The following is a 47,295-nucleotide window of genomic DNA, read 5'->3' on the forward strand; positions in this document are numbered from 1 at the left end:
GAGAATAGCTATGCCTGCCATAGTGAACGTAGCTCGTTGCCAGGTTCTCCGGTTCCCTTTCTCAGGGAGCCTTTTTTTGTTTCTCGCTGGATTGATCCGAAAAGGGGGAGGAAGCGGTTTGTTCCGTTGAGGAAATCCGGAAGCGCTGGAATGGATTTCCATGCATATTGAATCAAGGATTCATAAAATAAAAAAATTCTGTGTTCTTTTATTCTGCTTGAACAAGACAAAGCCAGCCTGTTCTGTTACAATAGGAACAGAGGTGATAACGTATGAAAATGGGAACGATTGGCACAGGAATGATAACGGAGTGGTTAAATACCGCATTTCAGGACAATGGTTTGGAATGCACGGCGGTTTACTCCCGCAAAGAAGAAACAGGAAGACGTTTAGCTGACAAATACAACATGCCGAAGGTCTATACGGATCTGGATGCGATGCTTCATGATGAAGAACTTGACTGTATCTATATTGCTTCACCCAACAGTCTGCATTATCCGCAGGCAATGCGTGCTCTGGAGGCAGGGAAAAACGTAATTTTGGAGAAACCGTTTGTTTCTACGATTGAAGAATGCCGGACCTTGATCGACACGGCGAAGAAACATCATCGCTTCTTATTTGAGGCCATTACGGTTCCCTATAATCCGAATTATCAGAAGATTAAGGAACGCATCGGCGATTTAGGATCGCTCAAGATGGTTCAATGCAATTTTTCGCAATATTCAAGCAAATATGACAAATTCAAGAATAATGAAAATCCGAATGTTTTCAATCCGCAGTTCTCCGGCGGGGCGCTGATGGATATCAATATTTACAACGCCCACTTCATTATCGGCTTGTTCGGCGCTCCGAAAGCGCTGCGCTATGTTCCGAATATTGCGGCCAACGGTATTGATACCTCAGGCATTCTCGTCTTTGACTATGACGGCTTCCTGGCCTGCGGCATTGGCTGCAAGGATTCTGCCAGCGAAAATATCTGCCAGCTGCAGGGCGACAATGGATATATCGTCGTTCACAGCGCCTCTTCCATTTGCGCCAAAGCGGAAGTCTGGCTGAAAGGGGCGAAGGAACCGGAAATTATTGACTTGAACGAAGGTCAAGGCGGCCATTACTTTGAAGTGAAGAATTTCAAACAGATGATGGAAAACGAGGATTATGACGGCTGTTATCGAATGCTGGAATATTCCTGTCAGGTTATGGAACTGGTTCACAAAGCTCGCTTAGAAGCCGGCGTCCGTTTCGCTGCCGATCAGAAATAAAGTTGCATTCATCCCTGGCAACAGGGATTTTTTGTTTGGCGGACGTACAAAAAAGCTTTGTTTTCAGATGTCCTTCTGCTTTCTGTGGAAAAACAGGTCGGAATACGATACAATAGAAGCCAGATGTGAGCCAGAAGGGATTCCTTCTCTTTTTAAGCCGGACTTGAAATGGATGGAGGCTTCGGTTCAGGAATAGAATAAACAAACGGGCTGTATTTTCAGTCTGCCGCATGCCCGTTTCATTCAGAAAGCATAAAGCAAATGAGGGAAATCCTATGGGAGGTATAAGATGACTGGAAGAACAAAAATAATCCGGAAACCATCGCCCTGGCCGATCTTGATCGGAGCTTTGGGGTGGGTGATCGTCTGTCTGATTCTGCCGATGATCCAGCTATGGCATTATCTGATCGCGCTGGTAGCTGGCGGCGGCGCCTATTTTATCGCCCGAAAACGAATTCCGGATCAGGAAATTGAGGTGGCAATTCCGTTGACGCCGTTAGAACAGCAGCAGCTTCAGCAGCTGGAAGCCGCGCGGGCAGCGCTAACCGGTCTGCAGCAGGCATCCGCGAAGATCGACGATCCGGCAATGACGCAGGATCTGCATAAAATTGATTCTGTCTGCCGTCAGATTGTAGACGAAATGGAACAGCAGCAGCGATTTAATGATCAGGCCCGGCGGCTTGTAGATTATTATCTGCCCATGCTGACGAAACTGCTTCTGAACTATGACGAACTGGAAGCAGATCCGCTGCAGACGCAGAACATCCAGCATTCCCGCGAGAATATTAAAAAAACGGTAAAGCTCTGTGCAGAAGCCTTTGTTAAACAATGGGATGATCTACATGAGCATCAGTCGATGGAAATTCAGGCTGACAGCGACGTTCTGGAAACGCTGTTGGTTAAACAGGGACTTGTATCTCCGGGCGCGAAGGAGGGCAGACGATGAAAATGAATCAGAAAACCGCGCTGCTTCTGGCAATTCTGCTGGTGATCGGCAGCGCCTGGGGGAAAGCACGGCTGACGTTTTGCTCCATGCAGAAGCAGCTGGACGTCATCTATACGGAAGGGATTGATCGTGACGGACAATCTATTGCCCAGGACGTTAAGGAAAAACAGAAGACCGCGCAAAATTGCGTCACGGTAGCCCGCCGATATGATTCCGCAATCAAGGCTTCCCTGATCAGCGCCGTGGAAAGCGCTGCCGACGGGTTGGATCAGACCGGGTCGATGAGCGAGTGTCAGCGGTGGGAGAAAAAACTCGACACGGCGTTTACGGCGCTGACCCGCGCGCTTTTACAAGCGCCGCTTACGGAGAAGGATGAGCAGTACGTCATTGGATTTATGGCGGATTATCTGGCCAGTCAGGATCGGATTGAACGAGATCCTTATCATGAAAAAGCGGCGGCCATGCAACAGAATACATCCGGCTGGTTTCCGTCGCTCTTACAGAAATTGACGGCCAGCTCTCTGGATATTTATCAAATTGGAGGATAGTGTATGAAAAAGCTCGCACAGGGACTGATCGCCTTTCTGGCAATGATCGCGGTGAGCGTCTGGACCGTCAGCGCCTTTACTGTACCGCAGCCGTTGGAAAACTTCTATGTTGCTGACTATGCCAATGTGATCAACAGTCAGGATGCGGAGGCAATCCGCACCATGAATAAAAACCTCGAAGCCCGAAATGGATCGCAGATCGTTGTCGCAACGTTTGATTTTCTGGATGGCGAGGCGATCGACGATGTAGCGTATGACCTGTTTAATGGCTGGAAAATCGGCAGTGCTGACGATAACAACGGTGTGCTGCTGGTTTTGGCGATTGGGGAAGAAGATTATTACTGCCTGCAAGGCAAGGGGCTTGAGAAAACATTGCCGACTTCAGACATTCAGACAATTCTGGATTCCACGCTGGAGCCGGAATTTGCGGCCGGCAATTACAGCAGCGGTGCTTTGAAAACCGTGCAGGCGCTGGCGCAGCGGTTGGAAAAAACAGCGGGAACACCGGTATTGGATCCTTCACAATCCCAGGGCGGAGGCGGGAGCGCGCCGCATTCTGCGCAATCCGCGTTCAGCTTGTTTGCCATGATTCCGTCGATCTTTTTTATGATTTTCGTTTTTGTTATCGTCATTGTGGTTTTGTCCGTATTTACGCCGCGCCGCCGTCATTACTATGGCGGTCCGGTGTTCCGTCCGCGTCCGCGGCGTTACTATGGTCCGCGCCCGCGCCCGATGGATCCTTGGGGACCGGAACGCCGTCCGCGCGAACCGCGTCCGACGTATCGTTCCCATTCCTCAACCCGCAGTTCCTTCGGCGGGGGATCTGCTTCCCGGTCTTCCGGCGCTGGCCGCTCTTTCGGCGGGGGCATGAATCGCGGAGGCGGCGGAGCCAGCCGCGGAGGCGGAGCGGGACGCCGAAAGTAAAAGCAATCGCAGGGGTTTCACAATCGGTTTAACAGGTTTAAGGCAAAGGCAAGAATCAAACTGCTTCTGCCTTTTTCATTTTACGCCAAACCAAGACCGCTTCTGATCATCGCCGCGGTCTTTCTTTTCTCGATCCTGCTTTGACGTCATGGCCTTGATCAGGGGTGTTCGCGAACTGAGATGTCCCATGCCAAAGATCTGGATTTTCCGACAGCCGGCGCTTCTGATTGCCGTGAGCTGTTGGAAATCGTGAAGAAAATCGGGTTTCTAACCATTCTTTTGTATTTTCAGCGCATAGTCCTCCCTATTTTCGGCAATCCTGTTACAATAAAGATAGAGAAGGGCAGAAGACCCTGGAAAAGGAGCGGAATTCTTATGAAGGACAGAAAAATCGTCTTGGTCGGCACAGGCTTCGTCGGAATGAGCATGGCTTATTCATTTCTAACAACAGGCGGAATTGATGAACTTGTCCTGGTGGATGTCGATGAGGAAAAAGCGATTGGAGAAACCATGGATTTGCAGCACGGCTTACCTTATGCCCGCAACAAGCTGGTCATCAAAGCCGGCGGCTATGAAGAGTGCGCGGATGCGGAAATGGTCGTCATCACGGCCGGAACAGCCCAGAGGCCTGGCCAGACCCGTCTGGATATGACGGCGGTCAACACGAAAATCATGAAAAGCATTACGGAAAACATCATGGCTTCCGGCTTCAACGGAATTCTGTTGATCGCGTCCAACCCGGTCGATCTGATGACCTATGTCGCTCAGCAGGTTTCCGGCCTGCCGAAAAACCGCGTCATCGGCTCCGGAACCATTCTGGACACGGCCCGGCTGCGCTATTTAATGAGCGAATATCTGGGCATATCGACAAGCAACATCCACGCCTATATCATGGGCGAGCATGGGGATTCCAGTTTTGTGCCATGGACGCACGCTTACATCGGATGCAAAAATCTGCTGGAAATGCTCGATGAAAATCATCGCGACCTGCAGGATCTCAACGAGATCTATCATCAGGTTCAGCAGGCTGCCTACGAGATCATCAATCGTAAGAAATCCACCTATTACGGCATCGGCCTGTCTTTGAACCGATTAGTCCGGGCAATTCTGGATGACGAGCACGTCATTCTGACCGTTTCCTGTTATCAGAATCAGGAATATGGCCAGGAAGGACTGTATATCGGCGTGCCGGCGATCATCACGCGTGCCGGTGTAGAAACGATCATCAAGCTGAAACTGAACGAAGTTGATCAGGGCAAATTCGATGCCAGCTGCGAAACGTTAAAAGAAATTATCAGTTCGACGATTACGCCGATCCTGGGCTGATCAACGAAGCCGCAGCGCGGCGGTGAATTCAGACAAGGAAAAGTCAGCTGCAAAAAGAAAATATGGGAGCTACTGGCCCATATTTCTTATTTTAACGGCAGCGGCTTTGATATTTTAACAGGAAGGGCAGGGCTGTCAAAAGCATGACTTATCAACTCAAAACGAAGGGCGGGAGGACATGAAATCAGCGGTATTGGCAGGATTGAGAACCCGGGAAACGGATCAAAGCTGGGCGCAGAAACTGGATGAAGCGGCGCTGCTTTGTGAGGCTTGCGGGATTGAGGTCAAAGCGCGGCTGACGCAGAAAGCGCTGAAAGGACATCCGCGGACCTTGATCGGTTCGGGAAAAGCGGCGGAACTGAAGCAAAGCTGCGAAGCGCAGGGCGCGGAGGGCGCAGTGTTTGTCAACGAACTGACAGGGATTCAGACGCGGAATCTGGAACAGGAAATCGGCTTGCCGGTCATAGATCGCAGCGCGCTGATCCTGGAAATCTTTGCACGGCGTGCCCGCACGCGCCAGGCTCATCTGCAGGTGGAGGCAGCGCGGCTGGCCTATCAGCTGCCGCGCCTGATCGAAGGTCAGATCCATGCCGATCAGCAGCAGGGCGGGGGCGTCCGCAACCGCGGGGCTGGCGAAACCCGGCTGGAACGCTCACGTCGGACGATTGAAAAACAAATCCGGGATATCCGCGTGGAACTGGAGCAGCTGAAGCTTCAGCAAGCTGTCCAGAGCCGTCGGCGCCGTTTGAGCGGCTTGCCGCGGGTGTGTTTGATCGGTTATTCCAACGCCGGGAAATCTTCGCTGATGAATGCGCTGTTGTCCGTGCGGTCTGTGGCGCTGGCAAAGCAGGTCACAGCCGTCGATCAGCTGTTTGCGACGCTGGATTCCGCGACCCGAAGGATTAAGCTGGCAGGCCGGGCAGAGATTTTGCTCAGTGATACCGTCGGTTTTGTCCGCGATCTGCCGGATTTTCTGCTTGATGCTTTTGAATCCACGCTGCAGGAAATTCAGGAAGCAGATCTCTTAATCGAAGTGATCGACGCTTCCGATCCGCAATGGGAGATTCAGCATGAAATTGTCATGCAGACGCTGCGCCGTCTGCATGCCCTGTCTATCGAACGGCTTACAGTTTACAACAAGGCGGATCAAATCCCGCAATGGGAACGGCAAGACGGCATTCTGTTGAGCTGTCTTACCGGTCAGGGTATGGATGCCTTGATCGGCGAACTGCTTGTCCGGCTGAATCTGAGCGCGTCGCTCAGCCCGGAAATAGGGGATGAATTTTCAGCGCAAGTAGGCTATAATGAGGACGAAAGAGGAGAGTAAACCATGGTGAATGAAAAAAAACTGGAAGCGTTAAAACAATATTTACAACAGTGCGTGGAAGAGGGCATCTTCCCGGGCTGCAACTGCGCCGTGATCACGAAGGATGACAAGTGGACATGCAGCGTCGGTTATAAACAATTAGTCCCGGAAAAAGAAGCGAATGGTCTGGACACGATCTACGATCTGGCGTCGATATCCAAGGTGCTCGTCACGACGACCTGCATTCTCAAGCTGATTGAGGAAGGCACGATCACTTTGAAAACCAAGATTGCAGACATCCTGCCGCAGTTCGGCCAGAAAGAGCTGACGATCAAGGACTGCATTACCCACAGTTCAGGCTTGCCGGCGGATATCAACGGCTATAAGCAGATGAAGGACGATGCAGAAATGATCGAAGCGGTGTGGAAGATGGAACTGGAATACCCAACCGGAACGCAGGTGAAATATTCCGACGTCAACTTCATTCTGCTGGGCTTAGTCATCGCCAAGCTGAAGGGCAGTCTGGACGGCTATGCGAAGCAGGTCATGTTTGATCCGCTGGAAATGAGCGAAACGGGTTACCGGCCGGACGCTTCCCTGCGTTTGCGCTGCTGTGCGGAAGAAGTGATGGAAAGCCGCGGCGGCGTAGTGCGGGGCGTCGTGCATGACGGCAAGGCGTTCAAGCTGGGCGGCGTCAGCGGCCATGCGGGCGTGTTCTCGACGCTGGAAGATATTTCGCATTATATCACCATGCTGCTCAACGACGGCGTTTACAAGGGAAAGCGGTTTTTCAGCAAACGCACGATAGAATTGCTTCAGAAATGCCAGACCGTGGGATTGAACGAAAAACGCTCAATCGGCTGGGTGCTCTCCGATCCGAATTATGCGTTGGGCGATTACGCCAGCGATGCCTGTCTGTATCACACCGGATTCTCCGGCCCCTCGATCATCGTCGATTTCAAATTGGGAATCGGCGTCGTGACGCTGACCAACCGAGTTCATCCGTCCCGTTCCAACACTAAAATCCTGACTGCCCGGAACAATATTCATAATCTGGCGCTGCAGGCGACCGACGACATTTTGTGATGTGATGTGAAAATCGCGCAGAGTTAAAAATTCACGGTATAATAAGGATGTTGGAAAAAGAAAGGAAGCTCTTCTGTGAAATCAAAAGTGCTGAAAATTCGCAATCTGCCACAAGAGATGCAGGTGCTCAACGAAGTCAAGGTCAAACCGATCGGATCCCTGTTGGCGTTGATGCTGGTTTCCGGAGTTTTCATCATTTCCGGATCTTCCATCGCGATTGTGGGCGTCGTCCTGCTTGCGATTTCTTCGTATGCCCTGATCGTGATGCCGGACCGGATTTTAATGCAGTTTACCGATGAGTTTCTGGTTCTTTACAATCGGAAAAATCGTGATGAATGTATGTTGATTTATTGGGAAGAAATTCTGCTTTGGCAATATCAGAAACATAACAACGAAGATCAGCTGTGGCTGCAGCTGACCGACGGCCAGACGGAAACGATTGAATGCTTTAACCGCAATAAGATCGTACCGTATTTTAAAATCTATGCGAAAGGAAAAGAACGGCAGCTGAAGCCGGCGCGGCGCCGGCGCTCTGCTGTCAGTTCCCGGCAGAAAATATGAAATTTACGTTTAATCATTTTAACTTCAACGTGCTGAACATGCAGCGCTCGCTGGAATTTTACGAAAAGGCGCTCGGCCTGCACATCGCGCGCCGGCATACGGCGGCGGACGGCAGCTTCCAGCTGATCTATCTGGAGGATGACCTGGGTCATTTTCAGTTGGAATTGACGGAATTGAAAGACAGAAAAGAAAAATATGATCTGGGAGAAGGGGAGTTCCACCTCGCCTTTACAACGGATCACTTTGAAGAAGCCCATCGTGAACATCAGGAAATGGGCGTGATCTGCTTTGAAAATCCAGGCATGGGAATTTATTTTATTGAAGATCCGGATGGCTACTGGATCGAAATTGTACCGGCTAAAAGATAAACGTCTCTCTTTTAGCAACGTGGGGAAAACTCTGTTTCACGGGACGATTGAACCTCTGGAATAAAGATTGGACTTCGCCGTAAACCACAGAGAGAAAGACCGTTTTTTCGAAAGTCATCAGCGCCGTTAAGCGGATGATCGAAGAAAGCGGTCTTTTTTGTCCAGACAATTTAGAACGTTTAAAACGGCTTGAAATGCTAAAAGATTTTTGAAATTGCAAAGGATTAAAGCGGGGGAAACAGAAGAGCGGGACGGCGCTGAACTTTTCTTTTCAGGCTGATCCGGAAGTGGAAACCGCCTGAGTTACCCGTAAGCAAGCGGAATGTGATATAATAATTCCAATGGTGGTGAAGCGCATGGAGAAGGAAGAACTGCAGGAAAAAATCGTCCATCCCGAAATTGTCGCGGAAGTGGAGAAAAAAATGCTCAGCGAAACTGAATTTGAGGATCTGGCTTTATTGTTCAAAATGTTTGCCGATCCGACCCGTTTAAAAGTGCTGAAAGCCTTATTTGAACGGGAAATGTGCGTGGGTGATCTGGCGGTGCTGCTCAAGATGACGCATTCCGCCGTATCGCATCAGCTGGCTTCGCTGAAGAAAACGCGGTTGGTCCGCAGCCGCAAGGATGGCAAAGTGGTGTACTACTCGCTGGATGACGATCACATAGAAGAAATATTCCAGAAAGCTCTGGATCACGTTCGCGAATAATGAAGTGGGCAGCGATTGACTTCGAAACCGCGAATCCCTCGTCGATGAGCGCCTGCGCTGTGGGACTGACGGTGTTCGATGAGGGGGAGATGGTGTTCAGCGGGAGCTGGCTGATCCGGCCGCATCCTTACTACGACGAGTTCTATCCTTCATTTATTGAGATTCATGGCATCACACCTGATCAGGTGGCGGACGCTCCCTTTTTTCCTAAGGTTTATGAGCAGCTGAAACCGTGGCTGGACGGCGGCGTGTTGTGCGCGCATAATGCCGGTTTTGATATGAAGGTGCTGGCCAGCTGCTGTTCGCTGTACCGGCTGGAGCTGCCGGATGCACCGTATTTCTGTACGGTGAAGTTAAGCCGTAAGGTTTATCCCTATCTGAAACATCACCGGCTCAACGACGTCTGCGATTATATGGGAATTCAGCTTGATCACCACGACGCCGGCAGCGACGCCCGCGGCTGTGCGCTGATCGTTGCGAATACGATGAATCTGATGCAGATCTATGAGCCGCTAAAGCTGGCCGAGGCATGTCAGATTCCAGTTGCTAAAATTCTCGATTAGTCTGTCTGAGCCTGGGGACAGACTTTTTTCATTGACCGCCGGATCTGTTGCCGCAGGAATTTTAGAGAAAGGTGAAAAATAAATGGATTATCCAAAACAAGCGCTGGGCTTTATGCTCAGACAAAACCGGCTTGACCAGAATCTGTCGCTGCGTTCCCTCGCTGAGCGGACAGGAATTTCGGCCATGTATTTAAGCGATGTGGAAAACGGCGTGCAGCGGCCGGCAGAGTACACGCTGCGCAAGTTGTTCAGTGAATTGGCACTGCCCTATGATCCGGCATTGGTCTGGCTTCCGGATTTCAGTCTGGCGCCGCTTTATCAGGCGATTCTGGATTACCGAATGGACCGGCGCGACGTGGTCTTTGAAGATTTATGCAGGAAGCGCGAAACTTTATCAGCCAGCTGTCATTATGCTCAGCTGCTGTTGGCGGAATGGATCGTCCGGATCAGCCGGGGTGAAAACCGGACTGGGGAAGTCTTTGCCTTGCGGGAGGTGCTGGAAAAGGCCGGTTCAGCTCTGACGCTTCAGGATCAACAATGGTATCGGCTTTACCGCGGCATTCATCATAAAGCCCTGGATGAGGTGGAAGCCGCGCAGTCGTGGTTGATCCGTGCTGAAGCTCTGGGGCAGGATGAAGGCGCGCAGGCGTTGATCCGCTACCATGAAGCCGACTGTCTGATGCGTCTGCAGCGGCCGCAAAGCGCGCTGTTGATGAATCAGCGGGCGCTGGATCAGTTTTCACGCAATGGCTATTTTGTCCGGGCAATCCATACCCGGATTCATCAGGCCGATCTGTTTTTAAATGATGAACCGGAGACTGCGCAGACGTTGGCGCTGCGGGTTCGTCAGGAAGCCGAGCGATTTCAATGCCCGGAAGTTCAGCTGATGGCTGAGGAACGCCTCGCCCTGGCAGCTTTGCTTCTGGATCAGCCGGAAGCAGCGCTGGCGCATGCCCAGGCTTGTGCGGCGGTGATTCATCGGCCGCCGTTATTGATTGCCGGCGCGGTGGCCGCCTGGCTTTGTCATCAACAGGAAGCGTGTCTGTTCTTTTTAAGACGGATGAAGGAAGAAGTTGAGCGCAAGCATCAATCAGACGCTACGCTGCGCTGGCTCATGGCGTTGATCAATGAGGACGCAAAGCAGCTTGTGGAGCTCAGCTTACAGCCTGATCCGCTGGCCGGAGTGCTGCGGAAAAAACTGGTGCAGCTGCGGTTTCAGGCATTGGTCAGATTGCAAGAGCACGATCTGGCCTGTCAGCTGATTCAGCAAGCACGTCTGTAAGCTGACGCTGCCGGCTGGCTTTCCTTCCGGAACTTTGAAATAATGAACGCAGACGAATGGTCAGGGAGGGATACAGAATGATTCGATGCGTCATGCTTGATCTGGACGGGACGCTGCTGCGGAAGCAGGGCCAGAAAACCGCAGGGATCAGTGAGGAAAATGAGCTTGCTTTACAGCGCTGGCAGGATGCCGGCGGCTTGGCGGGGATTGCGACCTCGCGTTCGGCCGGGTATATTCAAAATTACAGTTTACGAAGATGGGCCGCCGTCGTTGGCTGGAATGGAGCGGTAATCGAGGTGGGAAACAGCCGCCGGCTGCATCTTTTACCAAAGCAGGATGAAAGTCAGCTGTGGAAAATTTCAGGGGGTGACCAACGGGAAAATCGGGTGGCCATGGTCACGCCGGACAACGACTGGCTCATTTACGATGAACAGTTGCCGCTGGTTCGCGAATATTGCGCAAATCCACGGGGCTGGATTCAGGATCATCGTCGAGTTCGTTTATGGGATCCGCAGCGCCCTGATGCAAAGCTTGCCATGATTCTGGCGGTGTATCCTGATGCATTGGCGGCCCAGGCTGTGCGACTGCGGGTGTTGGCGGTGAACCGGGGGCTTAACGTCATTGAAACCAGTGCCCGCACCTTGATGATGGTCAGCGCGGGCGTGGGTAAAGCCCGGGGAATTCTGGAGGCTTGCGGGGAATTGGGCTTACGGCGGGAAGAAGTAGCGGTGATCGGTGATGACCGCAACGATCTGCCGTGTTTCCAGACCTTTCCTTACAGCTTCTGTATGGCTGGGGCGGAACGTGAAATCCGCAAACAGGCCCGCTGGACCGTGGAATCGGCAGCGGAAGCGCTGGCGGTGATCCGGATGGAGAACCAGCGCCGCCTCTGAGTCTGGCTTGCAGGCGGCGGAAGGAATCGTTCCGCGTTATTGCCATTATGCTTCCTTTGTTTTTGACTCTGTATTCTGTAAGCGGCACAGGACATTGCCGCTGCAGGCGCGAATTCTGTCAAATATCGCTTGTCTTCATCCCGCCGGACTCTTATAATGAAGAACAGGGAAAGGGGTTGGCAGAAATGACCTTAGAAGAAATCATTCAGGAAGCAAAGAAAAAATCGCCGAAGTGCCGGGTTTGTCCGGTATGCAATGGCCTGGCCTGCAAGGGGGAAATCCCGGGCCTGGGCGGGAAAGGCAGCGGAAGCACGTTTATCCGCAATGTGGAAAAGTTAAAATCCGTCCGGATTCAGATGGACGTGTTAGTGGAAAACAAAGAAATTGACACGACGTCAACGTTGTTCGGTCATACCGTGGCGCTGCCGGTGTATTGCGCACCGGTGGCCGGAATTAAGAATAACTATGGCGCTGAGATGACGGAGGAAGAATACAACAAAGCGACGGTCGAAGGGTGTCTGGAAGCGGGAACGCTGGCCTTTACTGGCGATGGCATCGACATCGACAATCTGTTCGCCAAGCCGCTGCAGGCGGTGCTGGATCACGACGGCATGGGCATCCCGACAATCAAGCCATGGTGCGAGGAAGGCGTGCAGGCGCGGATCGAGCGGTTCAAGGGACATCAGGTCTTCGCGTTAGCGACCGATGTCGACGCGGCCGGTTTGGTGCTGCTGCGCAAAGGAACGACGCCGGTGGTCAACAAGAGCGTGGCGGACTTGAAGAAAATGAAGGAAATGGCGGGCGGCATTCCGCTGATCGTCAAGGGCGTGCTGACTGTGGAAGGGGCGCGCAAGTGTGTCGAAGCCGGAGCGGATGCGATCGTTGTCAGCAATCATGGCGGACGGGTGTTGGACGACGCGTTAGCGACGATTGAAGTCCTGCCTGAAATTGCGGCTGCGGTTAAGGGTCAGATCACGATTCTGGTCGACGGCGGTTTCCGGACGGGATTGGATGTGTTTAAAGCGCTGGCCCTGGGGGCAGATGGCGTGCTGATCGGCCGGCCGCTGGCCTTGGCCGCCGTTGGCGGTGGTAAAGAAGGCGTACGATTAACGTTGGAGAAGATCCGCAGCGAGCTGCGCGAAACGATGATCATGTCGGGATGCAGCACGATTGCCGAGATTACCCGCAGTCATGTCCATGTTGATTAAGAAAACCCATTAAATAATTTTCATAAAAGGCTGTAAAAAAGCCTCAAACTGACTTGTAAAGAATGATTAATGATTTACAAGTCTTTTCATTTTCGATATAATACTAAAGAGATAGGAGATTTATCAATGGACAATTATGAAAACAATGCGTTCTTTTGGCAGAAGATAGATACTCTCGTATTTTCCAGTAAATTCGTTTTAAGTCGGAAAAAAGGAGAACAGCATCCGGAATATAAGAATTTGATCTATCCGGTGGACTACGGTCATTACGTCGATCTGGCGGCCGAATCGAACGAAGGGGGAATTGCAGTGTACCGCGGCAGCGAAAAATCCTCCATGGTCAAAACCGCGGTCGTGGCTGCGGATATCCTGCAGAAGGAAATTGAGGTAAAGCTGTTGGTCGGCTGCACAAAAGCGGAAGAAGATCTGATCCTGCGGTTTCTGAATCAGACGGATTTCCAGAAAACGATTCTAATTCGCCGCGGCAACGAAATCCCGGAATGGGGCTTAACTGATTAATGAATGAAAAGAGGACAGCGGTCGCTGTTTTTCTTTTTGCCCGAAAAGGAAATCAAAAAACGCCCGGAAGCGGACGCGAAAGAAACAAAGTGAAGCAGAATGCCGGCGGATTGGCTAAAGGAACTAACCGCCGACAGGAAACCGGGTTGCGGGTGAATAAGGATAATCCGCCGATGAACCGCGGATGTCAGCCAGCTTGTCCATGAAAACGCCGACGTCCTGACTGCTGGCATAATAAACTGATTCTTTGAAGTTTAACGTCTGATCTTTGATCGAGAATTTATAGATGATCAAAAGCGGCTGATGCTTGTATGTTTTCCCGGCTTCACATAGTCGGTAGAGCTGTTGGCCATTGAAGAGAATGACGCCTTCCGGATCCAGACTCGTTGGGACATAAAGACCCGCGCTTTGATTGAAATCATCCGTCTGCACCGGTCGGAGCTGGCGCAGGAAAGCCAGAATCTCAGCGGTTTCCTCATCCGTGGGCTGCCAGACAAGATGTAAAAAATCGTCGGGATATTCCTGCTGCAGGGCGTTGTTTTTGATTCCTGCGGTATAGCCGGTGAAATCATGCCTGGCAACATTTTCGCGAGTATAAGGCACAAAGGTCCAGGACAACAGAAAGACCAGAAACAGGGATAACGCAAGGAACGGCAGCGTTTTCCCGACAGCTTTTTGTATTCGTTTTTTCATCTTCATCCCACCCTGTATTCAGTTTATCATTTTTCAGCACGCTAAAATAGCCTGCGGCGTCAGATTTCATCGCTGTGGAAAAGGGAAGGCCAGGATGGGGATGCTTTTTGGTCTGATCGCAAGAGGGCTGGTGAAAAAAGGGAAGGGGAAGAAATGAAAAAGCAATGAAACGAAAGGGGTTAGGAAAAAGTCAAGAAATCGAAAGAAACAGGGGATAGTTTTTTAAACAGGCTTTTGATATAATTCTCATACGATCCGGGGTATACCTGCGATCAACAAGGGGCATGCTAATGCCACGGAGGGATTTGAAAATGAAAAAATTAATCATAGCTTGTGTAGCCGTCGGCTGTTTGATGCTGACGGGATGTTCGAAAAAGAATCCGCAGCCGTCGCCAACGCCGAGCGCGACGCCGTCGGCTGAACCGACGATGACGCCAAGTGCTTCGCCGGAAACCGTGGAAGGGTTAAAAGGCATTATGGATGCGATTCGCCGCAACGACGAATATCAGCTGCCGATGTCGATGGACGTCGATGATACGGTCTTAGTCGATATGTATGGCTTGTCGAGCGATCTGGTTAAGGATTACGCGATTTTCATGCCGGCGATGAACGTGCATGCGACGGAAATCATTCTGGTCGAGGCGCAGGACGGCAAGCTGGACGAAGTCAGGAAAGCGCTGGACAAACGAATGGAAACTGTGGAACAAACCTGGTCGACCTATCTTCCGGAACAGTATGAGCTGGTTAAAAACCGCAAGACGCTGGAGGAAGGCAACGTGATCGCGATCGTCATCGCCGATCAGGCCGACGCGATTCTGCAGGAGATTTCCGACAGCCTGAACGCGGCCGCGCAGTAACATGGTTTTCAGCAGTCTGCCATTTCTATTTGGTTATCTTCCTGTCGTGCTGGCGGTGCTTAAATTGGCGCCGCTGCATGCCAGGAATTTTTGTCTTTTTCTCGTTTCATTGATTTTTTACGGTTGGTCGGAACCAGTTTACATCGTAATCATGCTGATCTCCACCTTTGTCGACTATTACAACGGCCGGATGGTGGATAAGTATCGCGACGACCGGAAAAAAGCGAAGCGGTTTGTCTGGTTCTCGGTCATCTTTAATTTAAGTCTGTTAGGCTTTTTCAAATATGCTGATTTTTTCATTCTCAATCTGCAGGCGCTGGGCTTGCCGCTCAGTCCGCTGCACTTATCCCTCCCCGTAGGCATTTCCTTCTATACCTTCCAGACGATGTCCTATCCGATCGACGTGTACCGCAGGCAGGCGCCGGTCCAAAAGAGCGTCGTTTCCTTCGGCGCTTACGTGACGCTGTTTCCGCAGTTAATCGCCGGGCCGATCGTGCGCTACAAGGATATCGCTGAACAGCTGGATCACCGTCAGGAAACGGCGGATCAATTTGCCTTGGGCGTACAGCGGTTTGTCGCGGGTCTGGCCAAAAAAGTGCTGTTCGCCAATTCCATCGGCGCGCTGTGGGATACGATCTCCGCACTGCCGGCCAGTGAGATGAGTGTGGCCGGGGCCTGGTTGGGCATCATCGCGTTCGCCTTCCAGATCTATTTTGATTTCAGCGGTTACAGCGACATGGCGATCGGCCTGGGCAAAATGCTAGGCTTTGAATTTCTGGAAAACTTCAACTACCCATATATCTCCCGTTCGATCACAGAATTCTGGCGGCGCTGGCATATATCGTTAAGCACGTGGTTCCGCGATTATGTTTATATCCCTTTAGGCGGCAGCCGGCACGGCCGGGGAAAGCAGATCCGCAACCTGATGATCGTCTGGCTGCTGACGGGTTTCTGGCATGGTGCAAGCTGGAATTTCATGCTTTGGGGAATCTACTTCGGCGTGATCCTGATTCTGGAGAAATTTCTTCTCAAGCCGGTTCTGGAACGGCTGCCGGGAGTGCTTCAGCATGGCTACGCGCTGGTGCTGATTCTGCTTGGCTGGGTGCTGTTCGCCTTTACCGATCTGGATGCCGGGTTAGCCTATCTGAAGATGATGTTCGGCTGGGGATCGGTGAGTCTGATCAACGCCCGGACGTTGTTCTATCTGCGGGACTACGGTTTGCTTTTGATCATCATGATCCTGGCCAGCACGCCGCTGGGTCATCAGCTTTACGAAACGAAGATCCGCGGTCGCCGCTGGGAAGGCGTGATGCCGCTGTTGATCGGGGCGGGATTAATTCTCTGCACGGCGTATCTGGTCGACGCTTCGTACAATCCGTTCTTATATTTCCGGTTTTAGAAAGGAGAAAGCAGTAATGAAAAAAGGAACACGGACAGCGATGATCGTTATTTTCTGCGGTTTTCTGGGCTGTTTCACAATTTTAAATCTGTTTTCTCCCCAGCGGACCTTCTCGGACGCGGAAAACCGGGTGCTGGCGCAGTTTCCCGAGTTCAGCTGGAAACGGTTTTTCTTTGATGATTACACAACGGATCTGGAGGAGTGGTTTACGGATCAGTTTATCGCCCGGGATCTGTGGATCGGCGTGAAAGCGGCAGGGGAGCGCGCACTGGGCAAAATTGAAAATCAGAATGTTTATTTCGGACGCGAGGACTGGCTGATCGGTCAGGTGGATGTTGTGGACAGGACGCAAAGTGCGAAGAACATCGCCAAGATCAACGCCTTTGCCGCGCAGTCGGAGATTCCGGTCAGCGTCATGCTGGTGCCGACCGCGGCACTGATGGAAAAGGAGAATCTGCCGCCGGGAGCGTACAATACCGATCAGGACGTGTTGATCGACACGCTGGAAAGTCAGCTGACGGGCGTTCAAATTGTCGATGTCCGCGCCGCGCTGCAAGCCAGGAAAACACAGCTGAATGCGGATGAAACCTTGTATTTTAAAACCGACCATCACTGGACGGCGCAGGGGGCCTGGGCGGGCTATGAAGCATTGATGACGGCCTGGAATGAAGAACCGCTGAAGCCCGGCGAAGACTTCATCTATCAGCGAGCGGCCGAGGGGTTCAAGGGGACGCAGTATTCCCGCTCCGGCGCATTCTGGCATCCGGGCGATCCAATCTGGACGTGGACCTATACTTTTCCTTTCGACGTGCAGGTCGTTTATGATCAAAGCGGCGAAGCGCAGACTTCGCTGTTCAGCGATCAACGGTTGGATGAAAAAGACAAGTACATGACCTATCTTGACGGCAACCACGCTTTAGTTGAAATCACAACCTCGAGCGCATCCGCAGAGAAATTGCTCGTGATCAAGGATTCCTACGCGCATGTGCTGACGCCATATCTGGCGCCGCATTTCAGTCAGATCACGATGGCCGATCTACGTTACTACCGGATGCCGATGTCGCAGCTGGCGGGGCAGATGGGGGCTGACCGGATCCTGATTCTTTACAGTGTGGATAACTTCTGTACGGATACCAATTTAAGTCTGTTGAAATAGGCAAACTTGCCCTGTGAGACATGGGGAATCAAGAAGCATACGAAAGGGAGTCAGGCCCATTTGGAGTCTGGCTTTCTTTTCAGGGAAATGGCTGTTCGTTTGACGGCGGCGATGGTAAAATAGAGGGAAGATCGGATAAAGGAGAACGCGATGAAAAAGATCCTGCAGGTTTATGACATGTTTACTTCGTATGACGGCACGACATTCGTTTACGCGCTGTCGTATTCGCTGTTATTGGCGCTCGCGCCGCTGACAGCGCTGCTGGTCGTGTTTTTCCGTCGTTCGCCCGAGGGTCTGGCAAATATTCTTGATTTTGCGGAGCAGTATATCCCGCAGGATCTGCTGAGTCCGTTCATTGATTTTTTCTTAGGCAATTCGCCGGTGGAACTGATTCCGCTGATCTTCTTTATCGTCGTTTCTTTGTGGGTGGCGTCGCGGGCGATTTATTCCTTCCTGATGATTTCCGCTCATCTGGATGAAGTGGCGCTGCCGCAGTGGTTCATGCGCGGCGTATCGCTGATCGACTTCGTCGTGCTGCTGGCCAGTCTGGGGCTGATGGTCTTCGTTCTCCAACAATTTCCATTTACCGGATTGCTGACGCAGATTGCCGTGTTGTTCGTGGGGTTCTGTATCTTTTACCGGCTGTTGTCGTTTCGTAATTACCAATGGCGCGCGGTGGCCCCGGGAGCTTTGTTTACGACGGTCTGCATGTCGGTGTTGGGTACGTTTTTCTTTTTTGTCATCAATCATTTCACCCATTACGAATCAATTTACGGCCCGTTGTCGTCCATGGTGATTTTGTTTCTGAGCGTCTATATCATCGCCTCGATCATCTATCTGGGGTTCTGCGTCAATCAGGTGTTTGTGGAAAAAGATATGGTTCAGCCGCTGAAGCATTATGTGACAGCGGTTAAAATTCTGGAAAAGATATTTCCGTTTTCATTATTAAAATAGAGGGAGGCTATCATTATGGAGAAGCATCGAGACCGCACCGTGACGGTGACGGCGAAAAAGATCGGGATCAACGGCGAGGGGATCGCTTATCTGGAAGGAAAGCCGGTGTTCGTCGATCAGCTGCTGCCGGGGGAGGCGGCCGAGATTGTTCTCCTCGACTCGCAGCCGCGGTATGCGAAAGGACAGGTTGTCAAAAGACTGAATGATAGTCCGCAGCGGGTAAAACCGCAGTGTCCGGTGCAGGGGCGCTGTTCGGGATGTCCATTCATGATTCTGAAACCGGAACCCCAGCTGCAGGTAAAGCGGGAGCTGGTGCAGGAAGCGCTGATCAAGTATGCCGGCCTTCCCCGCGGTAAGGTGCAGCCGGTCATCGCCAGTCCGTCAAGATTGGGCTACCGCAATCAGTGCAAGCTGCCGATCCGGGAAGAACGGGGCAGACTGGTGAACGGTCTGTTTGAAGAAGGAAGCAACCGCGTGATGCCGATCGCTCATTGTCTCATTCATGACCCGGATCTGGAAGCGTTGCGCAAGCAGGTTCTGGCGTTGGCCAATCAGTTCCGGCTCAAGGCGTATGATCCAAAAAGGGGAACAGGATTGCGCACGTTGGTATTGCGGGGATTTGACGGGCAGTACCAGTGCGTGCTGGTGAGTGGGGAGGATTCCCTGCCTAAGGAGTTCATAGAAAAGCTCAAGGCGATTGAGGGGATAACCTGCATCATGCAGAATATCAATCCGGATAAACGGACACGCCAGTTATTTTCCAATCGGTGGTCGCTGCTGGCAGGGGAAGACCGGCTGCCGGTGCAGTTCGGCGATGTGCGGCTGTCGCTTTCCTGCGCTTCGTTTTTCCAGCTGAATCGGCCGCAGGCATTGCAGATGATGCGGATGGTCGCGTCGTTGATCGAACCGTGCGATACGTTAGTCGAGGCTTACAGCGGCGTCGGCGGTATTTCACTGATGCTGAAAGAGAAGGCGAAAACGATCATCGGAATCGAGTTCGTTCCCGAAGCGGTGGAAAACGCGAAGGAAAACGCCCGGCTGAATCAGGCGGAGAACGTGCGGTTTGTATGCGGCGATGCGGCGAAGGAAATGAAGAAGCTGATCCGCCGGACGAAAATTGACGCAGTTGTCGTCGATCCGCCGCGGACGGGACTGGACGGCGCGATGATCGAAAGTTTGCGGCAGTGTCAGCCGAAGCAGATTGTGTATATTTCCTGCAACCCGGCGACGCTGGGGAAAAACTTGAAGGAATTGATGGATTTGTATGAAGTGAAAACCGTGATTCCGTTTGACATGTTTCCCAATACACCGCATGTGGAGACCGTGATTAAGATGACATATTGTGGCAGTAAGAAGAAATTGAGAGGTTAGGCCATAAGATGCTGTGGCAAGACTGGTTAGTGGAAAGTAATTGAGTAAGAATTTATAGCGAAGATTAAAATGAAATAAGCCTTTTGAAATCCCGATCACACTCTCAAGCCACATTATGTGCGTTGTCTTATGTTAAAAATACAGAAGTGGAAATACGGAAAAAGGCTTAATAAGGACTTTTCAAGAGTGGAAGCATGAATTTTTTTTGCTGAAGAGATGCGGTATAAGTCTGTTAGAAAACATATCAACGGTTAAAAACATACAATGATGAATCGATGTTCTAAGATAAAACGAAGGATCGTGTACTCACATCGAAAAAGCCAATAAAAGAAACAAGACACGGCAAAAGAATGGATATAGACATTTACGTAATAAATTTTAAAGATGAATTTATTTTTACGGACAAAAATTGCAGAAGATTGAGATTTTTGCAAGCTTGGGAAGATGGGCATAATCCAGATTCTAACGGAGTAATTCGAGACTGGAGAAATGAGGCAGGATTAATCGTTTTGGGATGGCGTTAACAAAGCAGGCTGCATCAATGAAGAGTGAATCCAAACTCCAAACTGGAATTGATCAGGATTATAATGTTTTACAAATACCGGAAGTTTGGAAGTGAGAAACAATAACGATCCCTAATCGGGATGATCGTTATTTCTTATTTTTATGCCATTCCTTTTGTTAGAAACCAGCCTGGAAATTTCTAAGAATCCCTTAAGAAAAGCCATTTTGCCTTGTAACTTAGTTTGAATTCGTGTACAATGGCAATGCTGTAAATAACGAAAAGAATTGGAGTGCTGAATGTGTTAAAAAAATATTTTCTTGTCTTTCTGATATCCATGGTACCCCTGATTGAGCTGCGCGGCGCCATCCCATATTCTCAGGCGTTTGGCATGCCGCTGTGGTCCTCTTATATTGTTGCGATTGTCGGCAATATGATTCCTGTACCGTTTATCTATCTATTTGCCCGGAAGGTTCTGATCTGGGGCGCGGATAAGCCGGTTATCGGCAAGTTCTTTACTTACTGTCTGGACAAAGGTGAAAAAGGCGGCAAAAAGCTTCAGGAAAAAGCCGGCCGCGGTCTGTTTGTTGCACTGCTGCTGTTCGTCGGCATCCCGCTGCCGGGCACCGGCGCCTGGACGGGAACGTTGGCGGCAAGCTTTCTGGACATGGATTTTAAGTCCAGTGTCTTAGCCGTGATGGGCGGCGTCTTACTGGCCGGCGTCATTATGGGCTTAGCCAGCGCAGGACTGTTTGGCGCACTGAACCACTTTATCCTGGGATAATAAAACAGCGTCGCTTTGGAGCGGGATAGGCTATGTCCCCTCTCAGGTAGAGAAGGCAAATAACCAACTCTGCCGGGGAGGTCTCATACCATAATGCTCGTCTTCCAAAGTTCCGCTGTTTTTATTTGTTTTTTTTCGCCGGATCAAGAAAGCACTGAGGCTAAAGAACACCTGAAAAATTTCATAAAAGTAAGACAATGTTATTAGTAAAAATCCTGGAATTATAATATAATTAATGAGAGATTAAAAATTCTGGGAGGCAGACGAATGAATAGAATTAAAATTCAGATGCTTGGCGGTTTTATCTTAAAAACAAACGACCAGACGATCGATCTTGTTGCGTTGCTGGGCAAGCAGACAGCGGCGTTTCTCGCCTGCCTTTGCCTCAATCACGGAACTCTGGTAACCAAAGAACGACTGATCGAATTGTTTTGGGAAGACTCCAAAAATCCCCTCAATGCTATGAAATTTACAGTCCACAGGCTGCGGAAATGTCTGGAGGAGCTGCCGGTGGCGGGAGCGGCCGATTGGATTGTGACGCAGCGGGGCGGTTACAGCTTTGCCTGTTCCGAGCTGACGTTGGATATTGATGAGCTGAATAAACCGCTGGATCCTTTGACGATTGACTCCGATTACGCGCAAGCGTTGGCAGAATTATATCCGGGCGAGTTTCTGCCCGGCTTGGACCAGAGCTGGATCTATACCTATCGTGAGCAATACTGGCAGCTGTATCTGCAGCGGGTCCAGGCCGCAGCCCAGTCGCTGGCCGACCTTCACCATGAAGCTCAGGCGGAAACCCTGCTGCTGAAAGCCCTCCAGCAGGATTTATATCAGGATCAACTCAATTACCTCTATCTGAAAATTCTTCTTGATCAAAAGAAATATGCCCGCGCCATTCAACATTATGAAAAGATTTCCGATTCTTTCTACAAGGAATTCGGAATGGAGTTTCAGGGGAAGAGTCAGTCGCTGGTTTACTTCATCAAAGCGGATAACGAGGATAAGGAACTGACGCCGCTGGATTATCTGTCGGAATTGGAAGGAACCAGCGAGCCTGCGGCGTTCTATTGCGAGCGGCCGGTTTTTGCCAAGCTGGTCCAAAACAAACGTCTGGAAGCCCGGCGCAGCACGGCGCCGATCGTGCTGGTAATTACGCATCTGAAAGTCACGGACGCTGAATTGTCCGCGCAGGACTGCGGCGATCTGCTCAACCGCATCATCCGCTCCGGTTTGCGGGCTAATGACGTTTATACCCGCTTCAGCAAGACGCAGTTCGGAATTCTGATGACTGTAAAAGAAAAGAGCGATATTGCATTGGTGATGGATCGGCTGACCCGGCGGTTTTATAAAAAAATCGCGTCTTCCCGCTGCCGTCTCCATTATGACTTTGAGCTATTGAACGAGAAAACACCAGCAAATTGACACAAAGTAAAATAATTCTCTGAAAACCGCGTTATCTAACGGATTTCTAACCCACTTCCCGCATAATAAAGAAAAAAGAAAGGGTGGCCTGCCGTGATGATGCACAGATTGTTGACTATGATGAGTTTTGCCGGATTCGAAAGCAGTTGCCTGGCGCTGCCATCAAACGGTTCAGGCATGCGCGGAATCCTTTTTACGTCTGTTTCTCATTCCAATCCGACATGGAACATCGGCTGGAGATGGCTGTTAGGGTGGGGCATTCTAGCCGTCGGACTGGCCGCGGTCCTGCGGGTGATGGTGAAGAAAGATAAGGTTGTGCTGAAATTGGGAAGCGTGGAAGAAAACCAGGACGGCACGATGACGGTTGTCTGCACCGGCTATCAAAACAAGAAGCCGCTGCCGTTGGACTTATCCCATGTCCGTATTCACAAAGGCTCCGCTTTGATATTCCGGCAGTCGCTGACCAGCGATCTTGACGATGTTCAGCTGACGATCGTTTTGGATCCTCTGGCGGAATTAACCGTCGAAGTGGGCGAAGCCCGGCTTACCGTCAGTCAGAACCGACTGCGTGCAAATCGTTAGAATATCCGAACTTTTCAACCGCATACGCCGTCGATATGCGGATTTTGTTTTTCTTCCATTCCACGCGCAAACTCCGCCGTTTGGGAAGGGGTTGGATTGTGCTATAATGAAACAGGAAAAAGGAGGAGTGCCGATTTTGAAAATACGCAGATGGCTCGTTTTGGCGTTACTGCTGTCGGCCTGCAGCTCCTCCGGCAAGCCTTCTTCAACGCAGGAATACCCGACGCCGATCGAGGAAACCCCCGCTCCCACCCTCGCGGGAATTCATCTTCCGGAAGCTTCCGGAAACGTGATTTTGGGCGACGATTTGATCCAGATTGACGCCAGTCACACCGATCAGGGCTACATTATGGTGAAAACCCTGCGTTTTGATCATCGCCGCTTAAAGTTAAAAATCATCAAAGACGGCGAGGAATATCCCTATGATATTGATCAGGATGGAAATTACATCACCTACCCTCTGACACTGGGCAGCGGACAATACGAAATCCGGGGGTATGAGAATATCGAAGGCTCAAGATATGCCGTCTTGTTCAAGCAGACGTTCGACGTCAGACTGAGTGAGGAGACCCTGCCGTTTCTTTATCCCAACCAGATTGTAAACTACTCGCCGCAGTCGGCGAGCGTCCTGAAATCGTTCGATTTGACGCAGGATTGCCGGACTGAGCTGGAACGGGTGCTGACAATTTACAACTTTGTGGTCAAGCATGTCAGCTACGATTGGGACAAGGCCGAGGAAGTCAAAGATCAGTATGTCCTGCCGGTTGTCGACGACACGCTGTCCCAGGGCAAAGGCATCTGTTTCGACTACGCCGCCCTGATGAGCACGATGCTGCGTGTCCAGCAGATTCCGACCCGCCTGATCACCGGTTATGTCGACGAGGGTTACCATGCCTGGGTCGAGGTGTATGTCCGCGGGGCCGGCTGGATCAATCCGGAAATCTATTTTGAAAAAGAAACCTGGACGCGAATGGATCCGACCTACGCGTCGACGCAGATGAAATACACTGGACAGTATCAGGATAAATATCGCTATTAAAGGGGGAAAAAACATGAAAAAAATCTCCGGGAATGAATGCGCGCTGTTGTGCCAGCAGCTGGCGATGATGATCAGCTCGGGCTTATCGGCAGAAGACGGATTAGGTGTGGTGGCGAACGATCAGCCGGACATCGGTCTGCATGACGCGCTGTTAAAAATCAAAAATGAAATAGAGCTGGGAGAAACGTTGGCGGACAGTCTAAAACGGACGGAAGCGTTTGACTCCTACATGGTCCGGATGGTGCGGATCGGGGAACAGACCGGTTATCTGGATCAGGTGCTGGAAGCGCTGGCGCAGTATTATCAGCGCATGGAAAAGATCCGGATTAATTTGAAGAACGCGCTGACTTATCCGCTGATCCTTCTGATCATGGTGATGGTCGTCGTCGGCGTGATCTTATTTAAGGTGCTGCCGGTCTTTGATGAAGTGCTGCGCAATCTCGGTATTTCGCTGCCGGTATCGGCACAGGTGCTGATGCGGGCAGGGTCAGGCTTAATCATCGCGGCAGCGGTGATTTCCGGGCTGGCCTTGATCGGTGCGGCGGTGATTGCCATACGCCATTTCCGCAATCCGCAGCTGTCGTTGACGGCGCTGTTTGCCCGTGTGCCGCTGATCAGCGGCGTGTGCCGCGAGCTGTCGCTGGCGCAGGCGGCGTTCGCGTTGTCCTTGTTTACCCGCAGCGGTGTAGAGATCAGCGAAGCGCTGCAGGGATTGGAAACGCTGATCGAGCATCCGGGAGTGCAAAAACAGATTCGCGCCTGCATGCAGAAAATGGACGAGGGCGAAAACTTCGACCGGGCCTTGCTGGATTGTGGATTGTTTAAAGAAGCTTATGCCCGGATGATCGGCATCGGCCTGCGGGCTGGGCGGGGCGATGAGATGATCGCGCAGGTAGCCGAGCGCTATGACGACGATACCGAAACCGCCGTGAACCAGTTCTTAAATACGATCGAACCGCTGATGATCGTGCTGCTTTCGGTGATCGTCGGGGCGATTCTGCTTTCCGTGATGCTGCCGCTGATGAACATCATGTCCAGCATTGGGTAACCCGATGAAGAAGCTGGGAAAAATCACAGCCATTATTCTGATCTTCGCGGCGCTTTTCTGGGGGATCGTTCGTTCTCTGAACCAGACCTCGGGACAGATCCGGAATGAAGAAGCGCAGCTGATCGAGCAGCGGATCGAACAGGCGGCGGTGCTGTGCTATGCGTTGGAGGGAAGTTATCCTGAGGACGTGAGTTATCTGGAACAAAACTATGGAGTCGTCATCGACCATGGGAAATACAATGTGTTTTATCAATCGCTCGGCTCCAATATGAAGCCGGACGTCGCGGTTTACCGGAAGGGGGCGGCGCGATGAAGCGGTCTGTGACGGAAATGGTCTTCATGCTTCTGTTATTGACGTTGTTTGTCGGCTGTTCGTTTGTGACGATCGAGCGGTGCGCTTCCTTTTATCAGCGGATGCTGCGGGAACAGCGGCAGGATGACCAGGTGCAGCTGCCCTATCTGGTGTTGTTCAATCGGCTGCAGGGCGTCCGCGGCGATCAGGTGCGCGTGCAGCGGATCGGAGATCAGGAGTGTCTTATGATCCGGGAAGAAATTGACGGACGGACGTACGAAACGGTGTTCTATGTTCAGGAGGGTCAGCTGATGGAACTGCTGATGGGCGCCAACAGGCCGCTGGATTTGAGCGCTGGGGAGAAATTGGCGGCTTCGGCGCCGATTCGCTTTGAGCTGCAGGGATCGTCGCTGCAGGTGCAATGGCAGGGCGAATCGGGAATCGCCACGCTGAGCCTTGAGCTGAAGGAGGATGCGGAATGAAAATACGGCAGCGTTCCAGCTCGTTTTATTTCCTCAGCGAGCTGTTGTTTGTGATTCTCTGCTTTGCCCTGGGTTCCGTGCTGTGCGTACGCTTGTTCGCGCTGGCCAGCGCCAGGCATCATTTAGCGCTGGATCAGAATCAGGCGCTGCGGTTGGCCCAGCCGCTGGCCGAACAGCTGCGGACTCATTCCGATACGCCGCTGACCACGTTGTGGCCGCAGCAATGTGAACCCGAGGCCTGTCTGTGGCAGAGCGACGAGAGTGGAAAACTGCAGGAAAACGGCGTTTATCAGATTGAAATTGAACGATCGGTCCACAATGAAGAAAAAGCCGCCGTCCTGCGTGTCGTGCGGGTGAAGGATGGCCGGATTCTGGTGGAAATCGGTCCGATCACAGGAGGCGGGAAGTCATGAGTCATCGTCAGGAAACCCAAACCGCGGTGCATATCGGCACGGGGATCGCACCGTTATTGATGTTATTTTGTCTGTTGTGCATGACAACCTTCGCGGTATTGTCCTATGTTCAGGCTAACGCGCAGCTGCAGCTGAGCGATAAAGCAATCAGCCGGGTACAGGCGCATTACAGTGAAACAGAAATGGAAAAGGAGGAACGCTGATGGACTGTCCAACGATATTGCGGCAGGCGGTCGACCGCCGGGCTTCGGATATTTTTATTGTCGCCGGGACACCGCTGACGATAAAAATTAACGGTGAAATGATTCAGCTGGATGATCAGCGGCTGACGCCGGCGATGACCGAAGCGTTGATTCAGGAAATTTTTAAATTGAGCCAGAATCGGACGATGGATCGGCTGCATCAGACGGGCGAGGATGATTTTTCCTTTTCGCTTTCCCAGATGGGGCGCTTCCGCGTCAATGTTTATCGTCAGCGCGGATCGTTAGCGGCGGTGCTGCGGGTCGTGCGGTTCGTTTTGCCGGATGCGAATGAGCTGCATATCGGACCGGAAATCCTGGCGTTTTCCGAATTGAAAAAGGGGCTGGTGCTGATCACCGGGGCGGCCGGCAGCGGCAAGTCCACGACGCTGGCCTGTCTGATCGACGCGATCAACCATAGCCGCAGCGGGCATATCATCACGATTGAGGATCCGATTGAAGTGCTCCACCGGCATCAGAAAAGCATTGTCAGCCAGCGTGAAATCGGTCAGGATACGCCCGATTATATCCACGCTCTGACCGCGGCGCTGCGGGAAGCGCCGGATGTGATTCTGGTCGGGGAAATGCGCGAACTGGAAACGATGCAGACAGTGTTGTCAGCGGCGGAAACAGGGCATCTGGTCTTTTCCTCGCTGCACACAACCGGCGCGGCGAATACGATCAACCGGATTATCGACGTGTTCCCGGCCGAGAAGCAGCAACAGATCCGCGTGCAGCTGTCGATGGTGCTGCAGGCGATCGTGTCCCAGCAGCTGATTCCGGCGGTTGGGGGCGGCTTGATACCGGCCTTTGAGATCATGAAGGTCAACAATGCCGTCCAGACGCAGATTCGGGAGAATAAGATCCATCAGATCGACAACACGATTCAGGCTAACGCCCGGGAGGGCATGATCACGATGGACGCCAGTCTGTTGAATTTGCTGAAGGCCGGCCGGATCACAAAGGAGACTGCGTTATTGGCCTGTATGGATCCGGATTTAATGCGCAAACGCCTGACGGCGGCCAATCTGGGATAAGCTGGTTGAAGGGAAAATAAAAGAAAGAAACTTGCTGAAATCAACAAAAATCAGAGACATGAGATCAGACGATTCCCTGGAGAACGGGCGATCCGCTAAAAAAACGCGGATCGCTTCTTGTTTATCCCGTGACGTTGGCTTCATTTCCAGCTTTAAACAGTACGATGGGTTTTCAGTATCCTTGATGATTTCATCTTCTTTCATTTCTTTCAGCAAGTTATTTCAGAATTCTGGTATTTTTGCCGCTTAATCAATTTAAAAAAACGTTCGATTCTGCTACAATGAAACTTGAACAAAGGTGGGGAATATCCATGAATTTTATTTTTATATCGCCGAACTTTCCCAAGACGTATTGGAACTTTTGCCGTTGTCTGAAACAGAACGGCGTCCGCGTGCTGGGAATCGGGGATGCTCCATACGAGCAGCTTGAAGACAACCTCAAGCAGAACTTACAGGAATACTACAAAGTTTCAAGTCTGGAAAACTATGAAGAGGTGTACAAAGCCTGTGCTTTTTTTGCGTTCCGCTATGGCAAGATCGACTGGATCGAATCCAACAACGAATACTGGCTGATGCAGGACGCCCGGCTGCGCACGGATTTCAACGTGACCAGCGGCGTGCGCAACGAGGCGATTTCATTCATTAAATACAAGAGCCAGATGAAGGCGCTGTATGAAAAAGCCGGAGTCCGCACAGCACGCTGGCATCTGGTGTCCGAGCGGGAAGCCGGACTGGCATTTGTCGCGCAGACGGGCTATCCGGTTGTCGTCAAACCGGACAACGGCGTGGGCGCTAACGCGACCTACAAGCTGGAAAACCAAGCGCAGCTGCATGAATTCTACGATCATCTGCCGGAAACGCAGTACATCATGGAAGAATACGTGCCGGGCTCGATTGAATCCTACGACGGCATCGCCAACCGCGAGCGCGAGCCGATCTTTGAGACGTCGCATGTGTTCCCGCGGCCGATCATGGAAATCGTCAATCATGAGGAGGACATCTATTATTATTCCGTGCGTCAAATCCCGGAAGATCTCAAGGATGCCGGACGGCGCGTGATCGCCGCCTTCCCGACCCAGAGCCGGTTTTTCCACTGCGAGTTCTTCCGCCTGACTGAAGATAAGGAAGGACTGGGCAAACGAGGCGATCTGATCGGCCTGGAAGTCAACATGCGTCCGCCGGGAGGCTATACCCCGGACATGATGAACTATGCCAACGATATCGACGTCTATAAAATCTGGGCGAACATGGTTGCGTATGATCATGGGTATTTCGATCCTTCGCACCGGCCGTATTATTGCGTTTATACAGGCCGCCGTCACCGTCTGGCTTACCGGCATACTCTCGCCGAGGTGCATGAGCGTTACCACGATGCGATCGTGATGGCGGAAACGATGCCGGAGGTCTTAGCCCCGGCGATGGGCAACGACATGATCACCGCCCGTTTCGCGGATGTTGACGACATGATGGAATTCGTCAGCTTTACCATGACCAAGGAGTAGAAAACATGCATACAGCGTATTATAACGAATACAGCTATCATCTTGACCGGATGATGGAATTCAAGGTTTACGGTCATGCCGGACGGCCCTGTCTGGTATTTCCGGCGCAGAGCGGCCGGTTCTATGATTTTGAGAATTTCGGGATGGTCGCAGCTGTACAGGATCTGCTTGAACAGGGCCGGCTTCAGCTGTTTACCTGCGACAGCATCGACTGGGAGACCTGGGCCGCTTTCGACCGCGAATGCCGCGGCCGGATCGAGCGCCATGAGGCTTATGCCCGCTACATCGTGGAAGAGCTGGCGCCGCGGATCCTTGAGATCAACCAGTGGTCCAACGACGGCCGGCGGGCCGGGGGGATTCTGACGACCGGCTGCAGTCTGGGGGCGCTTCACGCTGTGAATTTCATGTTCCGCTGGCCGGATCTGTTCAACGGCACGATCGGCTTAAGCGGCATTTATTCCAGTAAGTGGTACTTCGGCGGCTACATGGACGATCTGGTTTACAACAACTCCACGATCGACTATCTCGATCAGATGCCGGCTGATCATCCGTATGTGGAAAAATACCGGCATTGCGACATCGTGCTGTGCTGTGGTCAGGGTGATTGGGAACAGGAAGCCCAGCAGGACACCCGCCGGATGCAGGAACTGTTAGGCTATAAAAATATCCCGGCCTGGATCGATTACTGGGGCAGCGACGCGGTTCACGACTGGCCATGGTGGCGCAGACAATTCCCGTATTTCATCAGCCGTCTTTGTTAATATTCTGAATCTGACCGCCGGGCTGTGTCCGGCGGTTTCTGATTCTTTCCCGCGGTTTTCAGGCTTGCGCTCCGATTAAAAATTCACTACAATGAAAACGTCAGGCCGGGACTTCCCGGCTAGAAAAGAGGATCACAGAGATGCTTATTCAACAGGAAACATGGATTACGCCGCTGGACGAAGCGCGGACGCTCCATCTGTATATTCCCGACGGACTGACGCCGGGCCAAAAGGTGCCGGTGCTGTATATGTTCGACGGCCACAATCTGTTTGTCGACGAGGATGCGACCTATGGCAAAAGCTGGGGATTGAAGGACTACCTTGATCAAACCGGACTGCCGTTGATCGTCGTCGGCCTCGAATGCAACCATGAGGGCAACCGCCGGCTGTGGGAGTTTTCCCCTTACGATTTCGCCGATCCCGTCTGGGGCGAGGTACAGGGACAGGGCGAGCTGCTGCTGGACTGGATGAGCGGCGAGTTAAAAGAATGGGTGGACGAGAACCTGCCGGTGCTGACGGATCGGGAACATACGTTTATCGGCGGCAGCTCGATGGGCGGTCTGATGGCCTTGTACGCCGGCGGCCGCTACAGCTCAGTCTACAGCCGGGCTGCCTGCCTGTCGCCGTATCTGGGATTGGTCATGGAACCGTTGTGCGAAGATCTTGACGAAGCCTGGATCGAGGAAGACACGCAGTTTTATATCAGCTGGGGCGGCATGGAAACCGGCACCCAGGAAGAACTGGCGCAGGTCACGGCCGATAATCTGACGATCCAGCGGATTCTGGAGGACAAAGCGTCGGTTTATCTGCATTGCTACCCGGAAGGGACGCATTGTGAGGCGTGCTGGGAAGAAGAAACACCGGTCTGGATGGAAGAATTAGGCATCCTTCAGCGGTGTTGGGAGGAAACAGAATGATAAATTTCGTATTGATCTCACCGCATTTCCCATCCAATTACTGGCTGTTTGCGCGGGCTTTGAAAAATCGCGGCGTGCGCGTGCTGGGGATTGTCGACACCCCGGTGGAATCCTTGCCGGAAACACTGCGGGCGGTGCTGGACGACGTGGTCTGCGTCTACTCGATGACCGATCGGGACGCGATGATCCGGGCCTGCGGTTATTTCACATGGAAGTACGGCAAGATCGACTGGATCGAATCGAATAACGAATACTGGCTGAATCTGGACGCCGAGCTGCGCGAGCTGTTTCACGTCACGACCGGCATGTTTCCCAAGCAGCTTCACGTCTGTCAGCACAAGTCGCTGATGAAGGCAAAATACGCCGAAGCGGGCGTGCCGGCCGCGCGCTGGCTGATCAGTGAGGATAAAGCCGAGATCCGCGAGTTTGCCAAAAAGGTGAACTATTCCTTAGTCGCCAAGCCGGACCGCGGCGTCGGGGCGAGCGACACGATGCGGATCCACAACGCGGAGGAGCTCGAGCAGATGTTAAAAACGATGCACTCCGGAATGATCGTCGAGGAATTTGTCCACGGCACGGTCTGCACGTTTGATGGGATTATCAACAATCAGGGCAAGGTCGTCTTTGCGACCAGTCATGTCTACCTCGGTTCAGTCATGGATTCGGTCAACGAGAAGCAGCCGATCGGCTGTTATTCGCTGAAAACGGTGCCGGACGATCTGCGCAGCGCAGGCGAGCGGACATTGCAGGCTTTCGGCGTGCGCGACCGGTTTTTCCATCTGGAATTCTTCCGCCTGGACTGCGATCAGGAAGGGCTGGGACGGCAGGGCGACATCATCGGCTTAGAGGTTAACATGCGTCCGCCGGGAGGATTTCTGCCGGACATGATCGACTATGCCAACGATATCGACATCTATCAGATCTGGGCCGATACCCTGATCGATCACGAGCCTTGCTACAACCCGGAACGCCCGTATTCCAGCGTGTTTGTCGGACGGCGTAAGGAACAATCGTATCAGCATTCGATGGAATGGATCATCGAACGGTATCAAGGCGCAATCATCCAGCGGATCGCGATGGATCCGGCGCTGGCGGAAGCGATGGGCGACGAGGTTCTGATCGCCCGGTTCCCGACTGAGCAGCAGGTGTTTGATTTCTATGCCGACTGCGTCCGCTAAGTTAAAGCGAACGCTTGCGATCAAAGAAAAAGCAAAGACTTCCTGATCATTGCATAAAGCTTCGGCCTGTCAGGAAGTCGGTTGAGTGAAAGCAATAGTAAAAAGCGAGGAGAAGATCATGACGATTCAATGGAATGAAGAAGCGCAGCGCTTAAGCGAGCTCTGCATCGATCTGCGCCGTCAGCTGCACCGCCATCCGGAATTAAGCTCGCACGAGGAACAGACGGTCGCTCTGATCGATCAGTTCTTACAAGCGCAGGGCATCCGCACACAGATCGTTGAGCACGGTGGGGTGCTGGGCTGGATTGAGGGCGGCAAGCCGGGCCGGACCGTCATGTTAAGGGCGGATATCGACGCACTGCCGATCCAGGAAGAAAAGACCAACGGCGGCGGGCGGCAGAAAGCGTGCGTCAGCGAGATCCCCGGCGTCCAGCATGCCTGCGGCCACGACGGCCATACCGCGATGTTATTGACGGCGGCCAAGCTGCTTCAGACCCACCGGGAGGCTCTGGAAGGCACGGTACTGTTGTGTTTTGAACGTGGCGAAGAAGCGACGATGAATATTTATCATCTCATGAAGGCGTTGGAAAAAGCGGGCATCGAACCGGACAGCGTGTTTGGTCTGCATGTTTCTCCGCATACTCCGGCCGGGACGCTGCAGATTCAGGCCGGGCCGCTGATGGCGGGGATGTTTTCCTTCCATGTGCGGCTGCAGGGACGCGGCGGGCATGGCTCCCGCCCGGATTTGTGCGTCAATCCGATTGATTGTTATGCGGCGATCGGTCAGGCGCTGAACGCGCTGCGGATGCGCACGGTCAGTCCGTTTGAGCCGCTGACGATTTCCACGGGTCTGGTTCAATCCGGAACGAAATCCAACATTCTACCGGATACCTGCGTATTTAAGGGCACGGTGCGGTTTTATAACCGGGAAGTGGGACTGGCGTTTCAGGCCAAGCTGCGCCATGTTGTCGAACACATCACCGAAGCCTACGACTGCACGGCAAGTTTCGATAAGCTGAACGCGCCCGGTTTCCCGCTGAACAATGACGCGGACTATGCGAAAACCGCGGCCGAGGTCTGTCGTGAAATGTTGGGGAAAGAAGCGGTAATTCAGGCTGAGCCGTGGATGGGGACGGACAGCTTCCCGCTGTATTTGCAGCGGATGCCGGGAGTTTACGCCTTCTTAGGCATGCGCAATGAGGAAAAAGGCATCATCGCCGACGTGCATACCAGCCGGCATGATCTGGACGAAAGCGTGCTGTGGAAAGGGGCAGCCGCGCATGCGGCCTGCGCCGAGGCGTTCTTAAAGCAAGCGCGGCCGCAGGCATGGAAGCCGAACCCGCTCGATCTGGATACGCTGTTTGAGCAGGCGGGATATCTGTTTCCGGAAGGCCGGGAATGATGCCCTTGCGGATTGATGTCCCCTGGCTGCGGTTTTCCATCCCGGCACAAGCCGAAGGCCAGACGATCGCGGAATTGCTTGCGCCGTGGGGATGCTCCAAGGCTGTGCGCTACAAGCTGGAAATTGAACAGAGAATTACGCTGAATGGTCAGCCGGTTCGACAGCGTGCGAAGGTAAAGGTCGGCGACGAGCTGGCGCTGAAGGTGTTTCAGCAGGAGGAGCCGGATTTTGTTCCGTGGACAATCCCGATCAGGATTTTGTATGAAGACGAGCTGATCTTGGCGGTGTCCAAGCCGGCCGGCATGATCGTTCATCCGGATGATAAAGGGAAGACCGGCACGCTGGCCAACGCGGTGGCAGCGTATTATCTGCGAACCGGCCAGCATTGCACGGTCCGGCCGATTCACCGGCTGGACGAGGGCACCAGCGGGATCGTGCTTTTCAGCAAGTGTCCGTTTTTTCAGCCGAAGCTGGATCAGGCTTTGGCACAGAAGCAGATCAGCCGAACGTACCTGGCGGTGGTCAGCGGCGTCATGAAGCCGCAGGACAGACTGACGCTTGATAAACCGATCGGCCGGGACCGGCATAACGCGAAAGCCTATCGAATTTCCCCGACCGGTAAGCCGGCGGTGACCCATGTCGAAGTGCTGCGCTGCCGGCAAAAGGAGAAACAGACGCTGGTCTGCTGTCAGCTGGAAACCGGACGCACGCACCAGATCCGCGTCCATCTGGCGTCAATCCAGCGGCCGATCATCAACGACCCGCTGTATAATCCACGGCCGGTTCAGGGCCGGATGAAGCTGCACGCGTGGAAATGTGGCTGGACAGATCTTGTCAGCGGCCGGCGGGTGGAAATCACGGACGAGCCGGAAACGGAATTTTGGTAAACTGAAAAACACAGAAATCTTCTACAGATTCTGTGTTTTTTTAAACTATGGGTTTATGTGATCTATATCTTGCCTATTTGATAGAATCCTTATCAATTCGTTTCATTCATCCAACAATTCATTGGAATAACTTTTCAATGTAATTATCGTAAGTATGAAAATGATCCGGAACGGTGTCATCGGCGCCGCGCTGCCAAATCTGTATACCCAGACTACAATTAATTATGCTTCCTCTGCTTTTGGCGCTATCGGCAATATGCAGGGCTGAATCTGATGTCGATACGCCTGAAATCCCATAAGATCAAAAGTTTAAGCCATAGTCATCATGCTGAGCATCTTTATTATCAATGAACCGATCACCTTCAAAATCTTGCAGAACAATGGAAAATAGGCACATCAGTTTCGATGCGTTTTTTTATTTTTGTTCTATTTTCTTGATAATAAAGATAGTTTTTCACAATTTATATGAATTTTTGAACTAATTCTTCATGAGTGGACTAAAAAAATAGGAATTCCTGTAAAATTAGTCACAGAATAATTGACGAATGGTTATCTATAGCAATATAATTATAACCATAGAAAAATAGTAGATTTTTTGCTTCATTTTTAATTTTTTCCAGTGTCAATAAATGTGTAGAATAATTGACAGTTTGAAATAAGGGGTGCGGAAAAGATTAAATGACAAGGTTCAGGGAGAAATACATGATTCTTAGTCTTATGAAGTGAGGGGGATTTTTGTTCATGCATATCAGAAACCATGGATGGCGGAAGTTTATTTTCATCATTTTGATCTCGGCTCTGTTGATTGCAGAATATGGGCCAACTGTTGTCTTTGCGAAAAAAAATTCATTCTCTGAAGAAATCATCATAGAAGATTTACAACTATCAGATTCACGCGACCAGTTTGCGCTGATGGAGGAATCTCAGCCGGGGTTAAATCCGGAAACAGATTCCCAAAAGCAGGATGCGGCGGAAACCGAAACGCCGGAGAATCAGAACCTGCTTTTGCCAACTGAGGAGATTGTAGCTGAACCAACACTGCCGCCGGAATTGACAGAATCCTTGGATCCTGTCCCTACAGAAACTCCGGTTTCCGCAGATCAGGTATCGGAAGAAACGGAATCTGAGACGGCAGCGCTTTTTCCGATTGTAGAAAATGATCGCATTCTTCTCTATCATGCCGAACAGCTGTTTTTGATCGGAACCAATCAACCTGTTACAACAATGGACTACGATCCTCAATTTTTGGGGACCGGTAAAAATCTGAATGATGAAAATGGCATGCCGCTGCTTTATTCCAATGACGCTCATTATGTTCTTATGAACGATATTCCATTGCCGCAGGGGCAAATCTGGCTTCTTCCGGAACCCTTCACCGGAACTTTTGAAGATGGTGCGCAGCGGTCAGAGATGACAGTTTACGATTCTCAGACTCAGATAATTTATATTTATCACCCTTATCAACTGCTGACGATAGCTTCCCAGACTGCAGCTGAAGAACCTGTCATGAGCCTGGATTATGACGCGGCTCAGTTTGGCATGGGGCAATGCTATTTTACAGATTCCGAAGCTACTGCCTTTCTGACCTACAGCCCGGATCATCCCTATGTTTTGGCGTCTTCCTTTAATCCGGAATATACTCAACCCCTTGCCGAACAGATCACGCTGGCAGACGACACTAGAACTTCGGATGGCCGCGATTTTGAAGGTCAGGTATATAAAGAAATAGATGGAATTAAATATATCCTAATCGGGAATGCTCAGCAGCTTCAGGCTATCGGCAGTGATCGTAAGGTATATGGAAAAGTATGGCAAAATATTTTGAATACGTTAAAATACGATGGAGATGCGGACATAGCTGCGGATCAAAGTTTGTTTGAACCTACTCTATTCATATCTTATTACGGTCAGAACCAAACGACAGGAGCTCCTGACCAAAAATCTAACGCGGATGTTGGCCTGACGTACAGTATCAATGCAAATTATATTATTTTCCGCGACATTGATTTACAGGATAAACCGTGGACTCCGATCAGTTTTTCAGGAACGTTAATTGGCGCGAAAGCGAACGGAACCGATAAAATTTGGAATGATGACTTAAATAGAATCTCAGAATCTGTTCAGCAGCCTGTGATCTCCAATATTAACGTCACTCAGTCAGGAGAATTGGACACCAGTAAAATAATGGGAATTGGCTTTTTTTCGACGATTACCAATGAAATTAATGTCGAGAATGTCGGTGTTTCTGCGGGAACTGTTCGAGTGTCCAATATCGCTTTGTCCAAGATTTCAGTGAACAATCAATCTCAAAAAGTAAAAAATACAGATTCAATTATTAATTTCTTGCTAACGAATACAGGCTGGCTGGTCGGTAGTTTAATTAGTGGAATTCTAAATATAATCACCTTGGGGAATGTAAAATTAAACTTAGGAGATTTATTAAAAGCCCTTTTAAATGCCAGAGCGGCAGATCCGTCTGCCTTTGCGACGGGGGCGTTTGCAGGAAGAATCATTGGCGATGTCGTTATTTCTGATTGTGTGGTAGATGGAGCTGAGGTTACAAACGTGATGGACAGAACCGGCAGCTTTGTCGGTCATGTAGAAGGGGTAACGCAATACAGCGGTTTGAGTACAGCTTTAGGAACAACCGTAGATCTTTTGACGTCATTGTTGAATGCTATTCCAGGCTTAGGTCTGGGAGATTTAATCACCGTTTTATTAAACAACAGCATTAACGTTGCCAATCTCATTCCTACAGGTTATATCAATCCAAGGATTGAACGCTGTGAAGTGAAGAAACTGACAGGATCAATCGGCACATCCGGGAGAAAGTTCAATGGGGGTTTTGCAGGTATCCAAATAGGAACAATAATACAGGATTGCAGAATTTCGGACAGTGCTTATACGGTAACGGCTGACGAATATGGCGGCGGTTTTGTCGGATTATGTCGGGATGCGGAAATCAAAGGTTTACTTACGGAAGTCGGCATTGATTTAATTCGTCTCATGAAGCCGCAAAGCTTGATTTTAAACTCACAGTTGGAGAATTGTTCTATTGCAGTGGAAGGGACAAATTACTTGGGCGGATTTGCTGGAGCGATGGCGAATAGCTATGCGGTCAATGCCTCAATCAGAAAAAAAGAAGATTCTGCGAAGAATATTGAGCTTAAAGTCAACAGTTCAGGCAGTAACGTCGGCGGATTTGCGGGAACGGCAACGGTGGGCTGGATTACAAACCTCGGTTCTGCAGAAAAAACCGAAAACAGTTTATTATCTGTCGTTAAGGACTTATTATCAGCCATATTAAATGGTTCAAATCCAGAGACAGCGCAAATGCTTCTGACCTTGGTGGGCGCTAATCCATCCGCGCTGTTGGGATGTCAGATTGACGTAGATGCAGTTATTGTGGAAGCTCAGGGAGATTATGCCGGAGGTCTGGTTGGAAGCGGTGACGGGCTCATCGTAGCCGAATCCAGGAATACGTATATCCAGGAGATTTCTTTTGCGAAGTATGCAATAGATTCCAGCGCATTTGTTTCAGCAATATCAGCGCAGCAGCCTTTATTGTCCGGCTTGGTGAGCGTTAAAGCGGAAAACTATGCCGGCGGGATTATCGGAGACGTTAAAACGGCATCGGCTGCCGGATTGGTGAATAATACTTTAGGTTTGGGAAATTTTCTCCCATTTACGCTGCAGGATATCACTGTTAAGGGTGTTGAAGCTGGCTATACTATTGCGGCAAGTGAAGAATATGCTGGCGGAGCAGTTGGAGAAGCCATAGGCGGATCGATCCAAAATGTTTCTCTGGAGGATGCAGGGGCAGTTTCGGCTGCAAGCAGGGTTGGAGGATTCGCGGGTTTAATCGGGCCTGGAGATCTGGCAGGCACCGGGGGCTTAGAGATCAATTTGTTGGGGATACCGCTGCTAAAGGCCAGTAATCTTCTCTCTGTAGGTCAGGCATTGGGCGTTGAAATTCTGAACTGCCATACGGTCGGAATTCCGAGCGGGATGACGGTCAGGGCCGCAGGTTTGCAATCACCGTTTGAATCTACGGCAGGCGGTTTTGCGGCACAAGCCAACAGCGCAAAAATTCATAACGCGTCGGTCAGTCAGTTAGACTCTGTGACGGCGGATTTCAATTTGGGAATTGCCGGCGGCTTTGTCGGTAAATCCGTTACGGGCGGATTGGCAGAAGTTTCGGATAAAACGGAATTATCAGGAATCATCAACGCAGGAAATCTGATCTCTGCAGTTGAGTATATGATTCCCCAATATGAGGATTGCACTGTTGGTTTTGTAGGAAAAAGCTTAGTTGAAGCGGATATTGCCGGCGGTTTTACCGGAGATTTTCAAAGCGGAAAAGTGAACAATACAGAAACTTCGGACACTACGGCGGTTAGAAATTTAAGTGAGGTTCATGGCGGACGGTATGCCGGCGGATTCGGCGGGAAAGTAACGTCGGGAGCGCTGGCATCGTCAAGTGGTGGCGTCAGTATTTTAGGAATATTGGGGGAGGCTTCAATTAAGATCAATGATTTATTAGGCGTTATTGAGGCTTATGTGCCTATAATTAAACAAGCTTCCGTCCAATCTTCAGAAACAGGATTGATCGTCATTGCTGACAGAGTGGATGACACTGATTCAGATTCCGGCAGTGCTGGCGGGTTCATCGGCTATGGCAGCGGCGTGCAGGTTACTTCCAGTCATGTCAACAAGTTAAAGCACACGATTGTTACACCGCCTGAAAAGCTGGAAAGCAGCCAGGCACCGGAGTATTTTGATCCTAAATTGAGTGCTTATTCGGTAACCGGCGCCCGTTATGCCGGCGGATATATCGGAAATATGGATGTTGGTTCAGCCGCTTCAGTTGGAGAAAGTTTAAAAGTATTGGGATCCAGTCTCTCTTTGAAGGATGTCTTAGGCGCTTTGGCGGTTGTTGTATCCACAATCGAACATTCCAGCGTAACAGGCCAGCCTGGCGGTTTCTCTGTCCTTGCCAGTAATGTATCAGATTCGGGCGTTCCTGCGGAAGGAATGGCCGGCGGTTTTGCCGGCATTATCCAGGGCGGGCATATCCAGGACAGCAGTTCTTATAACTTTGCCTATATCGTCGGCCAGCGGGCAGCTGGAGGCTATGTGGGCAATATGGAGCCCGGCAGTGTTGCCAAGGTATTGGAAAGCACTGAAATTCTCAAGGGCCTGGTCAGTGTTGGCGGTCTGGCTTCGGTTGCCGAGGATTTCGTTCCGACGATTCGCAACAGTGCAGCAACCTGTATTCCCTGCGGCGGAGTTGTCCGGGCGCAGGCTCCGGCGATCAATGGAATTCGCAGCGGTGTTGCCGGCGGTTATGCAGGACGCAGCGCCGGTGGACAAATCTGGGGATTAAACAAGTCTGCCTGGAAAAATGAAAACGACGAGAATCAAAATTATACCGGTCCTGTCCGGACCTGTTCGACTGATCGGATTCTGTCCGTATATGGCGCAGAGATCGCCGGCGGTTTCACCGGGTTAATGGAATGCGCGGATACTGCTGAGGGCGGCAATTTATCCCTGTTGTATGGATTAGTGAATGCAGAAAACCTGTTTGACGCACTGAGTATTGTCTATCCAACTGAAGAAAATACAGAAGTCAGCGGACCGTTAAGTAAGCTCGATTTGGAAACCTGGAACACGTGGGTTGATTATGTTGGAATCTATGGCGGCTTTGGCTCTGAATTGGCAGAGAACGGAAAATTTGTCGATCAAGAGACGCTTGATAAAAATCTGAGCCGCTATCTGTATGGTTATCATGTGGCTGCCGGCAGGAGTGAGATTTCCGGGGAAATCATCGCTTCTGAAGGCGGCAGTGCCGGCGGTTATGTGGGCGCGATGCACAGTGGCGTCATCACCAACGGCCAGGCCAAAGAGGTTAAACAAGTCTCTGCAATGCGAACTGCCGGCGGCTATGCCGGAGAAATGCTGAGCGGCGGTGCCGCATCGTTAGGGAGCGTAAGTATCCTGGGATTAAATTTAAATTTGGGACAGATGATCAAAGCCGTCGAGGTGTTTGTGCCAACGATCAAGAGTTCGTCTGTCCGGGGATACCAATCCGGTCTGATGGTAGCCGCAACCGGCGTTGATCCGAATGCGGAAATCGGCCATGCCGGCGGATATGTTGGCTTTGCGTCGGGCGGCCAGATCTGGGGTGATGTCAAAAATGAGCAAAATTCAACAGGAAACTGCGACGTACTTCGGCTCAGAGCGGTTAAGGGAACGCGATCTGTCGGCGGTTATGTTGGCAAAGCTACTTCCGCAGCCGCAGCCAGCGTCAGTACGCAGACTTCTGACGGACTTTTACAGAAGCTGCTGGATGCTTTAATAAAGAATACATCTGATTTAACGCGGATCTTGGAAGCTTCAATGACGACGATTCGCCAGGCCAAGGTCAGCGCTGCAGATGAAGCTTTTGGCTTTGTTGTCGAAGGACAGATCCATTCCGGCGGTTATGCCCGCAGTGCCGGCGGATTTGCGGGTACGCTGGAAGCTGCAGTTCTGGGGGATCGACATGGCGATACGCGACTCTGCGTTGAAAACTTACGCGGTGTGATCGGCGGCAACTATGCTGGAGGTTTCTTTGGCTTGGCTGATGTTGGCAGCGTTGCTTCCGTTTCCGGCAACGATACAACAGAAGGAAAAACAAGTATTCTGGAGTTCATTCAAGCTGGTGAGGTCAGCGTTCTGGACGCTTTCCGCAGCTATATTTACTCCGCTTCTGTTCAAGGGATCAGCGAAGGCTTCATCATCCGCGCTTATACTGAAGATACGGAAGGGACGCTTGACTCGAAACGCCTTACCGGCAATGCCGGCGGCTTTGGCGGCGGCTTGTTGAACGGAAGTGTGAAGAACTCGTCGGTTACCTCTCTGTCTTCCGTTTCCGGTTTAAATTATGTCGGCGGATTTATTGGACATTTAGGAAAGAATGGCGCTGTGGATGTCGATCGAGCTCAGGTGGCAGAAAAGTTAAACTTATTAAACGCTACCGCCGGTTTGTTCGATATCTGTGGATCTCATGTGGAAAGTTGTACGGTAACGGGCATTCCTGCCGGATATACCGTCACGGCTTCCAGTCCGCAGGCCATTGCCGGAGGGTTCAGCGGTTATGCCGATTTGTCCCGTATCTATGATTGCCATAGCGAACTGCTGAAAAAAGTGACCAGTGCCAACATTGCCGGCGGTTTCGTCGGGAAAACAGATATGAACTTTGTTGGAAATATCCAAATAAGCAGTTCCGCTGTTAACGTATTACTGATGATTGTAAATGCTTTATTAAAAATTTTGTATCTTAATGAACTTGAGAATATTGATCTGATAAAAATTGATTTTCCACCGATTGAAGAACTTAAATTATTCAATTTACACTTACTGACAGACGGGGATCTTTTATATGTCAATCTGCTGGGGTTAAAGATCGGGGTTGCCCTGGTTAAAAAAAGCGGCACAGATCCGGGGACAACCGATGTTGCGATCATAACTATCGGCGACAGCACAATAAAACTTCCGTGTACACAAGAGGGCGTTGATCGTAGTCAGGCCAATCTGGATATTCAACTGATCAAAGGCAATCGGACCAATCTGATCAATAACCAGGTCAGCGGTATCCATATCGGTTATGATGTCTTTGGCGCAGGCGCTTCCGACCTGGCGGATGGAATCAATCTGAACGGCTACAGCGGCGGTTTTGTAGGATATAACAACGAAGGCTTATTGGAAGACAACCGTATGACTTATTGTGATACTGTACGGGGATATGGTCAGGCTAATGCGCCGCAGGTTGGCCCATTTACCGGAACCAGCGTTTTAAAGACTGTGTATGATAATTACAATATGAATGTTATTGAAGGTAAAGGAAATATATACAGTATTTACCGCAAACTGGCTTCTACCTTCAATTTGATTCTCGGAATAGATTCTATAATACCATCGGAAGATGATGCAACGTATCAACGCTATGATCTCTCGCATTATACTCAGGTTGAATCTTATGATGATTTAAAGAATGCGAAACTAACAGACAATACGACGACGATCCCGTTAGAGGCCTATGTCAGTCCGGCGAAAGCCGTCCTGATGTTGGATACGCCGGTCATTGATAATTCGGAAAGTTTGCTTCCGGAACCCGGAGAAGTCCAGAACCCTTGCAATGAATATATCGAATATACAATTCAGAAGATCTGGAAGGATTGGGGAAACTGGGATCATCTAAGACCGGAAGAGATTCAAGTTATGATTTATCAAAGCTATGAGAATGCTGACGGGACTATTCAGAAAAAGCTCTATGCGGCAGATAACTTTACCAATCCATTTACATTGAGTGCAGAAAGTAATGGTTCTTCCTGGTCCGCAACCTGGAAAACCACTGAGGGTCAGATACGTCTCCCTGTCGCTTTCGAACAAGATGGAAAAATTTACTACTACTCATATACCGTTGAGGAAGTCCCCGTCAGCGGATATACGTCAACGATTAAATATGATACAACAGGCTATATTGCAACGATCACCAACCGACATGATCCAAAACTTCCCTTGACAGGCGGCCCGGGTGGAATCGCTCTGGCAGGGTTGGGAACTGTGATGATTCTGGCCGGATTGGAAAGCAAACGAAGAACAAAGAAGCGGAAAAAGCGAAGGAAAAGACGAAGAAGGAGACGATTAATCCACAATACAAAGAAAAAATCAACAGCCGTCAGAAACCAAAAATAGTAAAAGGAGAAGAAATAATTTATGAAAAAATGGATGACATGTCTTGCAAAAGCCTTAACCGTTTTTGCCCTTGTGATGGGATGCTTCATGAATGTCATGGCGGAAGAACCAGCCACAGATCCTACCGGTACATTAACGGTAAATGGAAATCAAAGTTCAACAGGCAAAACAATAACCGCTTATCAGATGTTTTCTGTAAAGGTAAATACCTCTGAGCCAGATAACTTGAGCTATACGTATGAATTGAATTCTGGATTTGAGGAGTTTTTTACAATAATAACAAAGGAGAAAGATTCAACAAAGATAAACGATGCGGCCTATGCTTATGTTTATGAGCTACAAGATGATAAGGCAAAAGTTGAATTTGCCAAAAAAGCATTAGCATATATTATTAGTCATTCTACTCAGTTCCCAGTGGACAATGGTGGAGTAAACAAAAGCGAAAAATTCGCGAAAGATGGAAATGGGGTTACTGCAACATTATCTAATTTACCGTATGGATATTATCTTGTGTATGCAGCAGGAGCTGCCGACACTACCGATTCCGCGAAACCTGGATCTCCGGCTGTATTAGTTTCTTTAGTGAAGGCAGAGACAACCATCGAATTAAAAAGTGCCTATCCGACAGTGGATAAGAAAGTTGATGATTTGGAAGCGACAAGCGCTGAAATTGGAACACAAGTAACATACAAGTTGACCTCAACGATTCCGGATATGACAGGATATTCATCTTATACATTCAAATTTGTAGATACTTTATCTGAAGGATTAACTTTAAATGAAGACAGTGTAAAGGTATATGTAGGCGAAGTACCAGACGCAATTCTAACAGATCCAGCGTATTCGAAAGAATTTGATAAGAACAGCAGAACTTTAACTATTTCAATGGATTTATTAAAAGAAAACTTTGCTGATCGAACTGGTGAACCGATTATTGTTACTTACACTGCAACAATCAATAAAAATGCTATTATATACAATAATAATTCAGCTGATCCAAGCAACAGTAACAACAACAGCGCCTATATAGAATACAGTAATGATCCATCTAACTCCCAAAACACTGAGAAGTCCCCGGCAGAAGTCGTTGAAGTTTATACATTTGATATCGTAATTAACAAATTCGCCGCAGGAAGCAAAACGCCGTTAGCAGGTGCTGAGTTTAGTTTATCGAAGAAATCTGATTCAACAAATTTAGAAAGCGATGCAATTCAGCTTATTCAAGTAACCTCTGACTCTGATGTATACCGACTCGCTGAATCAGGTGAATCAGGTTCAACCAGCACAATCGTTACAGGCTCTACCGGTGAAATTACCATTCAAGGACTCAAGGCGGGAACATATTATCTTTATGAAACGAAAGCTCCGGAAGGTTATAATAAACTTACAGCTCCCATAACAATCGTCATTGAGGCAGAGTATGACTCTGAAGGTAAATTCTCAAAGAGACAGGTTATAGTTGATAACAACACGGCATCTAAAAGCAATGTCGTCAATATTGAAAACCGGGCGGGCGCTGTTTTACCGGATACCGGTTCGATGGGGACGATGATTTTCTCCGCTATGGGCGTAGTGATGGTTATCCTGGGTTCGATCTGGATGAGCCGCAAAAAGAAGGGTAGTCGTGCGTAACAAATTTAAAAAACTGAGTGATTGGATTCCGGGACTGATTATTGGAACTGGAGTTTTGATCTTACTTTATCCGACAGTCAGTAATTATCTGAATTCGAAAAATGCCAGCCGCAGCGTGGATTTTTATGAGGAAGCCGTTGAGGCGTTATCTCAGGATCAGCGGCTGGAGCAGCTGGATGCAGCGCGTTCGTACAATGAGGTGCTGTATGCTCAAAATGGATCAAATACGCCGCAGATGAGCGAATATGGCGAATATGTGGCGGGAGAAAACTATATGGAACTGCTGAATGTCAGCGACGACGGGATCATGGGATATTTGATGCTGCCAAAGCTGGACGAAGCGGTTGCCATCTATCATGGTACGGATGAAGCAGTATTGCAGACTGGCATTGGTCATCTGGCTAATACGTCGCTGCCAGTCGGCGGGTCCTCAACACATGCCGCCTTATCGGGACATCGGGGACTGCCGTCAAAACAGTTGTTTACTGATTTGGATCAGATGCAGATCGGGGATGTATTTGTGATCAGGGTGCTGGGACAAACTCTGGCCTATCAGGTAGATCAAATCCTGACTGTATTGCCGGAAGAAATGGATGCCCTGGCGATCCAGGAAGGCCAGGATTATGTAACGCTGATCACCTGTACGCCCTATGGGATTAATACTCACCGATTGCTGGTAAGAGGAACCCGAATTCCAGATGCGGAAGCAGTGAAAGAAGTCGACGCAGCGGAGAAAACAAAAGTCATCCCGCAGGCTGTGAAGGAACTGTTGATCGCCCTGAGCGTATTAGTTCTCTATTTTACTCTACGATGGGGGCTGAAACATTTAAAGAAATGGAGGTAAGCTTATGGAAAAGGCAAATCATCAACGAAGAATTGCGATCATCCTGAGTGCAGGATTTGTCTTTTTCCTGATGCTTTGTCCAGTCCTGGCCGAAACTCAGCGTCAAGGGGCCATTCTCATTGAGGCCCAAATTCAGACAGAGGAGGGCCTCCAGGCGCTGGCAGAAGACACATATTCTTTAGTGAAGATTGCTGACCGCATCCAGGGAGAAACCGGAAAAGAAGATTATCAGATCGCGGATGCGTTTGTCAGTTATGATCGTAATTGGACGCAGCTCAGCGCTTCAGAAATGAGAGACGCAGCGAATGTGTTAGCTCAAGCTGCCGCAAAACTACAGATGTATACTGCTTCTGTAACAACGAATTTGCAGGGAAACGCCTGTTTTAGCGAATTGCCGGCAGGATTATACCTTATTGACAGAACTGATGCATCCATTCAAAACAGAGCGTATCAATGTAGTCCAGTGCTGGTCTTTCTTCCATATCCATTTCAAGGAAAGGAACTTTGGGAAGTCAATGTACAACTGAAGTTTGAACATCAGCCTTCATCGCCAGTAGCGCCGGAGGGACCGATTTCAAAATGGTCAGGGAAGGTGCCGGGAACTGGAACAGGAGTGTTTGACACGCTGGTATGCCTGGCGGCCGGCAGCGGAGTTGTGTTAATTGGTTTGTTGGAGCTGCGCAGACGGCTGAAGGGAAAAACGGCGACTGAGGACGATAAACAATGAATCCGCAGCGGGCATTACGATGGATCAATCGCTTGATCGTTATGATAACGCTTCTATTTTCTCTGGCACTTGGGAGCATTGGTTTATTATGGTACTCTGCCCGGCAGGGGCAGGCTAAGCTGTGGCAGTTGGCGCAGGAAGTCCATTGTGATGATCTATCTGATCAGGAAAACGTTTTTCTTCAACGATTGCAGCGGCTGCATGAGAAAAATGAGGATCTGTTCGGTTGGTTGAAAATCGAAGGAACTACGATTGACTTTCCTGTGATGGCAACGCCTCGAGACCCGGAATTTTATTTGCGGCGAGACTTTGATAAACGATGGTCGCACAGTGGACTTCCATTTCTTTCCGATAATTGTCTGGATTCTTTGAATTGCGATAATTGGATCATTTACGGACACCATATGAAAACGCACAGTATGTTTACGGATTTATTATTATACGAAGATGAACAATTTGCCAGGGAACATCCAATACAATTCAGCACATTAGAAGAAACGGGCGTCTATCGTGTAATAGCGGCATTGCAGGCGGATAACAATTCAGCCTTGCCGTTTTATAAAACTACGGATTTTTCCGATCTTGGTCAATTTGAACGCTGGATTCAGACTGTGGAATCTGCCAGTTTATATGATATGAACATCGAGGCAAATGCGGGCGACACCTATATAACGCTGATTACTTGCCGCGAATCTTCGTCTGTCAATGAGCGGTTTATCGTAGTCGCTCGCGAATCTGGGGAAAAATAAACTCACTCGATTATTAATAATTGAAAAATATTACAAAGGACTGTCCTTTCAAAAATAGTGTTGAACGAAACAAGAAAGACGCAGACGGGTTCCAGAAATGGGACTCATTTTTAAGGCTCTTTCAAAAATAGTGTTGGTGAGAGAAAAACCGAAACAAGAAAGACGCAGATGAGTTCCAGAAATGGGACTCA

The 47,295-nt window shown here is 50.4% G+C and carries 43 protein-coding genes; 41 read left to right on the forward strand and 2 right to left on the reverse strand.

Annotation, left to right across the window (positions count from 1 at the left end; translation table 11 throughout):
- Positions 1–272: 272 nt before the first annotated feature.
- The 15 genes from I2D94_RS13970 (at position 273) to I2D94_RS14040 (ending at position 13,496) form a co-directional block, all read left to right on the forward strand.
- The gene (locus I2D94_RS13970; protein ID WP_195397351.1) at positions 273–1,259 is read left to right on the forward strand and encodes a Gfo/Idh/MocA family protein; all 987 of its coding nucleotides are present in this window, start codon (positions 273–275) and stop codon (positions 1,257–1,259) included.
- Positions 1,260–1,548: 289 nt separating this feature from the next.
- Positions 1,549–2,205 (forward strand): 5-bromo-4-chloroindolyl phosphate hydrolysis family protein, encoded by a 657-nt coding sequence (locus tag I2D94_RS13975; RefSeq protein ID WP_195397352.1) that lies wholly within the window; start codon positions 1,549–1,551, stop codon positions 2,203–2,205.
- Positions 2,202–2,753, forward strand: a complete 552-nt coding sequence (locus I2D94_RS13980; RefSeq protein ID WP_195397353.1) for a hypothetical protein — start codon at positions 2,202–2,204, stop codon at positions 2,751–2,753. The genes I2D94_RS13975 and I2D94_RS13980 overlap by 4 nt, the downstream gene beginning before the upstream one ends.
- A 3-nt stretch (positions 2,754–2,756) precedes the next feature.
- A complete protein-coding gene (locus tag I2D94_RS13985; protein WP_195397354.1) occupies positions 2,757–3,677 on the forward strand; it encodes a YgcG family protein in 921 nt (306 codons plus the stop codon).
- 375 nt (positions 3,678–4,052) lie between these two features.
- Complete coding sequence (locus I2D94_RS13990) at positions 4,053–5,003, forward strand: L-lactate dehydrogenase (RefSeq protein WP_195397355.1); 951 nt, start codon at positions 4,053–4,055, stop codon at positions 5,001–5,003.
- Between the two features lie 178 nt (positions 5,004–5,181).
- Positions 5,182–6,330: a GTPase HflX gene (hflX, locus tag I2D94_RS13995; RefSeq protein WP_195397356.1), complete on the forward strand. Its 1,149-nt coding sequence runs from the start codon at positions 5,182–5,184 to the stop codon at positions 6,328–6,330.
- A 3-nt stretch (positions 6,331–6,333) separates the two neighbouring features.
- Entirely contained in the window at positions 6,334–7,395 is a 1,062-nt protein-coding gene (locus tag I2D94_RS14000; RefSeq protein WP_195397357.1) for a serine hydrolase, read from the forward strand.
- A 75-nt stretch (positions 7,396–7,470) separates the two neighbouring features.
- Entirely contained in the window at positions 7,471–7,956 is a 486-nt protein-coding gene (locus I2D94_RS14005) for a hypothetical protein (protein WP_072684579.1), read from the forward strand.
- On the forward strand, positions 7,953–8,324 hold the full coding sequence (locus I2D94_RS14010; protein ID WP_072684580.1) for a VOC family protein: 372 nt from the start codon (positions 7,953–7,955) through the stop codon (positions 8,322–8,324). Before I2D94_RS14005 ends, I2D94_RS14010 begins: the two co-directional genes overlap by 4 nt.
- A 356-nt stretch (positions 8,325–8,680) precedes the next feature.
- Positions 8,681–9,031: a helix-turn-helix transcriptional regulator gene (locus tag I2D94_RS14015; protein ID WP_229056891.1), complete on the forward strand. Its 351-nt coding sequence runs from the start codon at positions 8,681–8,683 to the stop codon at positions 9,029–9,031.
- Positions 9,031–9,594, forward strand: a complete 564-nt coding sequence (locus tag I2D94_RS14020; RefSeq protein ID WP_072684582.1) for a 3'-5' exonuclease — start codon at positions 9,031–9,033, stop codon at positions 9,592–9,594. The genes I2D94_RS14015 and I2D94_RS14020 overlap by 1 nt, the downstream gene beginning before the upstream one ends.
- 82 nt (positions 9,595–9,676) lie before the next feature.
- A complete protein-coding gene (locus I2D94_RS14025; protein WP_195397359.1) occupies positions 9,677–10,876 on the forward strand; it encodes a helix-turn-helix domain-containing protein in 1,200 nt (399 codons plus the stop codon).
- A 77-nt stretch (positions 10,877–10,953) separates the two neighbouring features.
- Positions 10,954–11,769: an HAD hydrolase family protein gene (locus I2D94_RS14030; protein ID WP_195397360.1), complete on the forward strand. Its 816-nt coding sequence runs from the start codon at positions 10,954–10,956 to the stop codon at positions 11,767–11,769.
- A gap of 185 nt (positions 11,770–11,954) precedes the next feature.
- Complete coding sequence (locus tag I2D94_RS14035; protein ID WP_195397361.1) at positions 11,955–12,977, forward strand: alpha-hydroxy-acid oxidizing protein; 1,023 nt, start codon at positions 11,955–11,957, stop codon at positions 12,975–12,977.
- A 126-nt stretch (positions 12,978–13,103) separates the two neighbouring features.
- The gene (locus I2D94_RS14040; RefSeq protein WP_072684586.1) at positions 13,104–13,496 is read left to right on the forward strand and encodes an Inorganic pyrophosphatase; all 393 of its coding nucleotides are present in this window, start codon (positions 13,104–13,106) and stop codon (positions 13,494–13,496) included.
- Positions 13,497–13,619: 123 nt separating this feature from the next.
- Here I2D94_RS14040 and I2D94_RS14045 read toward each other — a convergent pair whose 3' ends face one another.
- On the reverse strand, positions 13,620–14,189 hold the full coding sequence (locus I2D94_RS14045; RefSeq protein WP_195397362.1) for a hypothetical protein: 570 nt from the start codon (positions 14,187–14,189) through the stop codon (positions 13,620–13,622).
- A gap of 311 nt (positions 14,190–14,500) precedes the next feature.
- Between I2D94_RS14045 and I2D94_RS14050 the strand changes: the two genes are divergently transcribed.
- The 15 genes from I2D94_RS14050 (at position 14,501) to I2D94_RS14120 (ending at position 27,766) form a co-directional block, all read left to right on the forward strand.
- The gene (locus I2D94_RS14050) at positions 14,501–15,046 is read left to right on the forward strand and encodes a DUF4358 domain-containing protein (RefSeq protein ID WP_195397363.1); all 546 of its coding nucleotides are present in this window, start codon (positions 14,501–14,503) and stop codon (positions 15,044–15,046) included.
- A gap of 1 nt (position 15,047) precedes the next feature.
- Complete coding sequence (locus tag I2D94_RS14055; RefSeq protein WP_195397364.1) at positions 15,048–16,445, forward strand: MBOAT family protein; 1,398 nt, start codon at positions 15,048–15,050, stop codon at positions 16,443–16,445.
- Between the two features lie 16 nt (positions 16,446–16,461).
- Complete coding sequence (locus I2D94_RS14060) at positions 16,462–17,601, forward strand: DHHW family protein (RefSeq protein WP_195397365.1); 1,140 nt, start codon at positions 16,462–16,464, stop codon at positions 17,599–17,601.
- Between the two features lie 150 nt (positions 17,602–17,751).
- On the forward strand, positions 17,752–18,555 hold the full coding sequence (locus tag I2D94_RS14065) for a YihY/virulence factor BrkB family protein (RefSeq protein WP_195397366.1): 804 nt from the start codon (positions 17,752–17,754) through the stop codon (positions 18,553–18,555).
- Positions 18,556–18,570: 15 nt separating this feature from the next.
- Positions 18,571–19,926 (forward strand): 23S rRNA (uracil(1939)-C(5))-methyltransferase RlmD, encoded by a 1,356-nt coding sequence (rlmD, locus tag I2D94_RS14070; RefSeq protein WP_195397367.1) that lies wholly within the window; start codon positions 18,571–18,573, stop codon positions 19,924–19,926.
- Between the two features lie 803 nt (positions 19,927–20,729).
- Positions 20,730–21,212, forward strand: coding sequence for a small multi-drug export protein (locus tag I2D94_RS14075; protein WP_039865392.1), 483 nt, complete (start codon positions 20,730–20,732; stop codon positions 21,210–21,212).
- Between the two features lie 267 nt (positions 21,213–21,479).
- Positions 21,480–22,634, forward strand: coding sequence for a winged helix-turn-helix domain-containing protein (locus tag I2D94_RS14080; protein WP_195397368.1), 1,155 nt, complete (start codon positions 21,480–21,482; stop codon positions 22,632–22,634).
- A 177-nt stretch (positions 22,635–22,811) separates the two neighbouring features.
- Positions 22,812–23,216, forward strand: coding sequence for a hypothetical protein (locus tag I2D94_RS14085; protein ID WP_195397369.1), 405 nt, complete (start codon positions 22,812–22,814; stop codon positions 23,214–23,216).
- Between the two features lie 136 nt (positions 23,217–23,352).
- On the forward strand, positions 23,353–24,255 hold the full coding sequence (locus I2D94_RS14090) for a transglutaminase family protein (protein WP_159432792.1): 903 nt from the start codon (positions 23,353–23,355) through the stop codon (positions 24,253–24,255).
- 13 nt (positions 24,256–24,268) lie between these two features.
- Complete coding sequence (locus I2D94_RS14095; protein ID WP_195397370.1) at positions 24,269–25,303, forward strand: type II secretion system F family protein; 1,035 nt, start codon at positions 24,269–24,271, stop codon at positions 25,301–25,303.
- A gap of 4 nt (positions 25,304–25,307) precedes the next feature.
- Positions 25,308–25,616: a hypothetical protein gene (locus I2D94_RS14100; RefSeq protein WP_072684596.1), complete on the forward strand. Its 309-nt coding sequence runs from the start codon at positions 25,308–25,310 to the stop codon at positions 25,614–25,616.
- Complete coding sequence (locus I2D94_RS14105; protein ID WP_072684597.1) at positions 25,613–26,077, forward strand: DUF4860 domain-containing protein; 465 nt, start codon at positions 25,613–25,615, stop codon at positions 26,075–26,077. The genes I2D94_RS14100 and I2D94_RS14105 overlap by 4 nt, the downstream gene beginning before the upstream one ends.
- The gene (locus tag I2D94_RS14110; RefSeq protein WP_195397371.1) at positions 26,074–26,490 is read left to right on the forward strand and encodes a hypothetical protein; all 417 of its coding nucleotides are present in this window, start codon (positions 26,074–26,076) and stop codon (positions 26,488–26,490) included. The genes I2D94_RS14105 and I2D94_RS14110 overlap by 4 nt, the downstream gene beginning before the upstream one ends.
- Positions 26,487–26,693 (forward strand): hypothetical protein, encoded by a 207-nt coding sequence (locus I2D94_RS14115; RefSeq protein ID WP_195397372.1) that lies wholly within the window; start codon positions 26,487–26,489, stop codon positions 26,691–26,693. Before I2D94_RS14110 ends, I2D94_RS14115 begins: the two co-directional genes overlap by 4 nt.
- The gene (locus I2D94_RS14120; RefSeq protein ID WP_195397373.1) at positions 26,693–27,766 is read left to right on the forward strand and encodes a type IV pilus twitching motility protein PilT; all 1,074 of its coding nucleotides are present in this window, start codon (positions 26,693–26,695) and stop codon (positions 27,764–27,766) included. Before I2D94_RS14115 ends, I2D94_RS14120 begins: the two co-directional genes overlap by 1 nt.
- On the opposite strand, the gene I2D94_RS14125 is transcribed toward I2D94_RS14120, so the two are convergent.
- On the reverse strand, positions 27,728–27,970 hold the full coding sequence (locus I2D94_RS14125) for a hypothetical protein (RefSeq protein WP_195397374.1): 243 nt from the start codon (positions 27,968–27,970) through the stop codon (positions 27,728–27,730). The genes I2D94_RS14120 and I2D94_RS14125 overlap by 39 nt on opposite strands.
- 107 nt (positions 27,971–28,077) lie before the next feature.
- Between I2D94_RS14125 and I2D94_RS14130 the strand changes: the two genes are divergently transcribed.
- The 11 genes from I2D94_RS14130 to I2D94_RS14180 all read left to right on the forward strand — a co-directional run bounded on the left by I2D94_RS14130 (position 28,078) and on the right by I2D94_RS14180 (position 47,104).
- Complete coding sequence (locus tag I2D94_RS14130; protein ID WP_195397375.1) at positions 28,078–29,268, forward strand: acetyl-CoA carboxylase biotin carboxylase subunit family protein; 1,191 nt, start codon at positions 28,078–28,080, stop codon at positions 29,266–29,268.
- 5 nt (positions 29,269–29,273) lie between these two features.
- Positions 29,274–30,029, forward strand: a complete 756-nt coding sequence (locus I2D94_RS14135; RefSeq protein ID WP_195397376.1) for an esterase family protein — start codon at positions 29,274–29,276, stop codon at positions 30,027–30,029.
- A 140-nt stretch (positions 30,030–30,169) separates the two neighbouring features.
- A complete protein-coding gene (locus I2D94_RS14140) occupies positions 30,170–30,946 on the forward strand; it encodes an alpha/beta hydrolase (RefSeq protein WP_195397377.1) in 777 nt (258 codons plus the stop codon).
- Complete coding sequence (locus I2D94_RS14145) at positions 30,943–32,124, forward strand: acetyl-CoA carboxylase biotin carboxylase subunit family protein (RefSeq protein ID WP_229056892.1); 1,182 nt, start codon at positions 30,943–30,945, stop codon at positions 32,122–32,124. The genes I2D94_RS14140 and I2D94_RS14145 overlap by 4 nt, the downstream gene beginning before the upstream one ends.
- A gap of 85 nt (positions 32,125–32,209) precedes the next feature.
- The gene (locus tag I2D94_RS14150; protein WP_195397378.1) at positions 32,210–33,526 is read left to right on the forward strand and encodes a M20 family metallopeptidase; all 1,317 of its coding nucleotides are present in this window, start codon (positions 32,210–32,212) and stop codon (positions 33,524–33,526) included.
- Complete coding sequence (locus I2D94_RS14155) at positions 33,523–34,413, forward strand: RluA family pseudouridine synthase (protein ID WP_195397379.1); 891 nt, start codon at positions 33,523–33,525, stop codon at positions 34,411–34,413. The genes I2D94_RS14150 and I2D94_RS14155 overlap by 4 nt, the downstream gene beginning before the upstream one ends.
- Positions 34,414–35,154: 741 nt before the next feature.
- Positions 35,155–43,152 (forward strand): Cna B-type domain-containing protein, encoded by a 7,998-nt coding sequence (locus I2D94_RS14160; RefSeq protein ID WP_195397380.1) that lies wholly within the window; start codon positions 35,155–35,157, stop codon positions 43,150–43,152.
- 21 nt (positions 43,153–43,173) lie between these two features.
- Positions 43,174–44,784 (forward strand): SpaH/EbpB family LPXTG-anchored major pilin, encoded by a 1,611-nt coding sequence (locus I2D94_RS14165; protein ID WP_195397381.1) that lies wholly within the window; start codon positions 43,174–43,176, stop codon positions 44,782–44,784.
- Complete coding sequence (locus I2D94_RS14170) at positions 44,777–45,628, forward strand: class C sortase (RefSeq protein WP_295769005.1); 852 nt, start codon at positions 44,777–44,779, stop codon at positions 45,626–45,628. The genes I2D94_RS14165 and I2D94_RS14170 overlap by 8 nt, the downstream gene beginning before the upstream one ends.
- Before the next feature lie 4 nt (positions 45,629–45,632).
- On the forward strand, positions 45,633–46,355 hold the full coding sequence (locus I2D94_RS14175) for a hypothetical protein (RefSeq protein ID WP_195397382.1): 723 nt from the start codon (positions 45,633–45,635) through the stop codon (positions 46,353–46,355).
- Positions 46,352–47,104 (forward strand): class B sortase, encoded by a 753-nt coding sequence (locus tag I2D94_RS14180; RefSeq protein ID WP_195397383.1) that lies wholly within the window; start codon positions 46,352–46,354, stop codon positions 47,102–47,104. The genes I2D94_RS14175 and I2D94_RS14180 overlap by 4 nt, the downstream gene beginning before the upstream one ends.
- Positions 47,105–47,295: the final 191 nt, after the last annotated feature.

The sequence above is a fragment of the Holdemania sp. 1001302B_160321_E10 genome, from assembly GCF_015552275.1.
Taxonomy (GTDB): Bacteria; Bacillota_I; Bacilli_A; order Erysipelotrichales; family Erysipelotrichaceae; genus Holdemania.

Excerpts from the sequence above, each read along its gene's own strand:
- I2D94_RS14130 (WP_195397375.1), top strand. The coding sequence starts at position 28,078 with ATGAATTTTATTTTTATATCGCCGAACTTTCCCAAGACGTATTGGAAC.
- I2D94_RS13980 (WP_195397353.1), top strand. The coding sequence starts at position 2,202 with ATGAAAATGAATCAGAAAACCGCGCTGCTTCTGGCAATTCTGCTGGTG.
- I2D94_RS14110 (WP_195397371.1), top strand. The coding sequence starts at position 26,074 with ATGAAAATACGGCAGCGTTCCAGCTCGTTTTATTTCCTCAGCGAGCTG.
- I2D94_RS14020 (WP_072684582.1), top strand. The coding sequence starts at position 9,031 with ATGAAGTGGGCAGCGATTGACTTCGAAACCGCGAATCCCTCGTCGATG.
- I2D94_RS14035 (WP_195397361.1), top strand. The coding sequence starts at position 11,955 with ATGACCTTAGAAGAAATCATTCAGGAAGCAAAGAAAAAATCGCCGAAG.
- I2D94_RS14015 (WP_229056891.1), top strand. The coding sequence starts at position 8,681 with ATGGAGAAGGAAGAACTGCAGGAAAAAATCGTCCATCCCGAAATTGTC.
- I2D94_RS14115 (WP_195397372.1), top strand. The coding sequence starts at position 26,487 with ATGAGTCATCGTCAGGAAACCCAAACCGCGGTGCATATCGGCACGGGG.
- I2D94_RS13990 (WP_195397355.1), top strand. The coding sequence starts at position 4,053 with ATGAAGGACAGAAAAATCGTCTTGGTCGGCACAGGCTTCGTCGGAATG.
- I2D94_RS14040 (WP_072684586.1), top strand. The coding sequence starts at position 13,104 with ATGGACAATTATGAAAACAATGCGTTCTTTTGGCAGAAGATAGATACT.
- I2D94_RS14160 (WP_195397380.1), top strand. The coding sequence starts at position 35,155 with ATGCATATCAGAAACCATGGATGGCGGAAGTTTATTTTCATCATTTTG.
- I2D94_RS14065 (WP_195397366.1), top strand. The coding sequence starts at position 17,752 with ATGAAAAAGATCCTGCAGGTTTATGACATGTTTACTTCGTATGACGGC.
- I2D94_RS14080 (WP_195397368.1), top strand. The coding sequence starts at position 21,480 with ATGAATAGAATTAAAATTCAGATGCTTGGCGGTTTTATCTTAAAAACA.
- I2D94_RS14135 (WP_195397376.1), top strand. The coding sequence starts at position 29,274 with ATGCATACAGCGTATTATAACGAATACAGCTATCATCTTGACCGGATG.
- I2D94_RS14125 (WP_195397374.1), bottom strand. The coding sequence starts at position 27,970 with ATGAAAGAAGATGAAATCATCAAGGATACTGAAAACCCATCGTACTGT.
- I2D94_RS14025 (WP_195397359.1), top strand. The coding sequence starts at position 9,677 with ATGGATTATCCAAAACAAGCGCTGGGCTTTATGCTCAGACAAAACCGG.
- I2D94_RS14085 (WP_195397369.1), top strand. The coding sequence starts at position 22,812 with ATGCGCGGAATCCTTTTTACGTCTGTTTCTCATTCCAATCCGACATGG.
- I2D94_RS14050 (WP_195397363.1), top strand. The coding sequence starts at position 14,501 with ATGAAAAAATTAATCATAGCTTGTGTAGCCGTCGGCTGTTTGATGCTG.
- I2D94_RS14175 (WP_195397382.1), top strand. The coding sequence starts at position 45,633 with ATGGAAAAGGCAAATCATCAACGAAGAATTGCGATCATCCTGAGTGCA.
- I2D94_RS14140 (WP_195397377.1), top strand. The coding sequence starts at position 30,170 with ATGCTTATTCAACAGGAAACATGGATTACGCCGCTGGACGAAGCGCGG.
- rlmD (WP_195397367.1), top strand. The coding sequence starts at position 18,571 with ATGGAGAAGCATCGAGACCGCACCGTGACGGTGACGGCGAAAAAGATC.
- I2D94_RS14055 (WP_195397364.1), top strand. The coding sequence starts at position 15,048 with ATGGTTTTCAGCAGTCTGCCATTTCTATTTGGTTATCTTCCTGTCGTG.
- I2D94_RS13970 (WP_195397351.1), top strand. The coding sequence starts at position 273 with ATGAAAATGGGAACGATTGGCACAGGAATGATAACGGAGTGGTTAAAT.
- I2D94_RS14060 (WP_195397365.1), top strand. The coding sequence starts at position 16,462 with ATGAAAAAAGGAACACGGACAGCGATGATCGTTATTTTCTGCGGTTTT.
- I2D94_RS14180 (WP_195397383.1), top strand. The coding sequence starts at position 46,352 with ATGAATCCGCAGCGGGCATTACGATGGATCAATCGCTTGATCGTTATG.
- I2D94_RS14045 (WP_195397362.1), bottom strand. The coding sequence starts at position 14,189 with ATGAAAAAACGAATACAAAAAGCTGTCGGGAAAACGCTGCCGTTCCTT.
- I2D94_RS14165 (WP_195397381.1), top strand. The coding sequence starts at position 43,174 with ATGAAAAAATGGATGACATGTCTTGCAAAAGCCTTAACCGTTTTTGCC.
- I2D94_RS14145 (WP_229056892.1), top strand. The coding sequence starts at position 30,943 with ATGATAAATTTCGTATTGATCTCACCGCATTTCCCATCCAATTACTGG.
- I2D94_RS14010 (WP_072684580.1), top strand. The coding sequence starts at position 7,953 with ATGAAATTTACGTTTAATCATTTTAACTTCAACGTGCTGAACATGCAG.
- I2D94_RS14155 (WP_195397379.1), top strand. The coding sequence starts at position 33,523 with ATGATGCCCTTGCGGATTGATGTCCCCTGGCTGCGGTTTTCCATCCCG.
- I2D94_RS14120 (WP_195397373.1), top strand. The coding sequence starts at position 26,693 with ATGGACTGTCCAACGATATTGCGGCAGGCGGTCGACCGCCGGGCTTCG.
- I2D94_RS13975 (WP_195397352.1), top strand. The coding sequence starts at position 1,549 with ATGACTGGAAGAACAAAAATAATCCGGAAACCATCGCCCTGGCCGATC.
- I2D94_RS13985 (WP_195397354.1), top strand. The coding sequence starts at position 2,757 with ATGAAAAAGCTCGCACAGGGACTGATCGCCTTTCTGGCAATGATCGCG.
- I2D94_RS14030 (WP_195397360.1), top strand. The coding sequence starts at position 10,954 with ATGATTCGATGCGTCATGCTTGATCTGGACGGGACGCTGCTGCGGAAG.
- I2D94_RS14095 (WP_195397370.1), top strand. The coding sequence starts at position 24,269 with ATGAAAAAAATCTCCGGGAATGAATGCGCGCTGTTGTGCCAGCAGCTG.
- I2D94_RS14105 (WP_072684597.1), top strand. The coding sequence starts at position 25,613 with ATGAAGCGGTCTGTGACGGAAATGGTCTTCATGCTTCTGTTATTGACG.
- I2D94_RS14100 (WP_072684596.1), top strand. The coding sequence starts at position 25,308 with ATGAAGAAGCTGGGAAAAATCACAGCCATTATTCTGATCTTCGCGGCG.
- I2D94_RS14000 (WP_195397357.1), top strand. The coding sequence starts at position 6,334 with ATGGTGAATGAAAAAAAACTGGAAGCGTTAAAACAATATTTACAACAG.
- hflX (WP_195397356.1), top strand. The coding sequence starts at position 5,182 with ATGAAATCAGCGGTATTGGCAGGATTGAGAACCCGGGAAACGGATCAA.